Origin of the sequence: Streptococcus ovis DSM 16829 (genome assembly GCF_000380125.1) — a bacterium.
Classification (GTDB): domain Bacteria; phylum Bacillota; class Bacilli; order Lactobacillales; family Streptococcaceae; genus Streptococcus; species Streptococcus ovis.
Map to the genome: position 1 here is coordinate 1 of NZ_KB904579.1, position 57,671 is coordinate 57,671.

60 protein-coding genes and 4 pseudogenes (1 of these 64 running past the window's edge) are annotated in these 57,671 nt (G+C 41.1%); 11 read left to right on the forward strand and 53 right to left on the reverse strand.

Going from position 1 to position 57,671, the window contains the following annotated elements:
* From A3I9_RS12995 to ligA, 29 genes and pseudogenes are all read right to left on the reverse strand, one after another.
* A pseudogene (locus A3I9_RS12995) lies at positions 1 to 296 on the reverse strand (hypothetical protein); the annotation flags it as partial.
* 3 nt (positions 297 to 299) lie between these two features.
* Positions 300 to 596: a hypothetical protein gene (locus A3I9_RS0106410; RefSeq protein WP_018377329.1), complete on the reverse strand. Its 297-nt coding sequence runs from the start codon at positions 594 to 596 to the stop codon at positions 300 to 302.
* A 357-nt stretch (positions 597 to 953) separates the two neighbouring features.
* Positions 954 to 1,184, reverse strand: coding sequence for a hypothetical protein (locus tag A3I9_RS0106415; protein ID WP_018377328.1), 231 nt, complete (start codon positions 1,182 to 1,184; stop codon positions 954 to 956).
* A gap of 19 nt (positions 1,185 to 1,203) precedes the next feature.
* Positions 1,204 to 1,467: a helix-turn-helix transcriptional regulator gene (locus A3I9_RS0106420; RefSeq protein WP_018377327.1), complete on the reverse strand. Its 264-nt coding sequence runs from the start codon at positions 1,465 to 1,467 to the stop codon at positions 1,204 to 1,206.
* On the reverse strand, positions 1,460 to 1,621 hold the full coding sequence (locus A3I9_RS13555) for a hypothetical protein (RefSeq protein ID WP_018377326.1): 162 nt from the start codon (positions 1,619 to 1,621) through the stop codon (positions 1,460 to 1,462). Before A3I9_RS13555 ends, A3I9_RS0106420 begins: the two co-directional genes overlap by 8 nt.
* 2 nt (positions 1,622 to 1,623) lie before the next feature.
* Positions 1,624 to 2,643 carry a replication initiator protein A gene (locus tag A3I9_RS0106430; RefSeq protein WP_018377325.1) on the reverse strand — a complete coding sequence of 340 codons (1,020 nt, stop codon included), beginning with the start codon at positions 2,641 to 2,643 and terminating at the stop codon, positions 1,624 to 1,626.
* 1 nt (position 2,644) lies between these two features.
* On the reverse strand, positions 2,645 to 2,809 hold the full coding sequence (locus tag A3I9_RS13560) for a hypothetical protein (protein WP_018377324.1): 165 nt from the start codon (positions 2,807 to 2,809) through the stop codon (positions 2,645 to 2,647).
* A gap of 2 nt (positions 2,810 to 2,811) precedes the next feature.
* Complete coding sequence (locus tag A3I9_RS0106440) at positions 2,812 to 3,021, reverse strand: hypothetical protein (protein WP_018377323.1); 210 nt, start codon at positions 3,019 to 3,021, stop codon at positions 2,812 to 2,814.
* 224 nt (positions 3,022 to 3,245) lie between these two features.
* Entirely contained in the window at positions 3,246 to 3,620 is a 375-nt protein-coding gene (locus A3I9_RS0106450) for a hypothetical protein (RefSeq protein WP_018377321.1), read from the reverse strand.
* A 234-nt stretch (positions 3,621 to 3,854) separates the two neighbouring features.
* Positions 3,855 to 4,490: a TIGR01906 family membrane protein gene (locus tag A3I9_RS0106455; protein ID WP_018378214.1), complete on the reverse strand. Its 636-nt coding sequence runs from the start codon at positions 4,488 to 4,490 to the stop codon at positions 3,855 to 3,857.
* A complete protein-coding gene (locus tag A3I9_RS0106460; protein WP_018378215.1) occupies positions 4,480 to 5,253 on the reverse strand; it encodes a TIGR01457 family HAD-type hydrolase in 774 nt (257 codons plus the stop codon). Before A3I9_RS0106460 ends, A3I9_RS0106455 begins: the two co-directional genes overlap by 11 nt.
* 9 nt (positions 5,254 to 5,262) lie before the next feature.
* Positions 5,263 to 5,883, reverse strand: coding sequence for an NUDIX hydrolase N-terminal domain-containing protein (locus A3I9_RS0106465; RefSeq protein WP_018378216.1), 621 nt, complete (start codon positions 5,881 to 5,883; stop codon positions 5,263 to 5,265).
* Entirely contained in the window at positions 5,867 to 6,610 is a 744-nt protein-coding gene (locus A3I9_RS0106470) for an acyl-ACP thioesterase domain-containing protein (RefSeq protein WP_018378217.1), read from the reverse strand. The genes A3I9_RS0106465 and A3I9_RS0106470 overlap by 17 nt, the downstream gene beginning before the upstream one ends.
* 1 nt (position 6,611) lies before the next feature.
* Positions 6,612 to 7,754, reverse strand: a complete 1,143-nt coding sequence (gene hemW / locus A3I9_RS0106475; RefSeq protein ID WP_018378218.1) for a radical SAM family heme chaperone HemW — start codon at positions 7,752 to 7,754, stop codon at positions 6,612 to 6,614.
* 223 nt (positions 7,755 to 7,977) lie between these two features.
* Complete coding sequence (locus tag A3I9_RS0106480; RefSeq protein WP_018378219.1) at positions 7,978 to 10,242, reverse strand: glycogen/starch/alpha-glucan phosphorylase; 2,265 nt, start codon at positions 10,240 to 10,242, stop codon at positions 7,978 to 7,980.
* Between the two features lie 279 nt (positions 10,243 to 10,521).
* On the reverse strand, positions 10,522 to 11,232 hold the full coding sequence (gene deoD, locus A3I9_RS0106485) for a purine-nucleoside phosphorylase (protein ID WP_018378220.1): 711 nt from the start codon (positions 11,230 to 11,232) through the stop codon (positions 10,522 to 10,524).
* Positions 11,233 to 11,269: 37 nt separating this feature from the next.
* Positions 11,270 to 11,452, reverse strand: coding sequence for a hypothetical protein (locus A3I9_RS0106490; protein ID WP_018378221.1), 183 nt, complete (start codon positions 11,450 to 11,452; stop codon positions 11,270 to 11,272).
* Between the two features lie 9 nt (positions 11,453 to 11,461).
* Positions 11,462 to 12,271, reverse strand: coding sequence for a purine-nucleoside phosphorylase (locus tag A3I9_RS0106495; RefSeq protein WP_018378222.1), 810 nt, complete (start codon positions 12,269 to 12,271; stop codon positions 11,462 to 11,464).
* Positions 12,272 to 12,349: 78 nt separating this feature from the next.
* Entirely contained in the window at positions 12,350 to 13,561 is a 1,212-nt protein-coding gene (locus tag A3I9_RS0106500; RefSeq protein ID WP_018378223.1) for a phosphopentomutase, read from the reverse strand.
* 246 nt (positions 13,562 to 13,807) lie between these two features.
* On the reverse strand, positions 13,808 to 14,224 hold the full coding sequence (locus A3I9_RS0106505; RefSeq protein ID WP_018378224.1) for a F0F1 ATP synthase subunit epsilon: 417 nt from the start codon (positions 14,222 to 14,224) through the stop codon (positions 13,808 to 13,810).
* Positions 14,225 to 14,233: 9 nt separating this feature from the next.
* Positions 14,234 to 15,640, reverse strand: coding sequence for a F0F1 ATP synthase subunit beta (atpD, locus tag A3I9_RS0106510; protein ID WP_018378225.1), 1,407 nt, complete (start codon positions 15,638 to 15,640; stop codon positions 14,234 to 14,236).
* Positions 15,641 to 15,798: 158 nt separating this feature from the next.
* A complete protein-coding gene (locus tag A3I9_RS0106515) occupies positions 15,799 to 16,674 on the reverse strand; it encodes a F0F1 ATP synthase subunit gamma (protein WP_018378226.1) in 876 nt (291 codons plus the stop codon).
* Between the two features lie 15 nt (positions 16,675 to 16,689).
* Positions 16,690 to 18,195, reverse strand: a complete 1,506-nt coding sequence (gene atpA, locus A3I9_RS0106520) for a F0F1 ATP synthase subunit alpha (protein WP_018378227.1) — start codon at positions 18,193 to 18,195, stop codon at positions 16,690 to 16,692.
* Positions 18,196 to 18,216: 21 nt separating this feature from the next.
* Positions 18,217 to 18,750, reverse strand: a complete 534-nt coding sequence (locus tag A3I9_RS0106525; protein WP_018378228.1) for a F0F1 ATP synthase subunit delta — start codon at positions 18,748 to 18,750, stop codon at positions 18,217 to 18,219.
* On the reverse strand, positions 18,751 to 19,254 hold the full coding sequence (gene atpF, locus A3I9_RS0106530) for a F0F1 ATP synthase subunit B (protein ID WP_018378229.1): 504 nt from the start codon (positions 19,252 to 19,254) through the stop codon (positions 18,751 to 18,753). It lies immediately after the preceding gene.
* A gap of 21 nt (positions 19,255 to 19,275) precedes the next feature.
* Positions 19,276 to 19,989 (reverse strand): F0F1 ATP synthase subunit A, encoded by a 714-nt coding sequence (atpB, locus tag A3I9_RS0106535; RefSeq protein WP_026217367.1) that lies wholly within the window; start codon positions 19,987 to 19,989, stop codon positions 19,276 to 19,278.
* 27 nt (positions 19,990 to 20,016) lie between these two features.
* Positions 20,017 to 20,223, reverse strand: a complete 207-nt coding sequence (locus tag A3I9_RS0106540; RefSeq protein WP_018378231.1) for a F0F1 ATP synthase subunit C — start codon at positions 20,221 to 20,223, stop codon at positions 20,017 to 20,019.
* Positions 20,224 to 20,369: 146 nt separating this feature from the next.
* Complete coding sequence (locus tag A3I9_RS0106545) at positions 20,370 to 21,422, reverse strand: diacylglycerol kinase family lipid kinase (protein ID WP_018378232.1); 1,053 nt, start codon at positions 21,420 to 21,422, stop codon at positions 20,370 to 20,372.
* Positions 21,423 to 21,431: 9 nt separating this feature from the next.
* Positions 21,432 to 23,390, reverse strand: a complete 1,959-nt coding sequence (gene ligA, locus A3I9_RS0106550) for an NAD-dependent DNA ligase LigA (RefSeq protein ID WP_083903947.1) — start codon at positions 23,388 to 23,390, stop codon at positions 21,432 to 21,434.
* Positions 23,391 to 23,561: 171 nt separating this feature from the next.
* On the opposite strand from ligA, the gene A3I9_RS13565 reads away from it, so the two are divergent.
* The 4 genes from A3I9_RS13565 (at position 23,562) to zwf (ending at position 26,989) form a co-directional block, all read left to right on the forward strand.
* Positions 23,562 to 23,702: an SPJ_0845 family protein gene (locus A3I9_RS13565; protein ID WP_018378234.1), complete on the forward strand. Its 141-nt coding sequence runs from the start codon at positions 23,562 to 23,564 to the stop codon at positions 23,700 to 23,702.
* Position 23,703: 1 nt separating this feature from the next.
* Complete coding sequence (locus A3I9_RS0106560) at positions 23,704 to 24,606, forward strand: permease (RefSeq protein WP_018378235.1); 903 nt, start codon at positions 23,704 to 23,706, stop codon at positions 24,604 to 24,606.
* A complete protein-coding gene (locus A3I9_RS0106565; protein WP_018378236.1) occupies positions 24,607 to 25,422 on the forward strand; it encodes a TIGR03943 family putative permease subunit in 816 nt (271 codons plus the stop codon).
* Positions 25,423 to 25,501: 79 nt separating this feature from the next.
* Complete coding sequence (zwf, locus tag A3I9_RS0106570) at positions 25,502 to 26,989, forward strand: glucose-6-phosphate dehydrogenase (RefSeq protein ID WP_018378237.1); 1,488 nt, start codon at positions 25,502 to 25,504, stop codon at positions 26,987 to 26,989.
* A gap of 139 nt (positions 26,990 to 27,128) precedes the next feature.
* On the opposite strand, the gene ftsY is transcribed toward zwf, so the two are convergent.
* From ftsY to rnc, 6 genes are all read right to left on the reverse strand, one after another.
* A complete protein-coding gene (gene ftsY / locus A3I9_RS0106575) occupies positions 27,129 to 28,427 on the reverse strand; it encodes a signal recognition particle-docking protein FtsY (protein WP_018378238.1) in 1,299 nt (432 codons plus the stop codon).
* 1 nt (position 28,428) lies between these two features.
* Positions 28,429 to 29,241, reverse strand: a complete 813-nt coding sequence (locus tag A3I9_RS0106580; RefSeq protein ID WP_018378239.1) for a Cof-type HAD-IIB family hydrolase — start codon at positions 29,239 to 29,241, stop codon at positions 28,429 to 28,431.
* Entirely contained in the window at positions 29,226 to 30,035 is an 810-nt protein-coding gene (locus A3I9_RS0106585; RefSeq protein ID WP_026217368.1) for an HAD family hydrolase, read from the reverse strand. Before A3I9_RS0106585 ends, A3I9_RS0106580 begins: the two co-directional genes overlap by 16 nt.
* A 119-nt stretch (positions 30,036 to 30,154) precedes the next feature.
* Complete coding sequence (locus tag A3I9_RS0106590) at positions 30,155 to 30,973, reverse strand: Cof-type HAD-IIB family hydrolase (RefSeq protein ID WP_018378241.1); 819 nt, start codon at positions 30,971 to 30,973, stop codon at positions 30,155 to 30,157.
* A 1-nt stretch (position 30,974) separates the two neighbouring features.
* A complete protein-coding gene (smc, locus tag A3I9_RS0106595; protein ID WP_018378242.1) occupies positions 30,975 to 34,508 on the reverse strand; it encodes a chromosome segregation protein SMC in 3,534 nt (1,177 codons plus the stop codon).
* A gap of 1 nt (position 34,509) precedes the next feature.
* Positions 34,510 to 35,196, reverse strand: coding sequence for a ribonuclease III (gene rnc, locus A3I9_RS0106600; protein ID WP_018378243.1), 687 nt, complete (start codon positions 35,194 to 35,196; stop codon positions 34,510 to 34,512).
* Between the two features lie 160 nt (positions 35,197 to 35,356).
* On the opposite strand from rnc, the gene mnmE (A3I9_RS0106605) reads away from it, so the two are divergent.
* Positions 35,357 to 36,730: a tRNA uridine-5-carboxymethylaminomethyl(34) synthesis GTPase MnmE gene (gene mnmE, locus A3I9_RS0106605; RefSeq protein ID WP_018378244.1), complete on the forward strand. Its 1,374-nt coding sequence runs from the start codon at positions 35,357 to 35,359 to the stop codon at positions 36,728 to 36,730.
* A gap of 227 nt (positions 36,731 to 36,957) precedes the next feature.
* On the opposite strand, the gene A3I9_RS0106610 is transcribed toward mnmE (A3I9_RS0106605), so the two are convergent.
* The 10 genes and pseudogenes from A3I9_RS0106610 to cdaA form a co-directional block, all read right to left on the reverse strand.
* On the reverse strand, positions 36,958 to 37,542 hold the full coding sequence (locus tag A3I9_RS0106610; protein WP_018378245.1) for a uracil-DNA glycosylase family protein: 585 nt from the start codon (positions 37,540 to 37,542) through the stop codon (positions 36,958 to 36,960).
* A 53-nt stretch (positions 37,543 to 37,595) separates the two neighbouring features.
* A complete protein-coding gene (pepV, locus tag A3I9_RS0106615) occupies positions 37,596 to 38,999 on the reverse strand; it encodes a dipeptidase PepV (RefSeq protein ID WP_018378246.1) in 1,404 nt (467 codons plus the stop codon).
* A gap of 185 nt (positions 39,000 to 39,184) precedes the next feature.
* Positions 39,185 to 39,505 (reverse strand): annotated as a pseudogene (locus tag A3I9_RS13405) (hypothetical protein); the annotation flags it as partial.
* A gap of 12 nt (positions 39,506 to 39,517) precedes the next feature.
* Positions 39,518 to 40,486, reverse strand: coding sequence for a hypothetical protein (locus A3I9_RS0106620; protein WP_018378247.1), 969 nt, complete (start codon positions 40,484 to 40,486; stop codon positions 39,518 to 39,520).
* Positions 40,487 to 40,544: 58 nt separating this feature from the next.
* Positions 40,545 to 40,859 (reverse strand): trypsin-like serine peptidase, encoded by a 315-nt coding sequence (locus tag A3I9_RS0106625; protein ID WP_018378248.1) that lies wholly within the window; start codon positions 40,857 to 40,859, stop codon positions 40,545 to 40,547.
* Positions 40,860 to 40,874: 15 nt separating this feature from the next.
* Positions 40,875 to 41,204, reverse strand: a complete 330-nt coding sequence (locus tag A3I9_RS0106630) for a hypothetical protein (RefSeq protein ID WP_018378249.1) — start codon at positions 41,202 to 41,204, stop codon at positions 40,875 to 40,877.
* Positions 41,205 to 41,426: 222 nt separating this feature from the next.
* Positions 41,427 to 42,971 (reverse strand): ABC-F family ATP-binding cassette domain-containing protein, encoded by a 1,545-nt coding sequence (locus A3I9_RS0106635; protein WP_018378250.1) that lies wholly within the window; start codon positions 42,969 to 42,971, stop codon positions 41,427 to 41,429.
* A 63-nt stretch (positions 42,972 to 43,034) separates the two neighbouring features.
* Positions 43,035 to 44,387 carry a phosphoglucosamine mutase gene (glmM, locus tag A3I9_RS0106640; protein WP_018378251.1) on the reverse strand — a complete coding sequence of 451 codons (1,353 nt, stop codon included), beginning with the start codon at positions 44,385 to 44,387 and terminating at the stop codon, positions 43,035 to 43,037.
* A 22-nt stretch (positions 44,388 to 44,409) separates the two neighbouring features.
* Positions 44,410 to 45,120, reverse strand: coding sequence for a CdaR family protein (locus tag A3I9_RS0106645; RefSeq protein WP_018378252.1), 711 nt, complete (start codon positions 45,118 to 45,120; stop codon positions 44,410 to 44,412).
* A complete protein-coding gene (gene cdaA / locus A3I9_RS0106650; RefSeq protein WP_018378253.1) occupies positions 45,117 to 45,965 on the reverse strand; it encodes a diadenylate cyclase CdaA in 849 nt (282 codons plus the stop codon). The genes A3I9_RS0106645 and cdaA overlap by 4 nt, the downstream gene beginning before the upstream one ends.
* A 136-nt stretch (positions 45,966 to 46,101) precedes the next feature.
* Between cdaA and murT the strand changes: the two genes are divergently transcribed.
* Together murT and gatD are read left to right on the forward strand one after the other, a co-directional pair.
* Positions 46,102 to 47,445 (forward strand): lipid II isoglutaminyl synthase subunit MurT, encoded by a 1,344-nt coding sequence (gene murT, locus A3I9_RS0106655; protein WP_018378254.1) that lies wholly within the window; start codon positions 46,102 to 46,104, stop codon positions 47,443 to 47,445.
* On the forward strand, positions 47,445 to 48,227 hold the full coding sequence (gene gatD, locus A3I9_RS0106660) for a lipid II isoglutaminyl synthase subunit GatD (protein WP_018378255.1): 783 nt from the start codon (positions 47,445 to 47,447) through the stop codon (positions 48,225 to 48,227). The genes murT and gatD overlap by 1 nt, the downstream gene beginning before the upstream one ends.
* Before the next feature lie 133 nt (positions 48,228 to 48,360).
* Here the strand turns inward: gatD and A3I9_RS12550 are convergent, their stop codons facing one another.
* On the reverse strand, positions 48,361 to 49,116 hold the full coding sequence (locus A3I9_RS12550) for a PASTA domain-containing protein (RefSeq protein ID WP_042361636.1): 756 nt from the start codon (positions 49,114 to 49,116) through the stop codon (positions 48,361 to 48,363).
* 113 nt (positions 49,117 to 49,229) lie between these two features.
* Between A3I9_RS12550 and A3I9_RS0106670 the strand changes: the two genes are divergently transcribed.
* Positions 49,230 to 50,150 (forward strand): magnesium transporter CorA family protein, encoded by a 921-nt coding sequence (locus tag A3I9_RS0106670; protein WP_018378257.1) that lies wholly within the window; start codon positions 49,230 to 49,232, stop codon positions 50,148 to 50,150.
* A 207-nt stretch (positions 50,151 to 50,357) separates the two neighbouring features.
* On the opposite strand, the pseudogene A3I9_RS12555 reads toward A3I9_RS0106670, so the two are convergent.
* A pseudogene (locus A3I9_RS12555) lies at positions 50,358 to 51,272 on the reverse strand (Ppx/GppA phosphatase family protein).
* A gap of 127 nt (positions 51,273 to 51,399) precedes the next feature.
* On the opposite strand from A3I9_RS12555, the gene A3I9_RS0106680 reads away from it, so the two are divergent.
* Positions 51,400 to 52,221 carry a zinc dependent phospholipase C family protein gene (locus A3I9_RS0106680; RefSeq protein WP_018378260.1) on the forward strand — a complete coding sequence of 274 codons (822 nt, stop codon included), beginning with the start codon at positions 51,400 to 51,402 and terminating at the stop codon, positions 52,219 to 52,221.
* On the forward strand, positions 52,211 to 52,672 hold the full coding sequence (locus A3I9_RS0106685; RefSeq protein WP_018378261.1) for an MFS transporter: 462 nt from the start codon (positions 52,211 to 52,213) through the stop codon (positions 52,670 to 52,672). Before A3I9_RS0106680 ends, A3I9_RS0106685 begins: the two co-directional genes overlap by 11 nt.
* A gap of 20 nt (positions 52,673 to 52,692) precedes the next feature.
* On the opposite strand, the gene folK is transcribed toward A3I9_RS0106685, so the two are convergent.
* Genes folK through A3I9_RS0106715 form a run of 6 tightly spaced genes read right to left on the reverse strand, consistent with a single transcriptional unit; the run spans position 52,693 to position 56,522 of the window.
* Positions 52,693 to 53,178, reverse strand: coding sequence for a 2-amino-4-hydroxy-6-hydroxymethyldihydropteridine diphosphokinase (folK, locus tag A3I9_RS0106690; protein WP_018378262.1), 486 nt, complete (start codon positions 53,176 to 53,178; stop codon positions 52,693 to 52,695).
* Positions 53,175 to 53,534 (reverse strand): dihydroneopterin aldolase, encoded by a 360-nt coding sequence (folB, locus tag A3I9_RS0106695; RefSeq protein WP_018378263.1) that lies wholly within the window; start codon positions 53,532 to 53,534, stop codon positions 53,175 to 53,177. The genes folK and folB overlap by 4 nt, the downstream gene beginning before the upstream one ends.
* A gap of 2 nt (positions 53,535 to 53,536) precedes the next feature.
* Positions 53,537 to 54,337 carry a dihydropteroate synthase gene (folP, locus tag A3I9_RS0106700; RefSeq protein WP_018378264.1) on the reverse strand — a complete coding sequence of 267 codons (801 nt, stop codon included), beginning with the start codon at positions 54,335 to 54,337 and terminating at the stop codon, positions 53,537 to 53,539.
* 1 nt (position 54,338) lies between these two features.
* Positions 54,339 to 54,902: a GTP cyclohydrolase I FolE gene (gene folE / locus A3I9_RS0106705; RefSeq protein ID WP_018378265.1), complete on the reverse strand. Its 564-nt coding sequence runs from the start codon at positions 54,900 to 54,902 to the stop codon at positions 54,339 to 54,341.
* Positions 54,903 to 54,909: 7 nt separating this feature from the next.
* Positions 54,910 to 56,169, reverse strand: coding sequence for a bifunctional folylpolyglutamate synthase/dihydrofolate synthase (locus A3I9_RS0106710; RefSeq protein WP_026217371.1), 1,260 nt, complete (start codon positions 56,167 to 56,169; stop codon positions 54,910 to 54,912).
* Positions 56,170 to 56,195: 26 nt separating this feature from the next.
* A complete protein-coding gene (locus A3I9_RS0106715; RefSeq protein WP_018378267.1) occupies positions 56,196 to 56,522 on the reverse strand; it encodes a DUF2200 domain-containing protein in 327 nt (108 codons plus the stop codon).
* Positions 56,523 to 56,671: 149 nt separating this feature from the next.
* Here A3I9_RS0106715 and mnmE (A3I9_RS12560) point away from each other — a divergent pair.
* A pseudogene (gene mnmE, locus A3I9_RS12560) lies at positions 56,672 to 57,671 on the forward strand (tRNA uridine-5-carboxymethylaminomethyl(34) synthesis GTPase MnmE) (it continues 357 nt past the right edge of the window).

The following is a 57,671-nucleotide window of genomic DNA, read 5'->3' on the forward strand; positions in this document are numbered from 1 at the left end:
AAGGTATAGAGGTGCTTCTTAGTTACCTTACTGTATAGACGAGTTACCTTCGTTCCATTTTGAGAAGGGGCATACCAAGCAATACCTTCTTGTTTCCAACCATGTCTTGGTAAGACCTGGTACTCATTTTGATCTGTAGTAAAGAGGTGTTCTTTGAGAATAGGATTGTACAGGCGATACACTACCTGGACACCAAGTTCAGAACTTTCAGGAACAGCATCATTTGCCCGGGCCATTTGATGCATGGACAATAGCTGAGCAACCAACAATCCACATATAAGTTTTTTCAGTTTCATCAGTTACCTCCTATAACCTCTTCCTGTTAGTCGAAGTTCAAAGCCAGACGGACTTCTAACTTTTCGAGCTACAAGAGAGTTTCCTTTTTTGAGGGTGCGAATTTGGCTGTAAATGTTTTTATAGGACAAGTGAAACTCTACATCCCTTAAGCGACCATCCACATAGCCTTTTGTTTTTTTTATGGCAAAGTCAGGCTTTAGGAGTAGTTCTGTTCCATCGTCCAAGCGAGCTGTTACACCTCCTTGTTTTCCTAAGTTTCTTAAGTCCCTTAGGCGGACTGTTTGTGTTTCATCTATCATAGATTTCTCCTTGAAGTTGAAAGGCGAATTACGCCGTGCTGTAGAAAACCGTAGTTTCCTATCGGTATTTTGTACACACGGTTTATAGTCTAGAAACCGCAAACTCCTTTAGCTTATACTCTGTAAGTATGCCTTTTCGTCATGTGACTGGGCTAGATATCCTTTTCTAGCTAGCTACTCGCCCCCATTTTTCTTTTATCCATAGTCACGCTGATTGGGACAAGCCTTGTATTCAGTTTTCAAAGGCCAAGCAGTTTAATGACATGCTAAGGTCTAAACTTGATCACTGCTTAAAATCCACGTGTATTTGAGAGAGAAAGTAAGGGAAAATATCGATTTTTTATACTACTTTCTTCTTCAATAACTGATCACTTTATCAGAACCACACTCATTACAAACTGGATTTTCAATAAATTTATCCCACGGATCTAACCCTTCAAAAATTAGTGGATCTTCTTTTTCTGCTTTTTTAATTTGGTCCTCAGTAAATCCTTCCCATATCGTTCCTACTAAATCCTCTGGTTCAATCCAACCTCTCAACGCTGAAAATGCCCCACAGGAGTTACATTCAACATGTAGCATCGCCATAGTTGTTCCCTCTTTCCACCTAGTATTTCTGTTTATACGCAATCCAGTAGCTTAAATCCGAACTGGCAGCCTTTCTGTCGTTACTGACACCAAGCAAATAACCGATAGAAACCTGGAAATACTTAGCGAGTTGTTCCGCAGACTCAGGGTTGATACGGCTAAATCCCCGCTCCCAATTCGAGACAGTTTTGCGGATAACACCAACTTTTTGAGATAACTCTTCCTGGGTTAATCCAGCTTGTTTCCGCAGTTCCTTCAATCGGTTTGAAACTGGTTTAGTCACCTAATACACCCCCTTTCACTTTATAGGTGATTTTCTTAACCCAGCGTGGGCTAAGGGCAAAGTTAGCTTTAGGAATGGCAATCACACTTTCTTTAGGACTACGACCAATCGTTAAGACTTTATGAGGAATAGGTTTAAATTCATCCTGTAGCATATCTATCCCTCCAATTCTATCTTGTCTGCTAAATATCGATCCAGTCTCGTTTCTGGTAGTCTATCTGGATAATAATAGCCAATTAAACTTGGACATTCTTCAGGGAATGACTTAGCATAGTCACTTTGATGTGATAGAGCTATAAATCCTTGTTCTTTTTCAATCAGTAAAGCCATCTTCCAGAAATGCACCATCATCTTATAGAAATAGCCAGGAATGTTTTTAATTGGCTTTCCTTCATGTTCACCAGTTTTGATTTTGAAGATAAGTTTGTCCACTTCTCGTTCCAGTTCCTGCGACCAGACTTCACCGTAAATTATTTCTTGATGATTTAAGAGATGACTATAGTCTTTTTCAACCTGACGCTTGGCTTGGTAGATTTTGTTTTCAAGGAGTTTTGCTTCTTTGCCAAAGAGACTGAGTCTCTGGATAGTTTGGGCAGAGAGAAAACCATGTTGGCCCATTTGGAAAGCTTCAGAATCTGATAGAGTGGATAATGGGTTCTCGTCCTGGTATCGATTAGTATCGTTAGATAATTCAGTCTCACTATTCTCAGTATCATTAGCGTGTCGTTTTGACATTTTTTGACGTGTCATTTTCACACTTCCTTGCTTTTTCTGGAAGTGTCGTTTTGACACTTCCGCTGAAGTTAAAGGTTTAGAGTGAATTTCTTCAGTAGAGCATTCAACATTTCCCAAGTACAGTAAATTAGGCTTATTCAAACCTTGACGAACTTCTTCTAATAAACCATACTCTTGAAGTTCCTTTTTCAGTTTGATAACTTTCTTATTACCATATCCTAAAATTTCTTGGAGTTCAGTAACTGTATAAATCAGATAGACATCTCCATTTTTATCAATCCAATTATTTCTAAGAGATAATTCAAAACGGTCTTTCAAGATAGCATATGTGAATTTAGCATCTGTACTCATCGGTTTGTAGAGTGGTGATTCAACAAATATTTTTGGTATTCTATAAAATCGTTCACTTGATTGAACTTGCCTTGCGGAAATACGTTTCATGTCAAGCACCCACTTTCAACATAAGATGGCCGGTATCAGAAAACCGAAGTAAGCCGAATTCCTCTAGTTCCTTCAAAATTAAACGTGCTTTGCTCCTTGTCGCATTTTGTGAATGCATGATTTCTCTTAATACCAATTCACGCGACTGTTGTTCTCGTTTTGTCATAATTAACTCCTTTCAGCCAATACTAAGCGATCATCTTCCAATCTAACCCAGTATCTCTTTCCTTCAACAAAAACTTCTAAATGAAAATCAGGATTCAATTCCAAATTAGCGATCAAAATTTTCCTAAGTTTTTCCTCATTTACTCGGACCTTGAATAAAGGTATAACACCAAGAATATATAATCTAACTTCATATATTTTTTCTCCAATCATAGTTAATCTACATCTCCAAACTCATGTACACTGCATTCTTCTTACTTCAACAAGCCAAAGTAGTTAAAGACTACATATAGAACTACCAAAGCATTCAATAAGAAAATAAATAGATGGGAAAAATAATATTTTTCTCTATGGTAGGCGCTTATAAACATTGAAAAGGTGATAAGCGCAAAACAAATATTTACTGGAATTAAAATTGGCATATTTTACTTGCCTCCTTATACATAATTCATCAGGTCTGGATTAAACTCCAAAGTCAGCCACATAGCTTCTTCTTGTGTGAGTTGATTACTACGCCCCCAAGTGTAATCACTGGAACGTTGATAATAAGGATAGGTTCCATGTTTATTTTTAGGACTTAATTGATGAACAACGCCATCTTTCTCAATTCTCCAAAGTAGGCTAGAAGGTTTATAGTAGTAACCTTTACTTGTCCAAACTCTATTTAGGCCATCATACGGCAACACAATTTCTTCTTCAGGAAAATCTTCTGTGCCATCTGTGTCAACACCTTCTTCCTTTTCATCAAGATCTATCACTTCAAATATTTCTAGAGTTTCAATATCCATGATGATTTCAATGTTATTTGACATCTGTTTGTGTCCTTTCACTAGTTTTAGGCAACGAAAAAAGAGAACGAATTTCTCGTTCTCTTAAGTTATAAGGTATTCAATTTTACGTTTCCCAAAACTCTAGACACTTACCTAAAAATTAATTTAGCCGGTAAATCTAGAACGTTCGAATTAGGACTCATAACTAGTCTTAGACTGAGGCACAAATATATGGTAGAGCTTACTTTGCTTAGGAACAAGCATGGAACCCATCAATTAATTCTTCATTGTCAATTTCTTTTTATGTATATAATATATTATTCCAAAACAAAGAAGTTCATAAATGATAAAGAAAAGAACAAAACAATGTAAAAAATAATCTTCTGGTAAAATATAAATCACTGGGTCTGTATTGGGATTAAAAAGCCAAGTAGAGTCTCCTGCAAATAAAATCTGATGGAATAATGTAAAGAAGGCATTGAATCCGAATAAAACCGCCATTCCTCCAATCAAAATTGGAAGCCCTGCCATCATTTGATAGAGCCTTTGAAAGAGGCTACCGTATCCCTTTTGCAAGACAGTTTTGAAAAAATTCCAAAAGACTAGTAGCGTTAAAATAAATATTCCTTGCGTAAAATGAAATAAAAACTTCACCTGTTCAAAATGATGGAGACCACTCAAAGAAGAAGTAAAGTTCGGCATAACTAGAGTTCTCTGAATTGGGTTGGTCAAATAATTGAGAAGGATATTGTAATTATATAAAATATCTTCCGACTTCATATAGACGACTTTTTCCAGACCTAAGAGTTTAATTTCTAAAGGATACAGAAGCCAGGACAAGTAAATCGTCAACAATACAGCTAACGATAAGAGAAATAAGACACTAATCCCTGCTTGTAATTTAGTTTTCATCCAAACTCCATTCGTCTAAGCTATTAATAACATGAGTAGGCGCAATTGGTAGATGTGCAACTTCTTCCGGTTTTGTAAAACCTGTCAACACTAATACAGTCGGAAAACCATTGTCAATCCCCGCTCGAATGTCAGTCAAATAGTTGTCTCCAACCATTACAGTATGACTACATTCCGTTCCCAAACGCTCCAAAGCTTTATTCATGATTAAAGCCTCTGGTTTTCCAATAATAATTGGTTTCACTCGCGTTGCTGCTTCCAATAAAGCCAATAGAGAGCCTGCTCCCGGCAAAAGGCCACGTTCAGTTGGAATATTTAAGTCAGGGTTGGTTCCAATAAAGACTGCCCCTTTTTGAATGGCCAGCGTTGCTGTTACAAATTTCTCATAATCGACGTTCCAATCCAATCCCACAACAACGTAAGCTGGGGTCTCTGTGTCTTCAATGTAACCTGCCTCACGAATGGCTGATTTCAACCCCTCTTCACCGATGACATAGACCGTTTTTTCTTTCTCTAAATCATTCATAAAGTCAATAGTTGCTAGGGTTGCAGTATAAATAGTTGAAACAGGCGTATGAATCGAAAAATTCTCCTCTAGCATGTTTTGAATCTGCTCTGGTGTTCGTGTCGTATTATTGGTCACAAAAAGATGGGGAATTCCTTTTTCTTGCAAACGTGCTACAAATCGTTCTCCCGCTGGAATCCGATTTTTCCCTTTGTAAATCGTTCCGTCTAAGTCAATCAAATAACCTTGATATCTCATTTCTTCTCCTTAATCAAATCGTGTTTCCCAGTGTTCTGCCTGATTCGCTTCAAAACACAACGCAATCTGCTCTCTAGTGACTTTTGCTTCTGATAAAATAGGCAAGTCATTCAGACGAAAATAGTCACTGGCAATCGTTTCAGAATTTGCCACAAACTCTCCGCCCAGACTTCTACATAATACAAATACTTTCGTAACAGCATGAATGGAGTGGCTGGGATTGTTTTTACGTTTATCTAAAATAGCAATCATCCGCTCTGCTTTGGCGTCCAATCCTGCCTCTTCTTTAACCTCTTTGATGGTATTATCCATAATGGATTGGTCAACATCGCACCAGCCGCCTGGAAGCGCCCAACGTCCATCACTTTCTTGTACCAATAGGATTTTGTCATCTTTGAAAATAGCCGCCCGTGTGTCCAATTTCGGCGTCTGATATCCCTCTTCATTGCAAAAGAGGCCTTCTATTTTTTCCAAAGGCATGCCTGATGGTGTTACGACCATCTCAGCCGCAATCTGTCGGATCTCTTCAAAACGCTCTTTGTCAAATACATTTGTAGTATAGGAGAGACCATTTTGCGCAAGAGCCTGCAGACGTATCGCCCACTCTAGCCACTTATCCTTTTCTGTCATCGCGTTTCTCCCATGTAATGATAGCTTGTGCATGAACAGTACCTTCTGACCAAATTTCATGCTGACTTGTTAGATTGTCCAACAAAACCTTCGAAGAAATATGGCCACCAGGTGACACTTCTTTGACATATTTCAACTGCACATGAACTGGGTGATGCTCCAGTAAAAATTCATATTCTAAGGCATCGTACATCCACTCCAGATATTTACTGTTATTGACATGGCCATTCATATCAATATCAAAATAACGTATCCGATAATCTTTACTTTCGGGATTTTCCAAAACATGGTAACGAGGTGCCCGCTGGATTTTTTTAACCTTCTCAGATTGATAAGGCGCAATCAAATCATCAGGGACAGGAGCGACTTTTCTAGTTTCAAAATCAAGTAATACAAAGTAGCTTAAAATATCCATTATCAAATTTCCTGCCTCGTCATAGATAAAAAACTTTCGATAGCAGAAAAATTTATTGTAGGAAATTGCCTCTGTAACAATGCGAACAGTCTCATTATAGGTCGGCAATCGAAAAATTTCTATATCATAATCCGTCACGACCCAGACAAGACCATATTGCTCGAAAACATCCATATCACCTCTGCCCACTGATTCTGATTGACGACCAGATAATCCTAAGCAGTATGAAATAAATTGTGACAAAATCAATTCCTGCTTGACATCTGTCATAGCAAAAGGAATGGTAAACTCTTCTTCGTAACGTAGTCCCATTTTAGTTCTCCTCTTCTAAAATAAATCGTTCAGCAACTGTATCACCCAAGAAAAGTCCTTTCTTCGTCATCCGAAGTTGGTCTCCATTCTGTTGCAGTAGACCTTCTTCCTTCAATTCAGCTACGACGATGCCATACGTATCATCAAATGAACACTGGAATTTCTCCTCAAAGCGCGCAATGGAAATACCAGATTTTTTTCGTAAGCCAAGAAACATTTCTTCTTCCATCTGTTCTTTTTGGCTTAAACATTCCTCATGAAGCCGCGAATGCCCCTTCTCCCGTATCGATTTGAGATAGTGTTGGATAGGGCCACGATTGCGGTAACGCATACCGTTCAAGTAACCTGAAGCACCCGCTCCAAGTCCATAGTATTCCGCATTGTCCCAGTACATAAGATTATGGCGACTTTCAAATCCAGGCTTGGTAAAGTTTGAAATTTCATAATGTTCAAAGCCATTTTTTTCCAACTCCGCCAAAATATATTCAAACATATCTGACTCAACATCTTCATTTGGCAAGTGAAGTCGACCACGACGTTGACGATTCATAAAAACCGTGTGATTTTCCAAAATCAAGCTATACAGACTCATGTGGGGAATATCGAGTGACAAAGCCTTTGCGACATTATCCACCACCTGCTCCATGGTCTGCCCTGGAAGGGCATAAATCAAATCAATAGAAATATTGTAAAATCCTGCCGCCTTCAGACTATCAATCGTTTCGTAAATCTGCACCTGATTGTGACTACGGCCAATTCGCTTGAGCATTTTATCATCAAAGGTTTGAACACCAAGTGACACACGATTGCATTTGGAACGTTGTAAAACAGCGATCTTTTCCTCGGTTAAATCCCCTGGATTGGCTTCAATAGTAAATTCTTCTAACTGAGATAAATCCAACTCTCGCTCTAGATTGGTCAGTAAGTAATCCAATTGCTCCGCTGAAAGAGCAGATGGCGTTCCACCACCGATGTAGAGAGTTTTAAGGGCAGGTAAGTCATAGAAACGAACCTCTTCAATCAAAGCCTCTAAATACTCGTCAACAGGTTGATTTTTGATAAATACCTTCGAAAAATCACAGTAATAACAAATTTGCGTACAAAATGGAATGTGTACATAAGCTGATGTTGGTCTTTTTTGCATAAATTTATTATATCACAAAGAAAAGAGATTCTCCCTCTAGAAAAACATAACCAAAGGGTATGAAATGTTGTTTAGCTGTTTATTTCTTGAGCGCATGATACCCCGCTGTTCGATACGAAGTGAGTTACAGAGGCGGATACCTTTAGGTATAAAAAGGTCCCCCAGACCTAGTTGCGCTTTTCGTATTTCTTGAGCGCAAGATAAAAAGGTCCCCCGGACCTTTTTATTTTTCTAAATGCCAAATGTCATCGTTGTATTGTTCGATGGTGCGGTCACTTGAGAAGAAACCGGCTTTGGCAATATTGACAATCACTTTATCCAACCATGCATCACGGTCTTCGTAATCTGCTAACATTTGTTCTTTCGTTTGGATATAATCTTCCAAATCAAGCAATGTCATGAAGTGGTCATTGTGCTTCAAATTATCTTGTAAACGCCATAGACGTTCGTCAATTCCCCCCATGCTTCGGACAACATCACTAGTAATGAAGTCAACCAATGGACGAATGGTATCACGCTCATAGAAGCTATATGGGTGATAGGTACCATTTGCATAATGATCAATTACTGTCTGGCTATCTTGACCGAAAATGTAGATATTGTCATCACCAACTAGCTCGTGAATTTCCACATTAGCACCGTCATCTGTACCAAGTGTTAAGGCACCATTCAGCATGAATTTCATGTTACCAGTACCAGATGCTTCTTTTGAAGCAAGAGAAATTTGCTCTGAAATATCTGCCGCAGGGATGATGAAAGTCGCTTCTGTCACATTGTAATTTTCAATCATGACAAGTTGCAAGTGAGGGCTCACTTCTGGATCATTTTGAATGACTTGTGACAAGACCAAAATCAGATGAATAATATCTTGGGCAATGGTGTAAGCAGGAGCTGCCTTTCCTCCGAAGAAGACTGTCAATGGACGAGCAGGAATGTTACCAGCTTTAATGTCTAAGTACTTATGAATCACGTATAAGACATTCATTTGTTGGCGTTTGTACTCATGGAGACGCTTGATTTGCACATCGAAGATAGAATCTGGATTCACTTCCACCCCTTGATGCTTGGCAATGTGACGTTGCAATTTACGCTTATTGTGTGTTTTGATTTCTTCCAACTGCGCTTTGAAGGCCACATCAGTTTTGAAATCAAGAATTTTCTCCAATTCAGAAGCTTGATGATGGTAACCATGTCCAATCAATTCATCAAGATAATGTGCCAAACTTGGATTGGCGTGCATGAGCCAACGACGGAAGGTAATTCCATTAGTTTTGTTATTAAATTTCTCAGGATACAATTCATAGAAAGCTTTGAGTTCTGATGATTTCAAAATCTCTGTATGAAGTGCAGCTACCCCATTGATAGAGTATCCGTAGTGAATATCCATGTGGGCCATATGAACACGACCATACTCGTCAATAATATTTACTGCTGGATCATTCTTGACAGCCTTTGCACGCCGGTCCAATTCTTCAATGAACGGTACCAAGTGTGGTACGACACGGTTCAAGAAGTCAAGAGGCCATTTTTCCAAGGCTTCAGATAAAATCGTGTGGTTTGTATAAGCTGTCATGCTCTTCACGATGTCAACTGCTTCATCAAAGGAAATGCCACGTAGCTCTAAAAGACGAATCAATTCTGGAATGACAAGTGATGGATGTGTATCGTTGATTTGTACTACTGCATAATCTGCCAAGTCATGAAGGTTTGATCCTTTCGCAATCGCTTCGTCAATCAAAAGTTGCGCTGCATTGGATACCATGAAATACTGTTGGAAAATACGCAAGACTTTTCCTTGATCCGTTGAATCATCTGGATACAGGAAGAGGGTCAAATTACGGAAGATATCTTCCTTGTCAAATTCGATGCCGTCATAAATGATATTGTCATCGACAGACCCCAAATCAAAGAGACGAAGGCGGTTCTTACGTTCTGTCTTGTAACCTGGTACATCAATATCATACAATTTTGAAGTCAGGGTGAAATTTGCAAATGGAACTTGATAAGAGATTGGTGACTCTGTCAACCAAGAACGTGGTGTAATCCACTCATTTGGTACTGCACTTTGTTGGTGATATTGGAATAACTGACGGAACAAACCAAAATGATAATTTAATCCGACACCATCTCCATTCAAGCCAAGACTAGCAATCGAATCTAGGAAACACGCAGCTAGTCGACCCAATCCACCATTCCCAAGAGATGGCTCCATTTCCATTTCTTCAATAGCAATTAAATCTTTACCAGCTTCTAATAATTGTTCTTTGACCTCATCATATAAACCAAGGTTAATTAAGTTGTTTGATAAAAGTTTTCCGATTAAAAACTCAGCTGAAATATAATAAACCTTTTTCTTTTGATCATTGGTACATTTTGCTTCACTTCTTTGTTTTGAAAATGCGAGCAAGGCATAATACAATTCCTGATCCGAACAGTCTTCGATCCGCTTCGCATACATCGCCTGCACAAAATTTTGTAAATTAATCACGTTTTAAATTCTCCCTATTTCCATTGATAATACCCTCATTTATAACGCATACTATCACTGCTATTATATCTTATTTTAACGTTTTTTACAAATCGAATTATCAGCAAGAAAAGTGACAGGTATATGATGTTCAAAGGGTATCCAAAACTAGTCATATCATCTCTTTGGATAGCAACTATATCTGGCATTTAGTCTAGTTTATTCATTTGGATACAATAAAGAACCCCTTATAACAAACAGTCTACTGTCCATTATAAAAGGGCTCTCGTCAATAATTCTCTATTCTGCAATCAAGGTTTCTAATCCGACTTTCATCATGTCGGTAAAGGTATTTTGGCGTTCTTCTGCTGTTGTATCTTCATCAGGATGAACAAGACTATCAGAAATGGTCATAATTCCGAGCGCTTGTACCTTGTGTTGAGCGGCAAGATAGTAAAGGGCCGCCGCTTCCATTTCAATGGCTTTGACACCGAGCGTACCCAACTTCATATTGCGCTCAGGCATATTTGAGTAAAAAACATCTGAAGACAAGACACTACCTACGTGAGTTGTCATGCCCAAACCTTTGGCAATGTGATAAGCCTTGTCCAACAAGTCAAAGTCTGCGATTTGTGGGAAATCGTACTCTGGCCAGTCGTTACGGATAATATTTGAGTTGGTAGCTGCTGCTTGCGCCAACACAAGTTCACGAACATGAACATCTGGATCAATCGAACCAGCTGTTCCTACACGGATGAGTTTTTTCACTCCGTAATCGACAATGAGCTCACGCGCATAAATCGAAATGGATGGCATCCCCATCCCTGTACCCATAACAGAAACACGGTGCCCCTTGTATGTCCCTGTGTAGCCAAACATGTTACGGACTTCGTTGAAGCAAACTGCATCTTCAAGAAAGTTCTCTGCGATAAATTTGGCACGCAAAGGATCTCCTGGAAGTAAAATTTTATCGGCAATTTCGCCTTGTTTTGCTGAAATATGAATTGACATACATTCTCCTTATTTTTTCTTATTTAGATAATCAATATCAGTGTTGTAATGGACGAGATTTTTGCTTCGTTTTTCTTTTTTCTAGATAATAAATCATGAAGTAGATTGTTGCCAAAACCAACCATAGTGCTGTCGATTTTAAGTTGTTTTCAAAAAATGACGCAATCGCTAAAAAACTGTGTGAAATGGCTAAACCTAACTCAAATCGACTATGCTTCATCACTGTCTCCTACAACTCCGACAAAATGGCTTTCACTAATCCTTTGAAGTCTTCTTTGATACGTGTTGTCACTTCAACAACTTCTTCGTGGTTGAGTTCTTCTTGGAAACCAGCTGCATGGTTGGTAATAGCAGAAATTCCTAATACTTTCAAACCTGAGTGGGCTGCTACAATGACTTCTGGAACTGTAGACATACCAACCGCATCTGCACCAAGCGTCTTGAAGGCACGAATTTCAGCAGGTGTTTCGTATGTTGGACCAGAGCAGCCAAGGTAAACCCCTTCACTTAGTTTAATACCAAGTTTATCTGCAACTTCGTAAGCAACATGACGGTATTCTGGCGTGTAAGCCTTCGACATGTCTGGGAAGCGTGGACCAAATTCTTCCAAGTTTTCACCAATCAATGGATTGGTTCCTGTCATATTGATATGATCATTGATAAGCATGAGGGTACCAGGACCGTAGCCGATTCCACCGGCTGCGTTTGTCACAACTACACTGTGGCAACCAAGCGCTTTCATCACACGCACTGGGAAGGTCACCACTTCCATTGGATTACCTTCATAAAAATGGAAACGTCCTTGGAGCGCTAAAACCTTACGACCAGCCAAGTCACCGTATACCAATTTACCAGCGTGACCAACAACGGTTGATCGACCCCAGTTTGGAATGTCAGCATAATCAACAAGAATTGCATTTTCAATCTCTTCTGCTAACTCTCCCAAACCTGACCCTAAAATCAAACCGAACTCAGGTGCAACGATCCCCTTTCCTTGTAAGAAATCACGTGTTTCATAAATTTTTTCTAATAATGTCATATTGTTTCCTTTACTTTATTTAGTATCGTGAAGCAATTACTTCACCTTCTTGTCTTTTACAAGTGAAAAATGAATCATTTACACTAATTTATCCAAGAAGCTTTCGCCAATCATTGCCGTATCCACACCAAAGTTTTCTGCAATTGTCGCTGAGATATCTGCAAAATGACCTTGTGGAATCACACCATTTCCTGTAAATGCAGGGCTATAGGCCAAGAGTGGAATGTATTCACGAGTGTGGTCTGTTCCAGCATAAGTCGGGTCGTTACCATGGTCTGCTGTGATCAAGAGAAGATCATTTTCACGCATCGCTGCGATAATTTCTGGCAAGCGATTATCAAATTCATGCAAGCAATCGCGGTAACCATGCGCATTCCGGCGGTGACCGTAAAGAGCATCAAAATCCACCAAGTTGGTGAATGAGAAGCCTTTTTCAAATTCAGGCAAGCCCATCGTTTTAATCAAAGTGTCAATTCCATGACTGTTTGATTTGTTGTGCCCCATGTCATGGTTAATTCCCGAACCATTAAAGATGTCACTGATTTTCCCAACAGAGTACACATCTACACCAGCTTCATCCAATTTGTTCAAAACAGTTGGTTCAAACGGTGATATGGCAAGGTCACGACGGTTTGCTGTACGTGTAAAGTTACCTGGTTCGCCGACGTAAGGACGGGCAATAATACGACCAAGAAGTGCTGGACGCTCTAAAGTAATGGAACGAGCGTATTCACAGATACGGTACAATTCATCAAGTGGAATAATGTCTTCGTGCGCAGCGATTTGGAGTACTGGGTCAGCAGATGTGTAGATAATCAATTCGCCAGTTTCCATTTGACGTGGACCGAAATCATCAATAACTGCTGTACCTGAGTATGGTTTATTGGCTTCACGAATAACTTTGCGACCTGAAAATTCTTCAATTTTTGTGAGAATTTCTTCAGGGAATCCATTCCAGAAAGTATCAAATGGCTCAGTGATATTGAGTCCCATGATTTCCCAGTGACCAGTCATAGTATCTTTCCCAAGAGATACTTCTTCGAGTTTTGTCACATAACCTGTAGGATTTGCTTCAGCAGGAACTGTTTTCAAGGCTTGTGGACGAGGAATATTTCCAAGACCAATTTTCGCCATATTTGGTACTTCAAGACCAACAGTCTTTGAAATATGACCAAGAGTATCAGACGCACCATCAGGTACACCAGCATTAACAAAATTATTGGCATCTGGTGCTGCACCAATTCCGACTGAGTCCAAAACGACTAAGTGAATACGATTAAATGTTGACATAATGTCCTCCTTCTGCCATTAGGCAATACTTGTATACATTATACCATATTTCAGGAAGCGTTGCCATTGTCTTCTGGAGTAAACCATAGAAAATCAGTCACTCACTATATCAAACACTACGCAGTGTGAATTCTAATAAGTATGATGCTTCTGACTTCTTTTTGTTCTCCACGAGAATGACGCCTACTGCTACATCTATAATTCCTGAAAGCAGCAAAAAATGACCCATCTCTAGGTCATTTTTAACTATTTATTTCCGACACGAATACGATTAATCGCACGTTGAAGCGCAATACTTGCTCGACGTTCCATATCAATATTGTGGGTATTTTGAGCCTCTTCCATTTCGCGTTCAGCACGAAGTTTCGCACGTTCAGCACGACTGACATCGATATCACGTGCACGTTCGGCTGAGTCAGAAACGATCGTCACCAAATCTTTCGATACTTCGATGATGCCACCATTGACAGCAATCCAGTCAACGTGGTTCTCGTCATCCACACGGCGAACTTTGATTTCATCAATATCCAGTACCGCAATCAAATCCACGTGTCCCGGGTAAATCCCCAGCTCTCCTTCAGTTGTCTTAACCAACATAAAGGCAGCATGGTGATCGTAACGAATTCCATCTGGTGTTACAATTTGCACTGTCATTTGAGCCATAGGACACCTCTAGTAATTCATTTTTTCAGCTTTAGCAATTACCTCTTCAATTGACCCAACATTTCGGAAGGCGTCCTCAGGAAGATGGTCATGTTTACCAGCAAGAATTTCCTTAAAGCCACGTACTGTTTCAGCAACAGGAACATAGGAACCTGGAAGCCCTGTGAATTGTTCAGCAACGTTGAAGTTTTGAGACAAGAAGAATTGGATGCGACGTGCGCGACCTACGAGTGTTTTCTCTTCATCCGACAATTCGTCCATACCAAGGATGGCAATGATATCTTGCAACTCTTGATAACGTTGTAAAACACGCTTCACTTCCATCGCTACTTCGTAATGCTCTTCACCGACAATTTCTGGTGCCAAGGCACGAGAACTAGAAGCCAATGGATCAACGGCTGGGTAGATACCAAGCTGAGTCAATTTACGCTCCAAGTTAGTGGTTGAATCCAAGTGGGCAAAAGCTGTCGCAGGCGCAGGGTCTGTATAGTCATCGGCTGGCACATAGATAGCTTGAATAGAAGTAACAGAACCTTTTTTCGTAGAGGTAATCCGTTCTTGCAGTTGTCCCATTTCAGTTGCAAGTGTAGGTTGATAACCCACGGCTGAAGGCATACGACCTAAGAGGGCGGAAACTTCAGAACCAGCTTGAGTGAAACGGAAAATATTATCAATGAAAAGCAACACGTCTTGACCTTCTACATCACGGAAATATTCCGCAATCGTCAAACCAGTCAGAGCAACCCGCATACGAGCACCTGGTGGTTCATTCATCTGACCAAAGACCATGGCAGTTTTTTCAATAACGCCTGATTCTTTCATTTCCCAATAGAGGTCATTTCCTTCACGGGTACGTTCACCTACGCCTGTAAAGACAGAAATACCACCATGTTCTTGGGCAATGTTGTGGATCAATTCTTGAATCAGAACTGTTTTCCCAACACCGGCACCACCGAAAAGACCAACTTTACCACCCTTTAAATAAGGGGCTAAAAGGTCAATAACCTTGATACCTGTCTCTAAAATTTCTGTTGAAGTTGATAATTCGTCGAAGGTTGGTGCTTTTTTATGGATTGGTTCGCGCAAGGCATCTTCAGCAAATGGACCTTCCAGGTCAATGGTATCGCCCAAGACATTAAAGACACGACCAAGAGTTTCTTTACCGACAGGTACAGAAATTGGACGCCCAGTGTCTAGCACTTCCATTCCACGAGTCAAGCCGTCTGTGGATTCCATGGCGATAGTCCGAACGACACCATCACCTAATTCCAAAGCAACTTCAAGCACAACTTTTTGTTTTGATGCATCGTTTTTATAAACGACAAGTGCATTATTAATCTCAGGAAGTTTGTCATTAACCGCAAAAGCGACATCAACGACAGGACCAACAACCTGAGTGATTTTGCCTGAACTCATCTTTTCTCCTTCTATTAAGATAAAAGCCGTCAAACGAACATAGTAAAATAGGTGTTAGAATTGAAATCAACTAATTTCAGAATCACTATTTTTTATATAGTTCGTAGGCTGTATTCATTTCTTTAAAATATAAGGTCTAAAACCTTGTTTGCTTCTTGTTAATCCAAGGCCGATGCTCCTGCTACAATCTCAGTGATTTCTTGAGTAATAGCAGCTTGACGAGCTCGGTTGTATTGGATAGTCAAATCATTTATGACATTTTTTGCATTGTCTGTTGCTGTCTGCATAGCAGTCATACCTGCCGCATTTTCAGCGGTTTTTGCATCTAGAATTGCCCCGTAAATCATGGATTCCGCATATTGAGGAAGCAATTGTTCTAGAATTGCATCACGATCAGGTTCCAGCTCGAATGCAGCTGTGTGACCATCAGCTTCGTTATGATCTAAGTCAGCAATTGGCAACATTTGTTGGACACGTACTTGACTAGTCAAACTGTTGATATGATGATTGTAACAGACATATAGTTCATCGAAAATTTCATTTTTATACATTTCAACTGATTTTGAAATGATTTTCTGAACTTCCTCAAAACTTGGATCATCTGCAATACCGCGTAATTCAAAAATTGGAGTCATCCCACGAGTACGGAAGAAATCTGCTCCCATACCACCAATTGCAATAATTTCGTATTCTTCTTTCTTGTCATGGTCTTGATTAATCATTCCCATAACTGCTTTAAGAATAGTTGAATTATAGGCTCCTTTTAAGCCACTGTCAGATGTAATCACAATATAGCCTGTTTTTTTGACCTCACGGCGAATCAACATTGGATTAGTGGAACCATTCATCAACTCTGCACGCAACAAGTCGGTCGTTACTTCCCGAACCTTTTTGGTATAGATTTCGAATGATTTAGCAGATTGTTCTGACTTAGCTAATTTAGCTGCAGAAACCATCTGCATAGCCCCTGTGATTTGACTGGTTTTCTTTGTCGATGCAATTTTTGTTTTGATTTCATTTAGAGAACCTGTCATATCCTTTTCCCCTTACTATTTATAAACTGACTGATCTTTAAATTCCTGAATGGCGTCATTCAAGAGCTCTGTATCTGGTAAGTCTTTTGTTGTCCGAATAGTATCGAGAAGAGAATCGTGGTTCAAGTCAAAATATGCATACAAGTCTTCTTCAAAGGCCTGCAAATCTGCAATTGGCACAGAATCCAAGAAACCATTTGTCAAAGCATAAAGAATCAAGACTTGTTTCTCAACTGGGAGGGGCTTGTGAAGCGGTTGTTTTAAAATTTCCACTGTTCGACGACCACGGTTCAATTTGGCTTGCGTTGCCGCATCCAAGTCTGATCCAAACTGCGTAAAGGCTTCTAGCTCACGGTACGACGCAAGGTCGATACGGAGAGTACCGGCAACTTTTTTCATGGCTTTAATCTGTGCTGAGCCACCAACCCGCGATACAGATGAACCCGCATCAATAGCAGGACGAATCCCTGAGTTAAATAAGTCATCTTTCAAGAAGATTTGACCATCTGTAATGGAAATCACATTGGTTGCGATATAGGCTGAAATGTCACCCGCTTGTGTTTCAATAAATGGCAGAGCAGTAATTGACCCACCACCCAACTCATCTGACACTTTTGCTGAACGTTCAAGTAGACGTGAGTGAAGGTAGAAGACATCCCCTGGGTAGGCTTCACGACCCGGTGGTCGACGAAGGAGCAAGGACAATTCACGATAGGCTACCGCCTGTTTTGATAAATCATCATAGACGATGAGGACATGTTTGCCTTCATACATGAATTCTTCTGCCATTGCAACTCCTGCATAAGGGGCAAGGAAAAGCAATGGGGAAGGTTGTGAAGCTGACGCTGTAACAACAATTGTATAATCAAGCGCACCATATTGGCGAAGGGTTTCAACTTGTGCTCGGACAGTTGATTCTTTTTGACCAATCGCCACGTAGATACAAATCATATCTTGGCCTTTTTGATTCAAAATCGCATCGATCGCAACGGATGTTTTACCTGTTTGGCGGTCACCAATAATCAGTTCCCGTTGTCCACGGCCAATCGGTACTAAAGCATCGATGGCTTTTAAACCTGTCTGCAAAGGCTCATTAACAGATTTCCGTTGCATAACACCAGGGGCTGGATTTTCAATTGGACGTGTCTTGTTGGTATGGATTTCTCCAAGTCCATCAACGGGTTGTCCAAGTGGGTTGATAACGCGACCAATCAAAGACGAACCAACTGGGACTTCCATGATTTTCCCTGTACGGCGAACAACAGATCCTTCTCGGATATCTGAAAATTCACCCAGGATAATAATCCCGACATCAGTGGTTTCCAAGTTTTGAGCCATACCGATGGTTCCATTTTCAAAAACTAGGAGTTCCCCACTCATGGCATTATCCAGACCGTGAGCACGAGCGATTCCGTCACCAATATAGGTTACGACACCTGTTTCAGTATAATTGAAATCAGGTTGAAAATCGTCGATTTGTTGTTTTAGTAAAGCGCTAATTTCTTGTGCATTTATTACCAAAAGAACACCACTTTCTATTTCTTACAATTTACTTTTAATATCTCTCAACTGTGTACGAACACTCGCATCAATAATTCGATGATTGACACTAATTACGAATCCACCGAGTAGACTTTGATCCAATTCTTCAATTACTTGTCTAACTTTCAAGTTGAATCGTTGTTCTACCAATGCGCAAAGCTTTTCTTTTTGAGCGTCGTTCAATGGATAGACTGAGGTAATGTGCGCATCAAACTCATTTTTATGTTGGCTGATTTTAATTAGAGCAGTGTCTAAAACAGCCTGTAAGAGATCTACTCGTCCATCAAACAAGACCGTTTCAATCAAGTCATTGACTACGCGGTACTCTGACTGACGGATTGTTCGAATGAATTCATTTTTTACTTCTTCTGAAACAGTTTTAGAAGTGAGCATAGCTTGTAAATCACTTTCTTTTATAATAGAGTTGACTTTATTGACCTCGTCATAGATAGACCAAACATCCTCTCTTTCATTGACTTTTTCAACAAACGATTGGGCATATTTTTGCACTAGGGCAGTATCTTTTGCATTCATCTATTTGTCTCCTAATTTGTCAATATAGCGGTCTATCAGAGCACTGTGAGCCGCTTGATCTAAATCCTCGAGAATAATTTTTCCTGCTAAATCAACTGCCAAATTTGCAACTTGTACTTTCAAATTTTCTTGTACTTCTCGTTTTTCAGCAGCAATTTCATGTTGTGCTTTATCTTTCAAAGCCTGTACTTCAAGAACGGCTTGATCAACGATGTGTTTTTTTTCAACTTTCGCTCTCTCAACTGCATCTTGAACAATTTTTTTGCCCTCAATACGACCTTGTTCTAATTCTTCTTCGCGTTGTTTGACCAATTTAACAGCGGCCATACGTTGACCTTCTGCTGCATCAATATCACTAGCAATTTTTTCAGCACGTTGTTCAAAAATCCCTGTAATATTTTTCCATGCAAACACGCGGATAAGGATAACCAAGATCAAAAAAGATGCTGTAACAAGAATGAAATTCCCAAGTACCGTACTTTGAGCACTTAATACTGTAACCATGTATACTCTTTTCCTTTCCTCTTAATGTCCGCCACTAATCTTCTTATCTAAATACATTGATACCAACATCACAAACACATAAGACTGCAGACATGAAATAAAGACTGAGAATGCAGTCCATACAATATTCAAGAGCAAAGCAATCGGATATACAAATATGCTGATGTGTGACATCTGTGCTAAAAGGCTTACCAAGACTTCACCTGCAAAAATATTACCATATAGACGCAGACCTAATGATGCTAAATTTGTTACTTCTTCCAAGAGATTCATCGGTGTCATCGCTGGTGGAGTCACAAATCCTTTCAAGTATTTCATAAATCCACGACGGCGAATCCCTTCAAAATGACAAAAGACAGTAGCAAGCGTAGCTAAGCCAAGGTCATAAGCCATGTTTGATGTTGGAGATGTCCACAGATTGTAACCATCTGCTGTTTCAATTTTTGTCATCAAACCAAGGTTATTGGCTACAAGTAAAAATGTCAAAGCACTGAAAAAGAATAATGCATAGCGCTTTGCTTCTACTTCCCCCAAGTTTCCTTTGGTAAAGCTAACTGATAATTCATAGACATATTCCAATACATTTTGTTTCCCTGTTGGTCTGAGCTGCATCTTGCGACTTGCCCAAAAAACTAAGAGAAAAATGATTAAAATAGTGATGACGGAAACCATTACCAAGGTCAAATCGAAAGTGACCGGACCAAGGCTTAGGGTTGGATTCATACTTTCTTCCAAAGAAGGTTCCCCCTTTTCTACTTTCTATTACGATAAACGGAAAAAGAAAGTCATTGCCAGTGTAATGAAGAATGTTCCTTCAATAAAGGCGACACCTAAAAACACACCCGTCAACAATCGGCTTTGCAATTCAGGTTGACGTGCAGTTGAATTGATATAGGCTCCTACTAAGATTCCCTCACCAATAGAAACACCGAGTGTTCCTAGCCCCAAAGCTAATGCAGAAATATCCATTTGAATTCTCCTTTTAAAATTTTATACCTACTAAGCATACTCCTAAAAATAGCAGTTGTCAAGAAAACACGGGTCTTGTAAACGTTTTATCTTTCTGCGCTTAGAGAGAAAAAAAAGGACTTTTACGTCCTTTCTTCCTATATATATTAAATAATTTTTCCTTCTTCCTCGATATGGGTCACTTCTTCGGTAAATAATTTCGCCATCTCTTCGATTCGTAGAGCTTCTGTGTCAATCGTAATGGCATCGTCTGATACCTTATCCGTATCCGCAAAGAACTCTATGTGATTGGATAAATTTTGCAAGGTAACTGGAGCATCACCACCATACTCACCATCAAGATTCAGCATGAGACGATCATTTACCCCTTCCATTGCTTCGATTGAAAGACGTTGCGTTTTAATATACTCAATCTTGTCACTGTCAATATGTTTTCCTCCATCTAAAACAAGGCGAATCAGGTGCAAGATTTCAAAAAGATTTCCAGTTTTGACCATAATTAAGGTAAACTGACCATCATCTAACTTCGCATCTGGCACAATTTGTTCAAATCCACCGATTGAATTGGTCAAGGCCACGAAAATCATGGAAACCTTACCTTCAAAGGTACCTCCATCATGCTTCACTCTGACTGGAGTGAATTTGACTTGCGGTAAGAGCTCTGCACCTTTGACAACATAGGCAAGATAACCAAAAGTAGTCTTCAATTGACTCGGTACACTGTAGGTCAATTCTGTGAGTGTCCCTGCAGCTGCAATATTGATGAAATAGCTTTGGAAAGGAGCTCCATCCTTCTTAGTTTTCGCTAATCCAATGTCCATCAAAATCGTTTGATTTTTCCCAATCATCTTAGCTGCTTCAACAGGATTACCACGGGGAACTTTCAAAGCACGCGCATAGTCGTTCGTAGTTCCAGTAGGAATGATAGCCATTTTAGGACGTCGCTTGAGGGGTGCGATACCGTTGACCACCTCATTAATCGTCCCGTCACCTCCTGCTGCAATGACTAAATCAAATCCTGATTTGGCAGCTCGAGTTGCTTCATTCTTGGCAGAATCTTTTTCAGGTGTCGTCTGAAAGGCAGAGGTTTCATAGCCAAATCCTTCCAAAATATCCAGTACTTCTGCCACATTTTTTTTCATAATTTCCTGACCTGAAGTCGGATTATAAATCAATCTTGCTCGTTTTCGTTTTTCCATTTCTCTACCTTATAGACTTTCTAGCCAAGCCTCATCCTTGACCTCAATGCCTAACTCTTGTGCTTTTGTGAGCTTACTTCCAGCATCTGATCCAGCAACCACAAGATTGGTTTTTTTAGACACAGATCCTGCAACATTTGCACCAAGACTTTCTAATTTTGCCTTGGCTTCACTGCGCTTCAGTCGCTCTAATTTACCAGTAAGTACAACAGTAAGTCCAGCTAAGACAGCATCAGCACCAACCTTTTGCCCTTTGTAAACTAAATTAACACCTGCTTCTTTTAGTTCCTCTACTAATTGTAGGGCGCCTTCACTCTCAAAATAAGTTGTTAAGGAATTGGCAATTACTGGGCCAACCCCTTCAATCTGTGCAATATCTTCTGCAGCTGTCTTCGCAAGTTCCTCTATCGTCATATATTTTTCTAATAAAATCTTGCTTGCTTTGCCTCCTACGTGACGGATTCCTAGCCCAAATAGTAGTTTCTCAGCTGAATTTTCCTTAGATGCTTGAATCGCTTGATATAATTTTTCAGCTGATTTTTCTTTGAAACCTTCTAAGGTCAACAAATCTTCTGCACTTAAGCGATAAATATCAGCCACATCCTTGACCAAATTTCCCTTAAACAATTTTTCAACGACAGATGTTCCGAGTCCTGTGATATTCATGGCGTCACGGCTGGCAAAATGCTCTAGTCGATTCATGATTTGAGAAGGACAGTGTGGATTAATACAGCGAAGTGCTACCTCATCTTCGTAATGGATTAATTCACTTTCACAACTTGGACATTGGCTTGGAATAGGCATGGGTTCTTGCTTTTGACGCTTACTTTCGACAACACGCAAGACGGCTGGAATAATATCGCCTGCCTTATAGACAATAACGGTATCGCCAATTCGGATATCCTTCTCAGCAATATAGTCCACATTGTGCAGGGTCGCTCGACTAACTATTGTACCAGCTAGTTGAACAGGGCTCAGATTTGCGGTTGGGGTCACCACACCCGTTCGTCCTACTTGCCAGTCGACTGACAATAACTCTGCTTCTTTTTCTTCGGCTGGAAACTTATAGGCAATCGCCCAACGTGGTGCCTTTACCGTAAATCCTAATTCTTCTTGAATCTGCAGTTCATTGACTTTAATGACAATACCATCAATCTCATATGGAAGGCTATTTCGTTTTTCAGCCATTTTTTCAATAAAGGACCAAACTTCCTCCATCGAATTTGCCACAATTGAGTCTGGATTGGTTTGAAAACCCAGTTTTTCTAATTGACTTAAAACCTCCGATTGGCTTGATAAATCCGTTGGACTAGCTTCTTGATAAAGAAAGCTTGCAAGTCCCCTAGACGCCACAATCCCCGTATCCAATTGTCGTAGCGTCCCCGCTGCAGCATTGCGAGGATTTGCAAATTCTGCTTCTCCTTTTTCCTGCCGGCTCAGATTGACCCGTTCAAAGGAGGCTTTTGGCATGTAGCATTCTCCTCGTACCGTAATATCTAACGGATCTGGTAGAACAAGTGGAATATCCTTGACACGCTTGAGATTTTCCGTGATATTTTCTCCGATTGTACCATCTCCACGAGTCGCACCAACCACTAACTGTCCCCCTTGATAGGTCAAAGAGATCGACAGGCCGTCAATTTTCAACTCACAGATATAGTTAGCATTTGGATATTCCCTTTTCACTCGTTCATCAAAGGCCTCTAATTCTGTCAAAGAAAAGGCATCCTGCAAGCTATATAGAGGATACTCATGAGTGTACTTTTCAAATCCATCTAAAACTTTACCACCCACCCGATGACTAGGACTATTTGGCAAAACTGCCTCTGGATATGCTGTCTCCAAGTTCATTAATTCTCGATAAAGACGATCATACTCAGCGTCTGATACAGATGGGTTGTCTTTGCGATAATACTCATCTGCGTATTGATTCAGTAGGGTTACTAATTCAGTCATTCTTGCATTCATGTTCTTATTATATCACGATTCTTAAAACTTTTATGAAATCAAATCTAGAACTTCAGTAGTTTTTTTACAAAAATTTCAACAGAATTTTTCCGACTTCAAAATGGACTTCTCAGAAGAATTTTTGAGCTAGAAAAGGTATAATAGAGAGTATACAAATTAAAGGAGGCTTTTATGGCTGTTACATTTAAAAGACAAGATGATTTAGAGAAAATGTTAGAAGAATTTGCGTCCTTTGATGCCTTAGAGGAAGTCGAATTCCCAGATCCAAAAACAAAAGAACAAAAGAAATCTGTAACAAAGAAAGAGGCCTAATATGGCTATTTTTCACCAGTTACCAACTTCTGTCTTACAAATGGGGGCTATCTTCTTGTCCATCATGATTGAAGCCTTACCCTTTGTCTTAATTGGTTCTGTGATTTCGGGTTTTATTGATGTCTATATAACACCAGATACGGTTCGTCAACACCTGCCACAGAACAAGATGCTACGTATCTTATTTGGGACCTTTATTGGTTTTCTTTTTCCATCTTGCGAATGCGGGATTGTTCCCATTGTCAATCGCTTTTTGGAAAAGAAGGTCCCAACCTATACCGCTGTGCCATTTCTAGCGACGGCACCTGTCATCAATCCTATCGTACTTTTTGCAACCTATACCGCTTTTGGAAATTCAATTCGGTTTGCCCTTTTTCGTGCCTTTGGATCAATCTTGGTGGCCCTTGTTTTAGGAATTTTCTGGGGGTTTATCAGTACAGACTCCATCTTGAAGGCAGAACCACAAGCTGGACATGAACATGATTTTTCGGACAAGACTGGCTGGACAAAAGTAGGCTATGCCCTCATCCAAGCTATTGATGAGTTTTTTGATACGGGGCGCTACCTAGTCTTCGGTTGTCTCTTTGCTAGCTTTGTACAGGTTTATGTACCAACCTATATTTTGACCAGAATTGGACATAATTCCCTAACTGCCATTCTATTGATGATGGTGTTGGCCTTCCTACTTTCACTCTGTTCAGAAGCAGACGCCTTTATTGGTTCTTCCCTGCTATCTAGTTTCGGATTTGCACCAGTCATGGCCTTTCTTGTCATTGGTCCAATGATTGATGTCAAGAATCTCCTCATGATGAAGCAACACTTTACCACAAAATTCATCCTACAATTTATCAGTCTCATTAGTTTGGTAATTCTAGCCTACTGTCTAGTGATTGGAGGTGTCTAAATGATTCGGTTTTTAATTTTGATGGGTTACTTTGAAATGACCATGTACCTTTATGTAACAGGAAAATTAGACCAGTATATCAATTTACATTACTCTTATCTAGCTTATCTTTCCATGATTCTCTCCTTTCTCCTAGCTATCGTCCAATTAATGGTTTGGATGAAACAAATGAAGATTCATAGTCACTTAACCAGCAAATCAGCAAAATTTGCCAGTATTGTCATGCTTTTAATTCCCCTAGGAGTCGCTTGGCTTTTTCCAACGGTCAGTCTTGATGCAACTACTGTTGCGGCAAAAGGCTACCATTTCCCATTGGCAGCGGGCACCGATACAGCTACGCAACAGCAAGAAGGAACAACCGTTCAGTATTTAAAACCAGATACCTCGACTTATTTTACTAAATCTGCCTACCAAGAGGAGATGCGGAAAGTAGCTGATCAATATTTAGATCAAGAAGTCATCACCATTACTGCTGAAAACTACATGGCTTTGATGGAAGTTATCTATGACTATCCTGACGAATTTGTTGGAAAAACAATTGAATTTACAGGCTTTGTATACAATGATCCAGACAATCCCAACCAGCAATTCATTTTCCGTTTTGGAATTATTCACTGTATTGCAGACTCTGGTGTCTATGGGCTTCTTACGACTGGTCAGACAGAATCGGTTGCAAACGATACCTGGGTCAAGGCTCGTGGAAAACTACAAATGACCTACCATAATTCTCTCAAGCAAAGCCTACCTCGTTTAGAGCTGACAGAATTCAAATCCATTTCCCAACCTAAAAATCCCTATGTTTACCGTGTTTTTTAAGATATAACACTCCCTAGCATAGATTTTCAGAAAACTTATGCTATAATACAAGAAATTACTTACAGATTGGAATGTATCTATGTCATCACCTGTTTTATTTACTATTTTTGGTGCAAGTGGCGACCTCGCCAAACGCAAATTATATCCTTCCTTATTTCGCCTGTACAAAGCGGGCCATTTAGCGGACAATTTCGCTGTCATCGGAACAGCTCGTCGTCCTTGGACTAAGGAATTTTTCGAAAGTATCGTCATTGAATCACTCGGTGTTCTTCCAAACAACCCACGCCAAGCGCATGAATTTGCTAGCCATTTTTATTACCAAAGTCACGATGTCAATGATAGCGAACACTATATCGCTCTGAAAAATTTACAAAATGAATTAGGAGAGCGTTATAAAACTGAACATAACAAGGTCTTTTTCCTCTCTATGGCACCAGAATTTTTTGGAACCATTGCCAAACATCTCAAATCCGAACATATTGTGGATGGAAAAGGGTTTGAACGCTTAATTATCGAAAAACCTTTTGGAACTAGTCTTGAAACGGCTGAAATCCTCAATGCAGAACTTGCTCACACCTTTGAAGAAGATCAAATCTATCGGATTGACCACTACCTTGGTAAAGAAATGGTCCAAAATATTTTCGCCGTTCGCTTTGCAAACATCATCTTCGAACACATTTGGAACCGGGATTTCATTGATAATGTCCAAATTACCTTTGCAGAATCAATCGGTGTCGAAGATCGTGGAGGCTATTACGACCATTCAGGTGCCTTGAAGGATATGATTCAAAACCATGCCCTCCAAGTCCTCTCCATTCTTGCAATGGACAAACCTGCTAGCTTCAATGAGTCTGATGTGCGGGCCGAGAAAATCAAGGTCTTCCAAAACCTCAAACAGCAAACGGATGAGGAAATCAAACGCAATTTTATCCGCGGTCAATACGCTGCAGGTAGCATTGACGGAAAAGATTATGTGGCTTATTTAGATGAACCTAATATTACGGAAGGTTCTCAAACAGAAACCTTTGCTGGTGGAGTTTTCTTTGTAGACACTGACCGCTTCCGAGATGTGCCTTTCTTCTTCCGCACAGGAAAACGCCTAACAGAAAAAGGAACACGTGTTACAATTGTGTTCAAAAAAGCAGCCGATATCTTTGGGCAGCATGCGGAGCAAAATATCCTTACTATCTACATTCAACCAACAGAAGGCTTCTCGCTCTTCATCAACGGGAAGGAAGTTGGTTCAACTTTCACTCTTACACCTGCAAAATTAAGCTGGCGCCACAACGCAGATGCCCTTGGAAATTCTCCAGAAGCCTATGAAAAGCTCTTCTACGATGTTTTAAATGGTGACTCCACCAACTTTAGTCATTGGGAAGAAGTCAAGGCAAGCTGGACTTTTATCGACCAAGTCGTTCGTATTTGGCAAGACAATGCAGTGCCACTTCACACCTATTCTGCTGGAACAATGGGACCACAAGCTATCTTCGATTTGTTAGAAAGTTATGGTACAGACTGGCAATGGAAACCAGACAATTGGTACAGAGAACGTGGCTTATTGAAGTAAGAGCAATTTCAAAAAACAGTAATAGCCATCAGACTATCTGGTGGCTTTTTCATTGACAGATATAAAAATGAGGCAGGTACAAAAGTCCTGCCTCATTTCATCATTTCAGATAGCACACTTACATGCATTTATTGAGCAATTATACTAGGCCTTCTAGTAAGCCTTTCATAAATTCTTCAGACTTGAACTCGCCGATATCATCTAGCTTTTCACCAAAACCAATGAATTTTACTGGGATATCCAATTCTTGGCGAATCGCTAAAACGACACCACCTCTGGCAGTTCCATCAATCTTGGTCAAAACTAAGCCAGTCAACGGCGTGATTTTTGAAAATTCCTTGGCTTGAACAAGGGCATTTTGACCTGTAGAGGCATCTACTGCAAGAAGCGTTTCGTGGGGAGCTTCTGGCAAGACCCGTTTGATAATGCGTCCAATTTTTTCCAACTCAGCCATCAAATTGTCCTTGTTTTGCAAGCGACCAGCTGTATCAATCATCAGAATCTCCACACCTTCTGCAATAGCGCGTTCCATTCCATCAAATACGACACTGGCTGGGTCTGATTTTTCAGGTCCCGTCACGACAGGCACATGGACACGATTTCCCCACTCAACAAGTTGAGCAACTGCTCCTGCCCGGAAAGTATCTGCCGCTACCAGCATCACCTTTTTTCCAGCCTGTTTGTATTTATGTGCCAATTTCCCGATAGAGGTCGTTTTACCAACCCCATTTACACCGACAAAGAGCATGACTGTCAGACCTGCTTGCAGATTGATTTCTTCTTTAAATTGGCCATCTTTTTCATAGATATCGACCAATTTTTCGAGAATCACGCGCTGTAAATCAGACGATTTTTTCGCTTTTTGCAATTTAGCCTCATAACGCAAGTCCTCTGCTAAAGTAGATGCCACCTGCACACCGACATCAGATAGAATGAGCAACTCTTCCAATTCTTCGAAAAATTCTTCGTCTACTGTACGGAAATTAGCAAAAAATTCGTTCAGACGAGCACCAAATCCCTTACGAGTCTTGGCAAGACTGCGCTCGTATTTTTCTTCTTCTGTCTCAACAAGTTCTTGTACGGTTTCAACCACTTCAACAGGTTTCGTTTCAACGGCAACACTTTCACCAGTAGCTTTGGCTTCTTCGATACGTGCCGCTAAAGCAGCCTTTTCTGCATAGTAACGCTCCATCACCTCTAATGACCGTTGCTTCTGTGCCTCTTGCTCAGGAGATAGGACAATTTCAGCAGGCACCACCTCTTCTGAATCGTGCATCGACTCTTCCATCCGTTCATCCTTTGCCTCAGTATTCACCATGAATCCATCGTTATCAGAGATAGATTCTTCTAGTAATTCCTCAGCGACAACCTGTTCCTCTTCTTGTTCTGGAGAGACTTCCTTTTTTTTATCACCAAATAATCGATCAAATAATCCCATTTTATTCCCCGTCTAACACATATTTTCGAACTGCCCATGCGACAGCATCTTCTTCGTTGGTCATAGGCGTTACCACATTAGCAACAGCTTTCACCTTATCGGAACCATTGGCCATACAGACTCCAAGTCCTGCCCACTCAATCATCGAATGGTCATTTTCTTCATCACCACAGGTCATGATTTCGGATTGGTCAATCCCAAGATGAGTAATCAATTTTGCTAATCCTTCCGCTTTATGAACGCCTTTCGGACTCCATTCAAGCAAGATATCACGCGATTTAAAGATTTCAAATTTTTCATAAAAGCTTGCTGGAATTTTTGGAATCAAAGCATCTAACACTTCTGGATGGTAGGCAGAAACAGCCTTGTTAAATTCCACCCCTTGTGGCAGTTCTTCATAGGCAGTTGGAATATATTTCAAAAGCGGATTACAAGTTGGATAAAGCGATTCTACTGGTGATGGCAATAGATGCACATTGCCCCCATGTACAATATCTAATGGCATACCTAGTTCTTTCGTTAAGGCATAAATTTCTTGAACAGCATCCATGCCAAAGCCAGTCTGATCTAGTACGCCACCATCATTTGTTTGCACTAAACCACCATTAAACGTGATGGAATACTCATCTGCATGCATGAGATCAAGTTCTTTCAAATAGACTTCTACTGCTGGTAATGGACGGCCTGTTGTAATAACGATTTTCACACCCTTTTGATGTGCTAAAAGCAGTGCTTCTTTGTTTGTAGGTGAAATTTCTTTTTTACTGTTTAAAAGAGTACCGTCTAAATCGAGGGCGATTAATTTGATGGACATACGATTTCCTCCATATAATTGATAACTGAACCTGTTTTGTGGTCCCCAATGACAATGTCTGCTAATTCTTGAATAGTCAGTCGAGCATTTTCAGGTACAACTGCTGTTCCCGCGAACTTGAGCATTTCTGCATCATTTGAATTATCTCCAAAAGCAACTACTTCATCAGCTGTTACTCCTAATGCATGACACAAATGACGCAAAGCAGTTCCTTTATTGACATATTCTGACATGACATCTAAACATTCGTAACCACTCGTCATTGAAATGACTCCAGAAATCGTATCAGTCAGCCATTGACTAGCTTCGTGAAGTTCTCCAGCTTCAAAATTAGCTCCTACTTTGTATATCTCATCGTCCACATCTGAAAATGACTCTACTACATGCATCACTGGATAATAATGAGCCAAAAATGCATGATACTCTGGATGAATCGTCGATAAAATATAGGCCCCACTCTTACTAGATAGATGGATCATCTCTTGATTTTGAAAGTGGCTATCTTCAATCTTCTGGACAATAGTTAAGTAAAGATCTTTAGACATTAATTCTTCATATAGTATCTGACCTTGATATTCTGCGACCGCTCCGTTCTCTCCTAAAAAAATCACATCATCTACAAAATCAGCAAAAACTGACTTGACAGACTTGAGAGAACGACCACTGGCCACCACAAAATAAATCCCTTTTTCTTTGCAAGCCTTTAGCAACTGTCGCAACCGATTGGCGTCATACTGACTATCACCATCCAAAAACGTCCCATCTAGGTCTGTCGCAATTAATCTCACTGCCACTTTTTGACCACTCCTTTTCATACAATTCTACCCCATATTATACCATAAATAATGGTTCTACAAACGGTCTAGATAGTACTGATAATAGAATTTCATGTAGTAAAGTCAAAAACAATCCCTTAGGACTGTTCTTGTGTTAGATATTCTTCTATATACTCTAAGACTGCATCGTCATTGCAGTGGCCAATCATCTCGTCTGCGGCCTCTTTGACGATTGGTCGTGCATTGGCTGTAGCGAGGGCGTGACCTGCAAAGTCTAGCATTTCCAAGTCATTCTGATTATCACCAAAGGCAATGACATCTGCTGCTGTCAAGCCAAAGTAGTCACAGAGATAGGACAAGCCCACAGCCTTGTTTCCACCATTTAAGATAATATCTACAGAATCGAAGCCTGTTGTGACTGATTGGATGTTTGGAAAAGTTGCATTGAGCCAATCATTGGCAGCGTCTAACTCTTCTTCTGAAAAAGTCACCACTAGTTTGACAATAGCTTCTGTCACCTCGTGAAAATCGTTGACTTTCCTACAATTAGGATAGTAAGCGATAATGCGATTATAATATTCTGGTAGGACGGTATCTAGCAAGAAGCCTCCATTTTTCCCAGAGAGTAAAATCTGACTCTTGCTTCCAAAAGGACCTTCTTTAATTTTTTGGATAAGGGGCAAATAAACCTCTCTTGGAATTGCTGCTTCCTCAAAAATCATCTGATCTCGGTAGGCAACCAAGCTCCCATTTTCAGCTAAAAATGCCATATCCTCTTCAAAACCGGCAAAAACAGACTGAAGGCTCAAGAGGGATCGCCCACTAGCAGCGACAAAGAGATAGTCTTTTTCCCGGAACTGTTCTAAAATCCTTTTCAATCTTTCCTTGTCAAAACGATGATCCCCTCTGAGAAAGGTTCCATCTAGGTCTGTTGCGAAAATTTTCTTTATCGTCATCTTACATATTCTCCACATCTTTGAGCTTAACGGAAACAATCTTAGATACACCCGATTCCTGCATAGTGACCCCATAGATGGCATCAGCTGCGGCCATGGTACCCTTACGGTGGGTCACGACGATAAACTGACTCGACTTGTCAAATCGGTTTAGATAATCTCCGAAACGCTTGACATTGGCCTCATCCAGAGCCGCCTCGACCTCATCCAAAATGACGAATGGAATGGTCTTGACACGGATAATGGAGAATAGCAGAGCAAGGGCCGAAAGGGCCTTTTCGCCACCAGACATAAGGTTGAGAGATTGGATTTTCTTACCCGGAGGTTGGACAGAAATCTCCACGCCTGCCGTCAGCAAGTCTGGACTGGTCAATATCAAATCTGCAGAACCTCCGCCAAACATCTGCTTAAAGGTCAACTGGAAGGACTCTCGAATAGCTTCAAAAGTCATCTTGAAGCGTTCTTTCACCTCATCGTCCATCTCATGAATGGTCTCTAGCAACAAATCACGCGCAGAGAGGACATCATCTCGCTGACTATTCAGGAATTGCAGGCGCTCAGATACCTCTTCATACTGCTGAATGGCATCCAGATTGACAGGACCGAGGGCTCGAATAGAGCGCTCTAGTTCTTTCAAAGCTTGCTCTGCTTCTTTCAGATTCTCTACTACTTGAGCCGTTTCCTTGGCTGCTTCAAAACTCATTTTGAAGTTTTCCACCAGATTCGAGAGAAGAACTTGCAGACGTTGCGTTGCCTGCTCACAGTCCGCCTCTAACTTAGCTTGACGGCGAATCAAGTCATCATTTTTCAGACGAGCCTGCTCCAGACGACTTTCCAAGTCCTCAAAGCGGCCTTCTATATCTTCCAACTCAAATTTGAGGCGAATCAATTCTTGGTCAGTGCCTGTCTTCTTCGTCGTTGCAGCTGACAATTGCTCATCCAACACTTCTAGACTGGTATCATCTAGAGCAACGATTTTCTCCTGAATGATTTCTTGTAAGAGATTGATTTCTTTTTCAATCGTGGCAATATCCCCAGTCAAACGCTCAATCGTGCTTTCTTCAAAACGCAATTCACTGCTGATGGAAGTTTCTTCTAGTTTCATGCTTGACTGGCTTGTTTGCAGACTTTGGAGACGTTCTTGAATAGCATTTCGATTCACTTTGAGTTCTTCGATTTGCTCATTTATGTCCAGTTTTTTCTGGTCAAAAGTCTGTAAATCAGCCTGCAACTGACGAATGTGTTCTTGCAGATTTTGCAACTGCTCTGCATGATTTGCCGTCTGTTGCAAATCATATAACTGGTTCAAATCGGCCAAGCGCTCCGCTAATTGCTCGGTCTGCAAACGAATCTTCTGCTCCGCCAAGCGGGCTGCCTCACCATTGGTTTTGATATCTTCTATTGCCTGTTGTAGGTTCTCTCGTTCTTCCTTGAGACTGGCAACAGTCTTTTCTTGGCTGACCAACTCCTGATTCAACTGAGCGATTTCTTCTAACAAGGCGTCCAGTTCAGGCTTGATGAACATGGTGTTATTATTTCGGTTCGCACCACCAGCAAAGGAGCCACCTGGGCGAATTTCTGAACCGTCTAATGTCACGATGCGCACCTGAAAACGCGTGCGACGCGCAGCCTGATTGGCATTGTCCAAGGTATCAAAGATAGCTGTCGCTCCCAAAAGGTTTTGGAAAATCGGAGCAAGGTGTTCTTCGTAGGAAACCAGTTGCTCTGCAGTCCCCAAGAAACCTGCACTGGTTTCCAGTTGACTTTGGTGTTGTGGGGCAATTTGACGTGGTTTTATAGTCGTCAATGGCAAGAAGGTTGCCCTACCTTGCCTCGTTCTTTTCAGAAAGGCGATGGCTGCCTTAGCATGGCTTTCTTCTTCTACGATAACGTTCTGACTAGCCGCTCCAAGTGCAATTTCCATGGCTGTTTGATACTGGGCGTCAAAAGTTAGATGTTCACTGACAGCGCCGATAACGCCTCCGATTTGTTTGGCTTCTTGTAATACTGCCTTGACACCTGCGTAGAAGTTGGAATGGTTTTTCAAGATGGATTCCAAACTTTCCTGACGAGCCTGCTTGTTCTTCAGTTGGTCCATGAGCTCAAAGAGTTTACTTTGCTCCTTACGGTAGACTTCTTCTGCTTTTGATAGATGCTGGCTTTCTTCCTGATAGGTAGCAAGGAGTCCACGAAGACTTTCCTCAGCCGTCGTCAATTTTAGGTGACTTTCTGCCAATTCTGCTTCAACTGTCTTCTTATCAGTTTCCATTTTTTCCAATTCTTCTGCCTTACTAGCAGCCAATTGGCGTTGATTGGTCAGGTCTTGCTCTAATTTAGCTAGTTGATTAGAGGTTTCAGCCTCTGTCTGAAGCAAACGGACATAACTTTCACGTAAGTGCTCAATGACCTGATCAGGATCTTCAGAGAAATGGGCAATTTCTTCTTCCACTTCTTTTAATTGAGGAAGGACAGCTCCCAAACGTTCTTCTAACTTCCTCTTCTTTTCCTGGCTATCCTGTAAATGGGCTTGCGCTTCTGCCAGTTTTTCTTCTTGTGCTGTCAGACGGTCTTGTGCTTCCAATTTACTTGATTCATTCTGGCTAGACTCCAATTCATGGACAGCCTTTTTCCGCTCCAAATCACTGATAAGACGAGTAACATCTAGTAGGACAGCTTGCTCTCGTTCCAATTTGTCAGACAGATCATGACGTTCTTTTTTGAGGGCTTGATTTTCCAACTCTAACTGATCACGTTGAGCATAGTAAGAAGACAGTTCAGCCTTAACTTGGGCCAATTCTTCTTCCTTGACCGTTAGTTTTTCCCGTCCTTCTTGAATTTGAGCGACCAATACATCTAAATAGACTTGCTGGCGTTTCTCATCTAATTCTAAAAAACGCTTCGCCGTACTGGCTTGCTTTTCAAGAGGTTTGACTTGATTGTCCAACTCATAGATGATGTCTTCTAGACGATCCAAATTGTCCTGTGTCTGTGACAGTTTGGTTTCAGTTTCTTTCTTACGGGTCTTGTATTTTAAGACACCAGCCGCTTCTTCAAAAATCGCCCTGCGCTCTTCAGGCTTGGAATTAAAAATCGCTTCAACCCGTCCTTGGGAGATAATAGAGAAGGAATCCCGTCCTAGACCCGTATCCATGAACAAGTCATGTACATCCCGTAAACGAACCTTTTTCCCATCAATTAGGTACTCACTATCACCCGTCCGATAAATCTGGCGTTCGACCTTGATTTCCTTTGCCTTATCCGCAATAAAACCATTGCTATTATCCAAGGTGACAATTACTGAAGCAAAATTCAAGGGCTTGCGATTTTCCGTACCTGCAAAGATGACATCAGGCATCTTACCTCCACGTAGGCTCTTGGCTGAAGATTCTCCCAGTGCCCAGCGCAAACTCTCTGTAATATTTGATTTTCCAGATCCGTTTGGCCCGACAACCGCCGTTACCCCTTGATCGAAAACCACTTTTGTTTTATCCGCAAAGGATTTGAATCCCTGCATTTCAATCGATTTTAGATACATACTATCCTCTAGTCTCTACTGCATTCTGAGCAGCAGCCTGTTCTGCTAATTTCTTTGAACGCCCTGTTCCACGCCCGATGACTTCTTGATTAACCAACACTTCCACTGTAAATAATTTGTCATGAGCTGGCCCTACTTCCTCTACTACTTGATAGGAAATATCAACCTCACCATGCACCTGCAATTTTTCTTGCAAGCTGGTCTTATAGTCTGTTACACGTTCATAATTTCCCTTTTCTAATTGAGGAATCATCACTTGATAGAGGAATGTTTCAACGGTTTCCTCTCCTTTATCCAGTAGCAACGCACCTAAAAAGGCTTCGAAAGCATCCCCTAAAATGGTATCACGATTTCGTCCACCAGATTTTTCTTCCCCTTTCCCTAAAAGCAAATACTGATCAAAGCCACAGGCTCTCGAAAAGCCTGCTAAACTTTCTTCACGTACAAAGCTTGATCGCATTTTTGACATTTCGCCTTCAGGTGAATGCGGATAGGTTTTATACAAATATTTTGAAATAATGAGTTGCAGAACAGCGTCTCCTAAAAATTCCAAGCGTTCGTTGTGTGAAATTTTTAGAAGGCGGTGCTCATTTGCATAAGATGTGTGGGTAAAAGCCGTTCTTAATAACTCCTCATCTGAAAAGTCTATACCGAATGCTGACCGCAATGTTTCTTGCAATTTATCCATGACGTCTCCTTTCAGTCTGTCCTTATTATTATACCATAATTTGACACTAAACATAGAATTCCCATGTTTATTTCATCAGATACCTCCATTCTGCTTATCCAACCAAAACATGGTATAATGGACAGGATAAGATGAAAGAATTTAAATAAAGAAGGTCATTATGATTACTAAAGAATTTGATACCATTACAGCCATCGCTACTCCTCTTGGCGAAGGGGCTATCGGCATTGTCCGCCTATCAGGTAGTGAGGCTATTGCCATTGCTCAAAAAATCTTTCGTGGTAAGGATTTGTCGACTGCTACAAGCCACACTATCAACTATGGTCATATCATTGATCCAGACAAAAACGAAATCTTGGACGAAGTGATGGTGTCTATTATGCGTGCGCCCAAAACCTTTACCAGAGAAGATGTCATCGAAATTAATACTCACGGTGGTATTGCTGTGACGAATGAAATCCTGCAACTCCTCCTTCGCCAAGGCGCACGAATGGCAGAGCCTGGCGAATTTACCAAGCGTGCCTTTTTAAATGGTCGTGTGGATTTAACCCAGGCTGAAGCCGTCATGGACATCATCCGTGCCAAAACTAATAAGGCCATGAATATCGCTGTCAAACAATTAGACGGTTCTCTCAAGCACCTGATTGACAATACTCGTCAGGAAATCTTAAATACATTGGCACAAGTCGAGGTCAATATCGATTACCCTGAGTACGATGATGTAGAAGAAATGACGACTGCCCTCATGCGGGAAAAAACACAGGAATTTCAAGAACTCTTGGAACGCTTGCTCCGTACCGCTCGACGTGGCAAAATCTTACGCGAAGGTCTCTCCACTGCCATCATTGGTCGTCCGAATGTTGGAAAATCCAGCCTCCTCAACAATCTCCTCCGCGAGGAAAAAGCCATTGTAACGGATATCGCAGGAACCACGCGCGATGTTATCGAAGAATATGTCAATATCAAGGGTGTTCCTCTCAAGCTAATTGATACTGCTGGTATTCGTGAAACGGATGATGTCGTTGAAAAAATTGGTGTTGAACGCTCACGCAAAGCCCTTTCAGAAGCTGATTTAGTTCTCCTTGTCCTCAATGCCTCAGAGCCACTGACAGAGCAAGACCGCTCCCTTATCGCGTTGTCAGATATGACCAATCGCATTGTCCTACTCAATAAAACAGATTTACCAGAAGCCATTGAGGGAGAGGAACTCCCAAGTGATGTCATCCGTATCTCTGTTCTTGAAAATCAAAATATTGACCAGATTGAAGAGCGGATTAACCAACTCTTCTTTGACAATGCAGGCATTATTGAACAGGATGCTACCTATCTTTCTAATTCCCGTCATATCTCCCTTATTGAACAGGCCTTACAATCCCTACAAGCCGTCAATGAAGGACTAGAATTTGGGATGCCTGTTGACCTTCTTCAAGTCGACATGACCCGCTGCTGGCAAATCCTTGGCGAAATCACAGGTGATGCAGCCCCTGACGAACTCATCACTCAACTCTTTAGCCAGTTCTGTTTAGGGAAGTAAAAAGGTCTGGGGGAGTTTGACAGTCTAGGAATAGACTCTCAAAGCCACTTGCCTAAAAATAAAAAAACGAGGTGGTCCGGGACCTAGCTTCTGGAAATCTAAATGAGCTAGTCAGTCTGGGAGCAACAACTAATAGCAACAAAACCATTCTGATACTAAAACAATTCAGAGGATTAGCCAACTTAGCCTCTAAAAATAAAAACGTACAATTTTTTCGTTGTACGTTTTTATTTTTTTATTATCCCTGCCACAATTTGTTTCAATTCTGGCAACACCTTTTCTTTGAACCAAGGATTTTTCTTTTGCCAGATATTATTGCGTGGCGAGGGGTGTACGAGGGGAAAATAGCGGGGTAGGTAATCTTGGAAGTTCCTTACTGTCTCGGTGAGTGTGGTTGATTTTGGTTGGTTCAGATAATATTGCTGCGCATATTTGCCAATGAGAATGGCCAGTTCGACATCAGGCATGAGGTCAAAAATCTGCGCATGCCATTTCTCAGCAAAATCTTTCCTTGGTGGCAAATCGCCCGACTTACCAGCACCAGGAAAATAGAAATCCATTGGAACGACCGCAAAGAGTCCTGATTCGTAAAACATTTCCTCATCTACACCTAGCCAATCACGCAAATTATCTCCTGATGGATCTTTGAAATACAAGCCTGTCGCCTCTGCACGGCTCCCCGGAGCCTGCCCAATCAAAACAATACGAGCTGTTTCAGGAGCTTCAAAAAGAGGGAAAATCCCTCGCTTTGTAAACTCTTGATTTTCAGGATCCGTAATGATAGCTTGACGAATAGATTCTATTGTCTTCATTTTTCTCTCCTTTAATAGAGAAAAAAGGCCATGATGACCTTTTATCTTTAATACTACTTAATTAGCTCATAAATCGCTTCGGCATAGATGGCTGCTGAGCGGTAAATGTTTGTCAATGGCATGTATTCGTTAGCTTGGTGCATGGTGTTTTCGTCCCCTGGGAATTCCGCACCGAAAGCTACACCACGTTTCAAGAGACGTCCAAATGTCCCGCCACCGATGACTTGTTCGTAACCTTCTAAGCCTGTTTGTTTTTCATAAACAGAAAGGAGGGTTTGAACGAGTTCATCTTCCATTGGAACATAGTGTGGTGTGTGTTCGTGTTCAGAAAGGCTGACAGATGCCACCCCTTCAATTTCTTCCAATTTTGCCTTGATGGTTTCTTTATCTGTTCCTTTTGGATAACGGAAGTTGAGGGCAATTGTATTGTCTTCGCTAGACTTATTAAATGAGAAGACACCTGCATTCATGCTAAGGGCACCCATTTTGTCATCTGTATGGGCTACGCCAAGTTTTTCCCCAGCAAAGTCTTCGTGAAGGATTTCTCCAGCTACTTCAAGATAAGCTTTTGCGCCACCTTCAAAGTCATACACACTCAAGAAACGTGCCAAGTGAGTTGCACCATTGACACCTGCTTCTGGTGTTGACCCATGAGCTGATTTTCCGTAAATAGTTACAGACAATCGACCATCTGCTTCAATGACTTCACCACGTAAACCTTCTGCTTCAACGTAGGCAGCAAGAGCAGTTTCAACATCATCTTTAGCTAATCCTGAGACAACTGCTGTGGCTGATTCTGGAACCATGTTTTCACGCAAGCCACCTGCAAAGCTTTCAAGCACAGCCTCACCAGCATTTGCACCTGTGAAATGAAGATACTCTGTAATATTTCCTTTTTCACCATTGATGATTGGGAATTCGGCGTCTGGCGAAAATCCGAAGTCTGGGTCTTTCAAACCATTGTGGGCAAAGTAGTAATCCATGTCGCCCCATCCAGATTCCTCATCTGTACCGACAACAAAGCGCACTTTTTTAGACGTTGGCAAACCAAGTTCTTTGATGATTTTCAAACCGTAGTAACAAGCCATAGTTGGACCTTTGTCATCAGATGACCCACGCGCATAGAGCTTGCCATCTTTGATCACTGGTTTATAAGGGTCAGTATCCCAACCACTACCTGCTGGCACTACGTCAAGGTGACCAAAGATACCGAGAACTTCTTCGCCCTCCCCAAATTCAAAATCACCAGCGTAGTTGTCAATGTTACGTGTCTTGTAACCATCACGCTCAGCAATTTCCAAGAATTTTTCCAAGGCCTTAACAGGACCAGGGCCAAATGGATGCTCAGCGTCAACTTTACTATCATCACGTTCTGAATTGATTTCCAATAATGAAATCAAATCTGCCATTAAATCGTCTTTACGTTTTTCAACTTCAGCTTTAAAATCAATTGTCATAACCGTCTCCTTTGTTTCTAGTATAAACTTCCTTTATTGTATCATAAAGAATGACATTTTTCAGAAAATAATGTATATTTCTTTATTAAATAAAAAAAGAAAAGCTCACATTGTAGCTCTTCTTTCTCATCTACTGTCTATCCAGTCAGACAGATAAATAATTGATCATTCAAAATAGTGTGCGTTTACGGTTGGCTATACCACGCAACGCCTTCGTATTTCCAGCCACGTTTTGAAAGTACATTTCGTTCATTGGTATCTCGTGTATACAAATGTTTCTTCAAACCAGAATGGTAAAGGCGATAAATCGGTACGGACCCATGAGAATAATAGGCTACACCTTCTTGTCTCCAGCCACGTTTACTAAGAACCGTATATTCATTAGCATCTCTTGTATAGAAGTGCACTTTCAAACCTGAATGATACAAACGATAGACTGGCTCACCTCTCTCAATTTCAGTCTTCCACGAAACACCTTCGTACTTCCAACCACGTGTTCGTAGAACATTACGTTCATTCTAATCCGTCGTGTATAAGTGAACCTTCAAACCAGCATGATATAAGCGGTATACTTCTTTCAACTGAACTCTTGGTAGAGGTGACGCCTTTGTCGTCAATTTGGTTGTTGACTTAGTTGCTGATTTAGTCGTTAACTTCGTTGTTGGTTTACTTGTTGTTCTAGTTACCAACTTGGTCGTAGTCGGATTTGTAGTCTGTTTACTTGTTTTGATCACAACCTTCGTATTTGGTTTAGTGATAACCTTTGTCGTAGACTTAGTTGTAGGTTTTATCGTTAACTTCGTAGTCGATTTTGTTGTAACTTTCGTACTTGGTGTCGTCACCACTTTCGCCGTTGTGGTCACCTTAACCTGTGTAGTAGTTGTTGTCGTTGTCGTTGTTGTCTTAGCTTCCTCTTTCGTAGTTGTTGTTGGACTAGTTGATGTGACAGCAGGAGGTGTTTGAGCATGCTCTGTGGAATGATATTTTAAAATAACCTCATGATTTGGTTTCTCCTTGATGTCATCATACCAAATCCGATTATTCCCACCTACAAATCGATAACCAGATTCTTCGGTAAGTTTAGGTTTCACTGACCATCCTGCCTCAAGCTTATAATCCGTCTGAGATAACTCTTTTATAATCTTTCGGCTATCATTTTTATCCACGACCACATGGCGCACTTTTACTGTAATAGGATGTTGTACTTTTTTTGAAGATGGCACAGTATTACTCACAATTCCATCGCTAGGCTCCTGATTTTCCTTTGCCAGTGCAATCATTTTTAAAGTATCCTCATTGATGCGACGTGCAACATTTACCGTATCCCCTTGTCCATCAAATGAGTTAGGGCGACCAGCAACATGCACTCCAACAACCTTATTTTCTGCATTTAGAACTGGACCACCACTTTGACCTTTCTCACCATATATTGCATAATCAAATGTAGTAGGTTGTATACTACGTATCGTTCCCCACTTGTAGTACATATCCCCTCTTTTACTTATGTTTTGTCCTGGATAGCCAATCACTTGAATATCAAGATTGTCAGACACATCCCTCTGATACCTTTAGAGAGCCAACTTTCTCGTCTATTGCACTTGGTAATTTAACAACAGCCATATCATCTCTCTCACTGTAAGAACCTGTCGAATCACGATATCCTTTTAACATATAAAAGTGATTAGAACTATAGGCTCCATAAGGATACACCTCATCGGATGCAGGGCCATTGATAGCCGGTATCACTTTCACTTTATCAACCCAGCTACCATTTTTATACAAATTATGCGCTGCTGTCAAGTCGAGATCTGGTCCAATCATTGTCCCAGTTCCAACAGCTGTTATATTTCCACGGTACATAATGATACGAACAACCTAACGATAAGGTTCCTGACTGGTATCTTGAACACGAAATTGTTTCTCGACATCAAGGCTATTCTCAAGTACAGTCTCTAATGGAGCTTGTACCTTTTCGTCCACGCGCTTGACTTCCTGATTATCTATATTTCCTTCGGAATTTGAAGTTGTGGAATATTCTGTTTGAGTCGTGCTGGCTACCGTGGTCTGATGTGAAATGTCTGTCACAGTGGTTTCTGGTCTAGTCGTGCTAACAGTTGAAACAGCTGTTGATTGCTCTGCTGCTTCTACGACTACCGGTAAAATTGAACCTGAGGATAAACTAATGAGTAAGGAAGCATAGGCCATCTTCCGTAATTTTATACGATCTTTTCTCCTTCTTTAACATTGCTGTTTCTACTTTACTATGTTTTTTATAGCTTGTAAATAAAAAACATATTTTTCCTTGTTAAAAAAGAGAACGTTTCTCACTTAGAATATTTACAAAAAAAGAGGGGGGACTAAGACTAGATAATTACTACCAAATCATCTTAGTCTGTCACACTCCCTTCTTATACATTTGAATTCCTTCTAGGTCAATTCATTAAAATCCCAAATGTCGTCTACCCAGCCTTCGTAGAAGTCAGGTTCGTGGCAGACCATGAGGATAGAACCCTTGTAAGCTTGAAGGGCACGTTTTAATTCGTCCTTAGCATCCACATCCAAGTGGTTGGTGGGCTCATCCAGGATAAGGACATTGTTCTCACGGTTCATGAGCAGGCACAGACGAACCTTGGCCTGTTCCCCACCAGAGAGCACTTGAATTTGGCTTTCGATATGCTTGGAGGTCAAGCCACAGCGAGCAAGAGCTGCGCGAACTTCTGCTTGGTTGAGCGCAGGAAAGGCATCCCAGACAGCTTCGAGCGGTGTTTGGCGATTGCCACCAGCTACTTCTTGCTCAAAGTAGCCTAACTCCAAATATTCACCACGTTCTACTTCGCCGCTAAGTGCAGGAATAATCCCCAAGAGGCTCTTTAAGAGAGTAGATTTCCCGATACCATTAGCACCGACAATGGCAATCTTTTGATTGCGTTCAAAGGTCAGATTAAGTGGCTGGCGTGTCAAGACACGGTCATAGCCAATCTCCAAATCTTTCGCTTGAAAGATAAAACGACTTGGTGTGCGCGCCATTTTAAAATCAAAACTCGGTTTTGGCTTTTCAGCCTGCAACTCGATAATGTCCATCTTGTCCAATTTCTTCTGACGAGACATGGCCATATTTCGCGTTGCAACGCGTGCCTTATTCCGATTGACAAAGTCCTGTAAGTCAGCGATTTCTTTCTGCTGACGTTCGTAAGCTGCTTCTAATTGTGCTCGCTTCATGGCATGGACTTCCTGGAATTGTTCATAATTTCCTGTATAGCGAGTCAGGAGCTGATTTTCCACATGATAGACGATGTTAATGACATCATTCAAAAACGGAATATCATGCGAAATGAGAACAAAGGCATTTTCATAATTCTGCAAGTAACGTTTGAGCCAGTCAATATGCTCAGCATCCAAATAGTTGGTCGGCTCGTCCAAAAGCAAGATGTCTGGCTTTTCCAAGAGCAACTTGGCAAGGAGAATTTTGGTTCGTTGCCCACCTGAGAGGGCGGTTACATCGGTATCCATGCCGTAATCCATTACCCCAAGCGCACGCGCCACTTCATCAATCTTGGCATCCAAAGTATAGAAATCGCGAGATTCCAAACGATCTTGCAACTCACCCACTTCTTCCATGAGGGCATCTATATCTGCCCCCTCGTCTGCCATGGACATGTAAATTTCATTGATGCGCGCTTCTGTCTTGAAAAGTTCATCAAAAGCAGTCCGTAAGACATCACGAACGGATTGCCCCTTTTCTAACTTGGCATGCTGGTCAAGGTAGCCTGCTGTCACATAACGCGACCATTCTACTTTTCCTTCGTCTGGTAGCAGTTGTCCTGTCACGATAGACATGAAGGTGGATTTCCCCTCACCGTTGGCTCCGACCAGCCCGATATGCTCCCCTTTCAGCAAGCGAAAAGAGACATTCTCAAAAATGGCACGATCACCAAAGCCGTGACTTAAATTTTTTACTTCTAAAATTGACACTATCTTCCCCTTTTAACTCAAAGAAAGAGAGTGGGTCTATCCCCATTCTCTCTATTTTATTTCTTAATCCAATCCAATCTCTGTACGGACCACATCTGCAATGGTGTCTACATAGTAATCAACTTCTGCATCAGTTGGTGCTTCTGCCATGACACGAAGAAGGGGCTCAGTCCCACTTGGGCGTACGAGAATCCGTCCATTACCTGCCATTTCTGCCTCCATTTTCTCAATGATAGCGGCAATAGCTGGTACTTCCATAGCTCTATCTTTCATGCTGTTTTCCACACGAATATTGACCAATTTTTGCGGGTAAATCGTCACTTCGGCTGCTAATTCAGACAGGGTTTTACCTGTTTCCTTCATGACTTTGGTTAATTGCACAGCTGTCAGTTGACCATCACCAGTTGTATTGTAATCCATCAGGATCACATGTCCTGATTGTTCTCCCCCAAGATTAAATCCAGACTTACGCATTTCTTCTACGACATAACGGTCTCCAACTGCTGTAACAGCCTTGCCAATGTTTTCACGGTCAAGCGACTTATGGAAACCGAGATTGGACATGACCGTTGTCACGATAGTATTTTGCGCTAGTAAGCCTTGGTCAGATAAATATTTACCAATAATGTACATGATTCGGTCACCATCAACCAAATCTCCATTTTCATCCACAGCAATGAGACGGTCGGCATCACCATCAAAGGCCAAACCGATTTGACTACCAGTTTCCTTCACCAATTCTTGTAAAGTTTCTGGATGAGTAGAGCCGACTCCAGCATTGATATTTAAACCATCTGGATTTTCAGCCATCACAGTCAATTGTGCACCCAAATCCGCAAAGACTTGACGAGCTGATGTTGCTGCAGCACCATTTGCTGTATCCAGCGCCACTTTTACACCGTCTAAATTCGTACCAGTAGATACTAAAAATTCTTGGTATTTGCGCAATCCTTCTGGATAATCCACTACATCTCCAAGCCCAAAAGCTGATGGACGTGGCAAAGTATCTTCTGCTGCATCCAATAAGGCTTCGATTTCAAATTCTTTGTCATCATCCAATTTAAATCCATCGCTACCAAAGAATTTGATACCATTGTCTTGTGCTGGATTATGACTAGCAGAAATCATCACGCCGGCACTCGCTTTTTCTGTACGAACGAGATGTGCAACACCAGGAGTAGCAACTACTCCTAGCTTGTAAACATGGATCCCAACTGAGAGCAGACCAGCTACGAGGGCCGATTCAAGGAGTTGTCCTGAAATCCTCGTGTCCCGTGCAACGAATACACGTGGAGTATCTGTTTCGTGTTGACTGAGTACATATCCTCCAAATCGACCTAATTTAAAAGCCAATTCAGGTGTCAATTCAACGTTTGCTTCCCCACGAACACCGTCCGTACCAAAATATTTTCCCATGATTTTTTTCCTTTTCTATACCTTATTTTTTCGTAATAATTGCTTGAAGAGTCGTGATTTCCTGCGAGAAGACCACAGGCAAGATGTTTCCATCGTTGTCAACAGCTTGAAGGGTTGCTGAACCAGAATAGTTGGCATCAAGCTTGCTAGCATCTGGTACAACAGCTTCAATGTGGTGGATCTTACTTAATGTTTCTTCATCAGTTGTCACTTTGACTTCTTCAGTTCCTACAGTAATTTTACTGACAATGTATCCCTCAGCTAATTGGTTCATTGAAATCCTTCCCATAATTGGGAAAGTTTTACTAGCTCTTTTACCTATTTTAACAATAAAATAACTAGGATTTAATGTCGCATTAATGCCTGCTGGTAAATTTGTCATCTGCAATTCAACCGTATGATCTCCCAATCCTAGTTCGGTCAAATCGGCCACAACTTGAAACGTTCGAGTAGACTCATCTGTCTCCTTTTGTAAAATGACCCGATTGGAGCCAATCAATTCAACATTTGTTGTCGGCAAGAATCCAGAAATGAAATATTTATCACTATTGTACTCAATGGTGACAGGTACATTACTAATTGTATTGGTGTAGGTTTCTTTTGCTGTATTCTTTACCGTATTGGATACCGACAGATTATTTTTATAATTGGTTGTTGTGGCATAGAAGAAAAGAATAAGTGCAACTAAGATTGAGATGGCTAACTGTCCCATCATTTTAAATTTATCATTCATTTTTTGTGACCTCCCAGACGTTGCCACCATGTAAGCGGGGTCGAATCTTCAGAAATCAAAACAGAACGCAAAATCGCTTCAAAATCCTCTATTTTCAAATCATGCCTAAATTGTCCATTCATCGCAATGGAAAGCCCGCCTGTCTCTTCTGAAACCACAAAAACAAGCGCATCGGATACTTCAGACAGTCCAATTGCCGCCCTATGCCGTGTTCCAAATTCCTTGGAAATTCCAGCACTCTCAGATAATGGAAAATAGGCACAGGCTGCCGCCACCTTATCTTCCTTTATAATCACCGCTCCGTCATGCAGAGGAGTGTTTGGAATGAAGATGTTAATCAGTAATTCTCCAGAAACATCCGCATCGAGCGGAATCCCTGTTGAGCGATATTCTTGCAAGGTTCTGGCTCTTTCGATTGCAACAAGTGCCCCAATTTTTCGAGGAGCCATATACTTCACAGACTTTAAAATTGCCTGTACCAGTGCCTCTTCAGAACTAATGGCTGGCCCAGCAAAAATTTGAGTGGTGCGCCCCAATTTTTCAAGTGCTGCTCGAAATTCAGGAGCAAAAATAATGACTGCTGCAATGACAAAGTAGGTCATGACCTGATTCATCAACCAAGAGATTGTTTGTAATCCTAATAAACTTGCTACAATTTGAGCAAGGAAAAAAAGGAAAACTCCTCGAATCAGAGTCATAATCTTGGTTCCTGCCAATGACTTACTAAAACGGTAAATAAGGTAGATGACAAGCGTAATATCAATCAGATGAATAATTGCAGTCCACGGACTTGCAATCAAACTGGACCAATATTGCGGATCAAGTAATTGATTAAGATTTAGCATAGTATCCTCATACGGTTCCTGTTCTACATAGTGTCCTTAGTATTATACCATAAAATATGCATATTTGTCTGAACTTTCGCTAACTCCTCTGACTTCCTTTCTAGAAAATCCAGCAGCTTTGTGTTAAAATACTCTTATGAAATTAAATACAGCTTTAGGAATTCTAGCAGGAAAATCTGCCCAATTTATCCTTACTAAACTAGGACGCGGGACTACTCTGCCTGGAAAAATCGCCCTTCAATTTGACAAACATATTTTAGATAGCTTAGCCAAGGATTATGAAATCGTTGTTGTAACTGGTACAAACGGAAAAACCCTCACCACAGCGCTCACAGTTGGCATTTTAGAAGAAGCTTTTGGACCTGTAACAACTAACACCAGCGGTGCTAATATGTTGACAGGGATTACAGCCACCTTCCTATCCGCAAAGAAAAACAAAAACGGAAAAAAAATTGCCGTTCTCGAAATTGATGAAGCCAGCCTTGCGAAAGTCACAGAATTTATCAAGCCTAGCCTAATTGTCTTTACGAATATTTTCCGTGACCAAATGGATCGTTATGGTGAAATCTATACAACCTACCAGATGATTGTGGACGGTGCTGCTAAAGCACCAAATGCAACAATTTTGGCTAATGGTGATAGCCCACTCTTCAACTCGAAAACACTCGTCAATCCTGTGCAATACTATGGTTTTGCGACTGAGGAAGGTGAGCCAACTCTCGCCCACTACAATACCGAGGGGATTCTTTGTCCGCATTGTCACCACATCTTGCGCTACAAGCTCAACACCTATGCTAATCTCGGTAGCTATATCTGTCTAGAATGCGGATTTCATCGTCCAAAATTGGACTATCAATTGACGAAATTAACCTCAATTACCCATCAAGATTCTAACTTTGTGATTGACGGACAAGAATACAAAATCAACATCGGTGGACTCTACAATATCTACAATGCCCTTGCTGCTGTCAGCGTTGCAGAATTTTTCGGTATTGCACCAGAAATCATCAAGGCTGGTTTTGATAAGAGTAAGGCGGTCTTTGGTCGTCAAGAAACCTTCAAATTAGGAGATAAGGATTGCACTCTTGTCCTCATCAAAAATCCTGTCGGAGCGACACAGGCCATCGAAATGATGAAGTTGGCTCCTCACGAGTTTACTCTTTCTGTCCTCCTCAATGCCAACTATGCAGACGGGATTGACACCAGCTGGATATGGGATGCTGATTTCGAGCAAATCCTTCAAATGAACATTCCGCAAATTTTTGCAGGCGGTGTCCGCGCTTCTGAAATTGCACGACGCTTGCGAGTTACAGGCTACAACGAAGAAAAGATTGGACAAATCAACAGTCTTGAAAACATTCTCGAAGCTATTGAACAACAAGACAGTCAACACGCCTATATATTAGCGACCTACACAGCCATGTTAGAGCTACGCGATTTACTGGCTCAGCGCCACGCTGTCGGAAAGGAGATGAAATAATGGTCTACACTTCCCTAAAAAGTCCTGAAAAAGATTATTCTTACGATCTCCATATCGCTCACTTATACGGTGATTTAATGAACACCTATGGTGATAATGGCAATATCCTCATGCTCAAATATGTAGCAGAAAAATGCAATGCCCGCGTCCAAGTAGATATCGTCTCTCTTGAAGACGAATTCGATAAACATTTCTACGATATCGTCTTCTTTGGTGGCGGTCAAGATTTTGAACAATCGATCCTCGCAAAAGATTTGCCAACAAAAAAAGAAAATCTTGCAGATTTCATCGAAAATGATGGAGTGACCCTCGCTATCTGCGGTGGTTTCCAACTATTGGGACAATACTATATTGAAGCTGGGGGGCAAAAAATTGACGGACTTGGCATCTTAGATCACTATACTCTAAATCAGACCAATAACCGTTATATCGGAGACATTAAGATTCATAATGAAGAATTCGATGAAACCTATTATGGTTTTGAAAATCACCAAGGGCGTACTTTCCTAGCTGACAACCAAAAGCCACTCGGTAAAGTCCTCTACGGAAATGGGAATAACAAAGAAGATGGGGGAGAAGGTATGCACTATAAGAATACCTTCGGTAGCTACTTCCATGGACCTATTCTCTCTCGTAATGCAAATCTCGCTTATCGTCTTGTGACTATCGCACTACGTAAAAAATATGGAGAAACGATTGTTCTTCCGACTTATCAAGATATTCTCAGCAAAGAAATTGCTGAAGAATACACCGATACAAAGAGTAAGGCCGCATTCGAATAGGTACGGAGCTGGGCAAGCATCCTAATCCGTCCCTGTTCTTCTTTTGAAAAATGAACACTTTAAAAGGTGTAGGAACACGTTCTTAAAAAACGTCCTTCTACACCTTTTATTGTATTCTCGAATGTTTGCAGAGTCATTTATTTTTCTTGATAGGAACTATCTTTTGGATTTGCCGCACTGTATCCTTGATACGCTGGTTCTCTGCAATTTTTCTCTGTTTTTCTTCCTCGAATAGTAACTGACTATGTTGCTGACCCATCTCATCTAGATAATAGAGCTTAATCAGGCTCCCTTTTTTAGGAGATGTTAGGTTAAACTGAGGTTTTGGTGACATATAAAGAACTTGTTGGATGGCAGTTTCGGCATATTTTTTATTTGGTTTCGTAGGAAGACAACTCACATGATAACCCATTTTTTCCAATAAATCATGTGCTTCATCAAGTGGCAGACCCACCACATCTGGCAAAGCCATCTCTCGTTTACTCAATTCAATGACAATATCATTTACGTAATAGAGTTTAACGAGGGTTGCAGGTAGTACCTTACCACCACGAGGAGACATAGCAACTACTTCGCCACTATCAGCCTTAGCGTATTTTTTATTTGGTTTAGCTAAGATAGTCATCACTTGCAGCCCAATATTTTCAAGATAAGCTCGCGCTTGCTCTACCTCAACATCTACCAAATTGGGGACAGCAATCAAACTTTTCTTATACTCATGATTGCGCTCCAAATGTTTATCCACAATCGGAGCAGCCTTATCCGTGATTTTTCCTACAATTTCGACCGTATCTGGAATGACACCCAGTACCAAGTTAGCAGCTCCAACTAGCTTACCTAACTTGCCAGAAGTCTTTTTTACGATTTCTTTCTCTGTCTTCGTAGCCATAGCTGTCTCCTTTTCTTTTATTATAGCAAAAAGTTCGAGACAAGCTAGTAAGAAAGTCTGCTTTTCCCCAGTCTTTTTCAGCAAAAGTCGTAAAAAAAGATTATAATAACAGTATGTATTATCAAATTTCAGAAACATTGATTCCTTCGACTCATAAAATATGCTTAGCAGAAAATCTTCCTTATGTCATTGTCCTAACAATTGAAGAATGGCAACGTAAAAAAGAAGACTTTCAGATTCATTTGGACTTGGATTTTCACATCAAACACTTCTCTTCTACCAAGGCTGAAGTCAACGCAGACGCAATTACGGGAAGTTTTAGCATTCCTGACCGCTACCACCCAGCAAGTAAACCTGAAGCTCGCTTTGCTTTCGCATTGACAGAGGCAGGCATTATTTTCATTGGAGAACATCCTATTATAGGTCAGTTAATTGATCATATCTACAGAGTCAAGCGCTGGCGCAATCCTAGTCTCGAACGCTTCCTCTATGACTTTATCGAAGGCATGATGAAAGAAGACGCCCGTCTGTTAGAGGGCTACCAAATGGCTCTTAACGAGGTAGAAGACCATCTGCTAGAAGGGCATGATGTCAAGCATATCCACCAGCTCAACGCTATCCGTCGTGATTTCACCGTACTAGATAGACACTATGAACAGCTCACGGATGTCGCACAGGAACTCTATGAGAATGAAAATGGCTTTTTTGCTGAGGAAAATCTTCGTTATTTTCACTTACTACTTTCTCGTATCAGTAGGCTGCAAACACTTATCTCTGTCTTACATGACCATGTTATGCAAATTCGAGATCTACACCGTTCGCAGATGGACGCCAAGCAAAATAAACTCATGTCCATGCTGACCATTGTCACGACCTGCTGTCTCCCTCTCAATATCCTCGTTGGTTGGTATGGTATGAACTTTAAATATATGCCAGAGCTTTCTCAAAAGTGGGCCTATCCGGTCATTATCATCGTTGCCATCACCCTCTTTAGCGGTGCTATTTACTACTTCAAAAAGAAAAAATGGCTATAAAAAAGATAAAAAACCAAAGTCCAGTAAGTTTCACTTATAGAGTACCATAATTAATGAAAAATGGGGAAAAACCTTCCTTTTGTGCGGCCTAAATACTGTCAATTAAAACCCTATTCTAAACGGCACCACAAAAGGAACGCTTTGGAATAAGGTTTTCGATAGAGTAAAGCCTTAACTTAATGACATTAGTTCCATACCTACCTTCTTTTACGATTGTTTTTTTAAATAGTCTAATAGATAACCTTCACGAATCCCTTTATTAGAGACGAAAATCTCTTCAACATCAAATTTTCTAGAAACTTCTAATAAAATAGCCATTCCAGGTGTAAAGGTATGAATACGTTCAGGTGCTGTTTTAAAAATAGCTTTAATGGCTTTCTGGTCACGAGTAATTATTTTCTTAGATAAATTTTTAAGTTGTTTGGTGGTAAAATAAGTCTCACTATCTGTTTTTTCCATTATCTCAATCACACGTCCAATAGCTCGAATTGTTCCACCAATACCAGAAAGAGCAGAATATTTTCCAAGGTCTTTATTATTCTTCATCATATCTCCAACTGAGCTTCTCATGGTATCAAATTCTTCATCGGTGGGTAAGATTTCTTTCACATATTCCTTAAATAGACTAGGGCTACCGACTGACAGGCTAACATCTCCTACACTTTCTTCTCCTTTGAAGATGCTAATTTCAGATGAACCACCTCCAATATCAACTGAAAGACCATCTATTTTACCATAAACTTCCTCAATCCCTATATGCCCTAGACGTGCTTCTTCCTTTTAAGAGAGAAGATGGATAGTGACTTGCAGCTTTTCTTTAATTTCAGCAATAACTTCTTGATTATTCCCAACATTTCGTAAGGATGCTGTTGCAAAAAAGAGAAGTTTCTCCATTTTAACAGACTTCTTAATCTCAAGAATATTTTTAAGCGTTGTTTTTAAGATATTGATACCATCTAAAGATAGTTCACCTTCCTTGATATAAGACGCCAATCCTGCAGTATACTTCTTCGAAAATAATATTGAATAGTCCTGTTGACAAATTTGATAGACATTCAAGCGAATCGTATTTGAACCAATATCAACAATTCCATAATTCATAATATCCCTCCTGACTATCATTATACTATTCTTGTATCGCTAAAAAATCGACTTTTTAAAAATTTACAAAAGCTTTACAAACAGTTGTTTTTTATCCCATAAAAGTAGATTAAAATGGCTATGTACCAAGAATAGAAAGGGGATCTTAATGGCTAGTGTCTATACACATAACCGCTTTGGTTGTCAGTTATTAGAAAAGTTACCTAGGAGCATGCAAAATTTCCTTGAGCAACATAAAGAACTTTATTTATTAGGTCAACAGGGTCCTGACTTATTCTTTTTTAACCCGAAAGCACTAATGAAGCCAAATAGCCCTGGAACAATTATCCATGATTCTCGAGGTGCTGATTTTATCAGCCGTCAAGCTAATCGGCTAAAACATCTCTCCAAAGATGACCCACAAGTCGCTTATTTTATTGGTAGCTTATGCCATTATATTTTAGACGTGCATGTCCATCCAACTGTTAATGCACTGGTAGAACCAGGAGATTTTAGCCACATTGTGATAGAAACTGAACTAGATCGTTATTTTCTTGAAAAAGATGGAGAAGATCCTCTACACTTCAAGCTAAACCAACTCATCCTACCAGCTGATGACAAATATGAAGCAGTTGTTCCAAGTTTTTATGCTTCCTATGAAAAAGCTGACAAAGCAATTGTTATGGGAGGCATTCGATTTTTCCGTTACGTTAAAAGATTCTTCTATGTAACCAGTCCCGCTAAAGAAAAATTATTATTACAGATTGTTAAGCTTATTGGAGATGATCCCAATTACCGAGGTTTAATCATGCGATTAAAACCATTAAAACAAGCTACTCATTCCAACCCTCTTTTAGAACAGTGTTATGAAAAAGATCTGAATCATGCCTATAATGTAATCCAAGAAGCATTAGACTATATTTATTTAGATTCTGATTTATCTGATTTTTTTAATCATGACTATAATGGAGTGAAATTATATGAATACTAAATTAACATCTCTTGAAAAACAATGGATTCTGTACGATGTAGGAAATTCAGCTTTTATTCTATTTGCAACTAGCGTCATTCCTATAGTCTTTAATCAATTAGCTGAAAATTCTCTGAGTGCAGACCAGTACTTTTCCTACTGGGGTTCCGCTATTACCATATCTACAGTTGTAGTCGGACTCCTTGGTCCAATTATAGGAGCTCTGGCTGATAGAACTGGCAAGAGAAAGTCTTTTTTTAGTATCAGTGTTTTTATTGGAACCATATCTTGTGCACTGATGCCTTTCTTTCATCACTGGTTCACCTTCCTACTCATCTTTATCCTGGCCAAAATTGCTTATAATACTAGTTTGGTATTTTACGATAGTATGTTACTAGACATTACCACACCCGAAAAATTTGATGAGATTTCGTCACACGGCTATGCTTGTGGCTATGTCCCAGCCTCCTGATTTACACGGAAATGATTTCTTTATTGATTGACAGCTCTAACCCCTTCAGCATTCACTGCCTCTAGCAGCTCTGCTATGCTTTTAAGAAAAATAGGATGTTGAAAAGTTGGAGCGATATCCGCCAAGGGAACAAGGACAAAGGCACGCTCCTGCATCAGAGGATGTGGAATCGTCAGATTCTCCTCCTGCACCACGTCTTGACCATAGAGCAAGATATCAATATCAACCGTTCGAGGTCCCCAATGTTCATGGCGTTCCCGGCCCAGCGATAATTCCAAAGCCTGGGTATGATGCAACAAGTCCTGTGGTGAAAGATCTGTGTCAATGGCTAGGCAAAGATTGAGAAAGTCTGCCTGATCTGTTTTCCCCCAAGCGTTGGTTTCATATATAGGCGAAATGGCTAGCAATTGAGTGGCTGGTAACTGTTTGAGCCCTTGAACCGCCTGGTCTAAATAACTGGCTCGGTTGCCCATATTGCTACCTAAACTTAAGAATACCTGACTCATCTGTGACGCTCCAAGGTGATTCCGACATGTGCATAGTGACCAGAGATCGGCGGATTTTCCTTTTTAATTGTTAGAGTGATTCCCATCACTGTTGGGTAATGGTCAAAGATATCCTGACAAATAGCACCAGCCAAGCGCTCTATTAATTGGTATTTTTCGTTTTCCACCCGTTCTTTTATGGTTTCAAATACCATGCCATAGTGAACCGTATCAGATAACTGATCCGATAGACTAGCAGCCAGTAAGTCAACTTCTAGCTCGCAATCCACTACAAAAATCTGTCCCAGCACTTGCTCCTCAGCAAGGGCACCATGATAACCATAAAACCGACACTCTTTTAAAAAAATCTTATCCATCTTCACCTCAACTGTTCTAGGAGATTGACCACATCACGATTGGCTGCAACATTGTGAACCCGGACCATCTGACATCCCTTAGCTATAGCATAAGCAGATAGGGTTGCCGTTGCCTGATCACGATCTAAAGGACTATTTCCTCCACCTAGTAAATGGTCAACCACCCGCTTCCTAGAAATCCCAAATAAAACAGGATACCCTAGCTTGCAAACTTGATCCAATCCTTTAAGGAGATCAATGTTGTGCTGAGGATTCTTAGCAAAACCAAAGCCTGGGTCCAACCAAATCTTATCCGCCTTAACTCCCGCATCTAAAGCGGCCTGAGCGCGCGCTGATAGAAAATCACACACTTCTGCTGTAATATCTTCATAGATTTCTTCCGTCTGATTATGCATGAGGATAATGGGGACATCGTATGTTGCTGCTAAATGCAACATTTGTCCATCGTAGAGCCCTGCCCAGACATCGTTGATGATATCTGCTCCCGCCTCTAGAGCAGCCCGCACCGTTTCTGTCTTGTAGCTATCGATTGATACTAAGCAATCAAAACGTTCCTTGATGGCCTTGATAATAGGTACGACACGAGCAATCTCTTCCTCAACGGAGACAAAGGTAGCACCAGGTCTTGTAGATTCTCCGCCAACATCAATGACAAGTGCCCCCTCTGTCAGCATTTGCTCAACCTGCGCCAGGGCCTTATCCAGTTCGACATAGTTTCCTCCGTCTGAGAAAGAATCTGGCGTCACATTCAGGATTCCCATAATACTTACCCGATTTGCTAGTTCGTGAATTCGAATGCCCATACTACCCCCTTTGGATCATGTCTAAAATTTCCCGTCTTTGGTTGACATCTTCCTTAAAAATGCCTTTGGCCACAGTAGTGACCGTCTTTGCTCCAGGTTTTTTGATACCTCGCATGGTCATGCACAGGTGCTCTGCTTCTACCATCACAAAGACCCCTTCAGGAGCCAAGGCTTCTTCCAAAGCTGTCGCAACTTGAGCTGTTAAACGTTCCTGTAGCTGAGGACGTTTGCTAGCAACTTCAACAGCTCTGGCTAATTTGCTAAGCCCAGTCACCCGCCCCTTGCTTGGCAGATAAGCAACATGGGCTACGCCATAAAAGGGAACCAGATGATGTTCGCACATGGAATAAAACGGGATATCTTTAACCAAGACCACTTCTTCATGGCCTTCTGAAAAAACAGCGGTGAATTCATCCTTAGGGTCCTTATCCAGACCAGTCCACATCTCTTGATACATTTTGGCAACCCGTTTAGGAGTATCTAGGAGTCCCTCGCGATCAGGGTTTTCTCCTAAAGCTTGTAAAAGCTGGCGGACTGCAGCTTCAACTTGTTCTGTCTTTGTCATATTTTCCTCAAATTTTTTCTGAATAGTGTTTTTTCATTAAATCTCTACGGACCTGCGAGATAAAGTATAAAGAGCCTGTCACCACATAAAAGATACCTGACGATGCGGGCTCAATCTGCGCCAGCCATTGCCTAAAATCACCTACTCTTGGCAGCTGCGAAGGGTAATCTGACAGAGCAAGCGCTGTCGGATAATCAAAAGTCGTTACCGTTACTTTCCCGACTTCTTGTAGCTGGTCTAACATAGCATCAATCGGTTTTCCAGCAATGGCAGCCACCAAAATAGAAATCTGCTTATCGCCATAGTGGTCTCTGAGTAAGTCACAAAGCGCTTTGACAGACTCATTATTGTGGGCTCCATCTAACATCAGATTGTCCGTTATACGTTCGGTTCGCCCGACCCAGGAACTTGTTGCCAAACCTGTCTTGATCGTTTGCGTTGTGAGTTTTGAAAAATTCTTCATTAGTAAGAAACAGGCTTTAATCGCGAGGCTGGCATTGACGATTTGATGGCGTCCAGGAAGACCTGGAACAATTCCTGACAAATGATTGCCTTCCTTATCTTTGTAATTCCCGGCCTCAAGAGAAAAATCTACACCTTCCTGATAAAGGGGAGCTCCAACAGACTGACAAACCTCTTCAAAAACAGCAGTCACATCCTGACGGTCACTGGCAAACAAAAAGGGAACAGCTGATTTGATGACTCCTGCTTTTTCACGAGCAATTGCCGCATGTGTATCGCCAAGAATCGGTTGATGATCCAAGCCGATAGACGGACAAATGCTCAACAGCGGCCTAAAAACATTGGTCGAATCTAGTCGCCCACCGAGACCCGCTTCAACTAAAACGACATCAACAGGCTCAATCTCCGCAAAATACAAGAACATCATGACCGTAATCACTTCAAACTCTGTCGCAGGTTCAAAACCTGTCGCCTTCGGCAGAGCTTCTACAATTGGATAGACCCAATCCACCAACTCCATCAAAGCAAACTGACTAATCATCTGGCCATCAACAGAGATTCTCTCCCTAAACTCAACGATGTAAGGCGATGTAAAGGAGCCGACCTTATAGCCACTAGCTGTTAAGATATGCTGGAGATTAGCCACTGTAGACCCTTTGCCATTAGTCCCTACAATATGGATGCCCTTGATTTTATCTTGAGGATTGTCCAATTGCTCCAATATCCATTCGACACGTCTGAGTCCTGGTTTGATACCAAACTTTAATTTTCCGTGGATCCAATCTAGACACTCTTCATAACTCACAGGTTTTTTCTGTTCACTGTGTCCCATCAAACCCTCCTTATCTTATCCAGATGTTTCCCTCGTGCTAGTTCATCGATTATTTTATCCAGATAGCGGATTTTTTGCATCAAGGGATCTTCGATTGCTTCAACACGTACACCACAGGTAGTTCCCTTGATCAGATCGGCCTTAGGATTAAAAGCTGGTGCCTGCTCGAAAAAATCAGCCATTGAGAGTTGTTTCTCTAATACCTTTTCTAAACTGGTTTCATCATAGCCGGTCAACCAAAAAATCAGGGCATCTACTTCTTCCTTAGACCGCCCTTTACGCTCAACCTTTTTGAGATACAAGGGATACACCCTTGCAAATGGCATCTTAAAAATCTTCATAGAGCTATTATACCATAGAGTTAAGCAAGACCCTCACTCTAAGTCAACTTCCGAGGTTACTTTTTCGGTTGAAGCGCATCCTAGTTTATTACTCCCTTTCTTGCTTCTAATCGCTTTTACGCTAAAATAGACTTATGATTACCAAAGAATTTGATACCATTACTGCTATTGCAACCCCTTTGGGAGAAGGGGTTATCGACATTGTCCGTTTATCCGGAAAGGAGGCTCTGGCCATTGCCAACCGTGTCTTCCAGGGAAAAAATTTAGAAGCGGTTGCCAGCCATACTCTCACCTATGGGTATATCATTGGCCCTCAGACTCAAAAGATCCTAGATGAATTCATGGTCTCGGTCATGTTGGCTCCTCGCACCTTTACTCGGGAAAATGTCGTGGAAATCAATACTCACGGCGGTATTGCTGTGACGAATGAAATCCTGCAACTCCTCCTTCGCCAAGGCGCACGCATGGCTGAACCAGGGGAGTTTACCAAACGTGCTTTCCTCAATGGCCGTGTTGACTTGACCCAGGCAGAGGCTGTTATGGACATTATCCGAGCTAAAACCGATAAGGCCATGAATGTCGCCATTAAACAACTGGATGGTTCCCTCAAGTCTCTCATCACCAACACACGCCAGGAAATCTTAACGAAGTCAATATTGACTACCCGAATACGACGACGTGGAAGAGATGACTACCTAACTCCTGAGGGAAAAGACGCAAGATTTTGCCAATCTCTTGTCCAACCTTTTGCGCACAGCCAAACGTAGCAAAATTCTCCGTGAGGGTCTGTCTACAGCCATTATAGGTCGTCCAAACGTTGGCAAGTCAAGCTTGCTCAATAATCTCCTCAGAGAAGATAAGGCCATTGTAACAGATATCGCAGGAACAACTAGAGATGTGATTGAAGAGTACGTCAATATCAAAGGTGTCCCTCTTAAGCTGATTGATACTGCTGGTATTCGAGAAACGGATGATATTGTGGAAAAAATCGGTGTAGAGCGCTCAAAAAAAGCACTTGAGGAAGCTGATTTAGTCCTTCTGGTCCTCAACAGTGCCGAAAAACTGACCAATCAAGACTGCTAGCTCCTAAGCATCAGCCAAGACAGCAACGGTATCATTCTCCTCAACAAAACC

Excerpts from the sequence above, each read along its gene's own strand:
- A3I9_RS0106630 (WP_018378249.1), bottom strand. The coding sequence starts at position 41,204 with ATGGCCTATGCTTCCTTACTCATTAGTTTATCCTCAGGTTCAATTTTA.
- folK (WP_018378262.1), bottom strand. The coding sequence starts at position 53,178 with ATGAGTCAGGTATTCTTAAGTTTAGGTAGCAATATGGGCAACCGAGCC.
- A3I9_RS0106440 (WP_018377323.1), bottom strand. The coding sequence starts at position 3,021 with ATGATTGGAGAAAAAATATATGAAGTTAGATTATATATTCTTGGTGTT.
- A3I9_RS0106415 (WP_018377328.1), bottom strand. The coding sequence starts at position 1,184 with ATGGCGATGCTACATGTTGAATGTAACTCCTGTGGGGCATTTTCAGCG.
- folB (WP_018378263.1), bottom strand. The coding sequence starts at position 53,534 with ATGGATAAGATTTTTTTAAAAGAGTGTCGGTTTTATGGTTATCATGGT.
- murT (WP_018378254.1), top strand. The coding sequence starts at position 46,102 with ATGAAATTAAATACAGCTTTAGGAATTCTAGCAGGAAAATCTGCCCAA.
- ligA (WP_083903947.1), bottom strand. The coding sequence starts at position 23,390 with ATGAATGCAAGAATGACTGAATTAGTAACCCTACTGAATCAATACGCA.
- atpD (WP_018378225.1), bottom strand. The coding sequence starts at position 15,640 with ATGAGTTCAGGCAAAATCACTCAGGTTGTTGGTCCTGTCGTTGATGTC.
- atpF (WP_018378229.1), bottom strand. The coding sequence starts at position 19,254 with ATGGTTACAGTATTAAGTGCTCAAAGTACGGTACTTGGGAATTTCATT.
- A3I9_RS13565 (WP_018378234.1), top strand. The coding sequence starts at position 23,562 with ATGGCTGTTACATTTAAAAGACAAGATGATTTAGAGAAAATGTTAGAA.
- A3I9_RS0106610 (WP_018378245.1), bottom strand. The coding sequence starts at position 37,542 with ATGAAGACAATAGAATCTATTCGTCAAGCTATCATTACGGATCCTGAA.
- smc (WP_018378242.1), bottom strand. The coding sequence starts at position 34,508 with ATGTATCTAAAATCGATTGAAATGCAGGGATTCAAATCCTTTGCGGAT.
- pepV (WP_018378246.1), bottom strand. The coding sequence starts at position 38,999 with ATGACAATTGATTTTAAAGCTGAAGTTGAAAAACGTAAAGACGATTTA.
- A3I9_RS0106625 (WP_018378248.1), bottom strand. The coding sequence starts at position 40,859 with ATGTACCGTGGAAATATAACAGCTGTTGGAACTGGGACAATGATTGGA.
- A3I9_RS0106410 (WP_018377329.1), bottom strand. The coding sequence starts at position 596 with ATGATAGATGAAACACAAACAGTCCGCCTAAGGGACTTAAGAAACTTA.
- A3I9_RS0106495 (WP_018378222.1), bottom strand. The coding sequence starts at position 12,271 with ATGACATTATTAGAAAAAATTTATGAAACACGTGATTTCTTACAAGGA.
- A3I9_RS0106545 (WP_018378232.1), bottom strand. The coding sequence starts at position 21,422 with ATGGAAAAACGAAAACGAGCAAGATTGATTTATAATCCGACTTCAGGT.
- A3I9_RS0106460 (WP_018378215.1), bottom strand. The coding sequence starts at position 5,253 with ATGAGATATCAAGGTTATTTGATTGACTTAGACGGAACGATTTACAAA.
- gatD (WP_018378255.1), top strand. The coding sequence starts at position 47,445 with ATGGTCTACACTTCCCTAAAAAGTCCTGAAAAAGATTATTCTTACGAT.
- deoD (WP_018378220.1), bottom strand. The coding sequence starts at position 11,232 with ATGTCAATTCATATTTCAGCAAAACAAGGCGAAATTGCCGATAAAATT.
- A3I9_RS0106680 (WP_018378260.1), top strand. The coding sequence starts at position 51,400 with ATGGCTAGTGTCTATACACATAACCGCTTTGGTTGTCAGTTATTAGAA.
- A3I9_RS0106430 (WP_018377325.1), bottom strand. The coding sequence starts at position 2,643 with ATGAAACGTATTTCCGCAAGGCAAGTTCAATCAAGTGAACGATTTTAT.
- mnmE (WP_018378244.1), top strand. The coding sequence starts at position 35,357 with ATGATTACTAAAGAATTTGATACCATTACAGCCATCGCTACTCCTCTT.
- hemW (WP_018378218.1), bottom strand. The coding sequence starts at position 7,754 with ATGCAAAAAAGACCAACATCAGCTTATGTACACATTCCATTTTGTACG.
- A3I9_RS0106685 (WP_018378261.1), top strand. The coding sequence starts at position 52,211 with ATGAATACTAAATTAACATCTCTTGAAAAACAATGGATTCTGTACGAT.
- A3I9_RS0106565 (WP_018378236.1), top strand. The coding sequence starts at position 24,607 with ATGATTCGGTTTTTAATTTTGATGGGTTACTTTGAAATGACCATGTAC.
- A3I9_RS0106525 (WP_018378228.1), bottom strand. The coding sequence starts at position 18,750 with ATGAATGCAAAAGATACTGCCCTAGTGCAAAAATATGCCCAATCGTTT.
- rnc (WP_018378243.1), bottom strand. The coding sequence starts at position 35,196 with ATGGATAAATTGCAAGAAACATTGCGGTCAGCATTCGGTATAGACTTT.
- A3I9_RS13560 (WP_018377324.1), bottom strand. The coding sequence starts at position 2,809 with ATGACAAAACGAGAACAACAGTCGCGTGAATTGGTATTAAGAGAAATC.
- A3I9_RS0106490 (WP_018378221.1), bottom strand. The coding sequence starts at position 11,452 with ATGAAGCATAGTCGATTTGAGTTAGGTTTAGCCATTTCACACAGTTTT.
- A3I9_RS0106645 (WP_018378252.1), bottom strand. The coding sequence starts at position 45,120 with ATGAATGATAAATTTAAAATGATGGGACAGTTAGCCATCTCAATCTTA.
- A3I9_RS0106505 (WP_018378224.1), bottom strand. The coding sequence starts at position 14,224 with ATGGCTCAAATGACAGTGCAAATTGTAACACCAGATGGAATTCGTTAC.
- A3I9_RS12550 (WP_042361636.1), bottom strand. The coding sequence starts at position 49,116 with ATGGCTACGAAGACAGAGAAAGAAATCGTAAAAAAGACTTCTGGCAAG.
- A3I9_RS0106515 (WP_018378226.1), bottom strand. The coding sequence starts at position 16,674 with ATGACAGGTTCTCTAAATGAAATCAAAACAAAAATTGCATCGACAAAG.
- A3I9_RS0106465 (WP_018378216.1), bottom strand. The coding sequence starts at position 5,883 with ATGACAGAAAAGGATAAGTGGCTAGAGTGGGCGATACGTCTGCAGGCT.
- glmM (WP_018378251.1), bottom strand. The coding sequence starts at position 44,387 with ATGGGAAAATATTTTGGTACGGACGGTGTTCGTGGGGAAGCAAACGTT.
- A3I9_RS0106560 (WP_018378235.1), top strand. The coding sequence starts at position 23,704 with ATGGCTATTTTTCACCAGTTACCAACTTCTGTCTTACAAATGGGGGCT.
- A3I9_RS0106500 (WP_018378223.1), bottom strand. The coding sequence starts at position 13,561 with ATGTCAACATTTAATCGTATTCACTTAGTCGTTTTGGACTCAGTCGGA.
- A3I9_RS0106470 (WP_018378217.1), bottom strand. The coding sequence starts at position 6,610 with ATGGGACTACGTTACGAAGAAGAGTTTACCATTCCTTTTGCTATGACA.
- A3I9_RS0106715 (WP_018378267.1), bottom strand. The coding sequence starts at position 56,522 with ATGCCATTTGCAAGGGTGTATCCCTTGTATCTCAAAAAGGTTGAGCGT.
- A3I9_RS0106580 (WP_018378239.1), bottom strand. The coding sequence starts at position 29,241 with ATGTCCATCAAATTAATCGCCCTCGATTTAGACGGTACTCTTTTAAAC.
- folE (WP_018378265.1), bottom strand. The coding sequence starts at position 54,902 with ATGACAAAGACAGAACAAGTTGAAGCTGCAGTCCGCCAGCTTTTACAA.
- A3I9_RS0106540 (WP_018378231.1), bottom strand. The coding sequence starts at position 20,223 with ATGGATATTTCTGCATTAGCTTTGGGGCTAGGAACACTCGGTGTTTCT.
- cdaA (WP_018378253.1), bottom strand. The coding sequence starts at position 45,965 with ATGCTAAATCTTAATCAATTACTTGATCCGCAATATTGGTCCAGTTTG.
- A3I9_RS0106455 (WP_018378214.1), bottom strand. The coding sequence starts at position 4,490 with ATGAAAACTAAATTACAAGCAGGGATTAGTGTCTTATTTCTCTTATCG.
- folP (WP_018378264.1), bottom strand. The coding sequence starts at position 54,337 with ATGGGCATTCGAATTCACGAACTAGCAAATCGGGTAAGTATTATGGGA.
- A3I9_RS13555 (WP_018377326.1), bottom strand. The coding sequence starts at position 1,621 with ATGCTACAGGATGAATTTAAACCTATTCCTCATAAAGTCTTAACGATT.
- zwf (WP_018378237.1), top strand. The coding sequence starts at position 25,502 with ATGTCATCACCTGTTTTATTTACTATTTTTGGTGCAAGTGGCGACCTC.
- A3I9_RS0106450 (WP_018377321.1), bottom strand. The coding sequence starts at position 3,620 with ATGTCAAATAACATTGAAATCATCATGGATATTGAAACTCTAGAAATA.
- ftsY (WP_018378238.1), bottom strand. The coding sequence starts at position 28,427 with ATGGGATTATTTGATCGATTATTTGGTGATAAAAAAAAGGAAGTCTCT.
- A3I9_RS0106620 (WP_018378247.1), bottom strand. The coding sequence starts at position 40,486 with ATGTACTACAAGTGGGGAACGATACGTAGTATACAACCTACTACATTT.
- A3I9_RS0106670 (WP_018378257.1), top strand. The coding sequence starts at position 49,230 with ATGTATTATCAAATTTCAGAAACATTGATTCCTTCGACTCATAAAATA.
- A3I9_RS0106590 (WP_018378241.1), bottom strand. The coding sequence starts at position 30,973 with ATGACGATAAAGAAAATTTTCGCAACAGACCTAGATGGAACCTTTCTC.